Raw genomic sequence first — 54664 nt, forward strand, 5'->3', positions numbered from 1 at the left:
GGCGACAGGGTCCGTTGTAAGCTTACGCTCGATGTTCAGTTTTCAAGGAGCAATCCTGTCTTCGCGCTCGGCCTCGTTCTTGCTGGCCTCGCAGCGGCGACTTGAATAATATATCATAGTGCGCTAGGCCGTTGCAAGAGGTATTTTTTTTCATGCCTTATATACCGTCTTGCTTGCGAGCCTTATCGCGTTGCCCGCTTCAAGAGGGGCGATTGATAATTTATCACAGCGATAGCCTATAGTCAAGCACTTTTCCGGAATTCATCGAAAAAGTTCGTCAGTGCTGCTGGCGCAGTCCCGTTGCGTATCGGGACAGCTCCCTAGGCGGCGCGATCCGGGCATACATGCGAAATACGACCTTGTACCGCTTGGTGATCGCTTCTTTCACAGGACCGTCCAGCCGGCGATCCCCCATGTCCAGCAGCATCTCGTCCAACTCTTTGCGGAGCATGTAATCCAGCTCTTTGCATTCTTTGTCCGTGAACATCATCCCTAGCATACGCGTCCGTCGGCCTCCCGTATGATCGCATCGCAGCAAGTTCGGAGCGGCGATCCGCTCCGACGCGTTTACGCGTTTTACTGTTATGCACCATTTCGGCCAGGATTATGACACGATGGCGAGGACGACTTTTACGGTTGGACGAGTTGGTAGGTCAGCGTGCTCTCCAATAGCGCCGCGACCAGCAGGAGAACGGCGATAAACAGGACGACGGGGACCGACATCTTGAGCATGCGTGCGACGTTCGCCCAGGGATCGGCCCGGCCGAAAAGCGCCCTTCCGATGCCTCGCACTACCTGGACGCCGAGGCGGATTCCGTATCCGCACGCCAGGAAGATCGCCGGCAGCTCGAAGATGCCGTGCGGCAGAATACCTTTGACGAATAACAGCCAGACATTCGCGCCTCCATCCGCCGCGAGTCCGAACAAATAACCCAGAATGACGCCGTTCAAAACCAGCATGATGATCGGCATAATCGCCGCCGCGAGACCGAGATATAGGCTCAAGACGCTCTTATACACATTGTTGAGCAGAATCGTCTTGAAAAAGGCGATTCGCGGATGGCTCGAAGCGCTGGCCTGATCGGCGAGGTTCTGCAAAGCTGCAATCTGCGAATCTAGCCAACCCATCGAACCGTGCGAGGCTCCGCCCGCCACGACGCCCGCAAAAAATAGAATAACCGCAAAGACGACATAAGGCCGCGTCTCCGCCCAAGTCGTCTTCAACGCCTGTCTCGAGAACAATCCGGATCTCCTCCTAAGTGAGCGAATAACTTGTACAGGGTCAAGCATACATTGATAGCAAGTTAAAAACGGCTTCGCGGTCTTCTCGGAAGAAAGGCGGCACGTTTTTTATCGGAGGTTCTTAAGACGAGCCGTCCGACAAGACAAGCCGCGCTTCGGAGACAAGCCGTCAGGCTGAACAATCCCCCTGAAAGGAGCCGCTTCATCGATGAACTATTTCTTCGTATGGAATGGCAGACGGATCAAGCGCGTTTTTTTTCTCACGTTGGCCGTCCTGCTCTCCGCAGGTGTCGTATGGGCCGAAAAAGACAATATCAGCGTGTTCGCTCCCCATCCTCCCGCGGCCGTCTACAACGTCCCTACGGAACGCAAAGTAATCGCCCTGACGTTCGACATCAGCTGGGGGGACAAACGGGCGGAACCGATCGTCGACATCTTGAGAAACAAAGGAGTTACGAACGCGACGTTCTTCCTGTCTTCGCCCTGGAGCAAGACGCACCCCGACCTGGTCCAGAAAATCGTAGACGCCGGCTTCGAGATCGGCAGCCACGGACACAAGCACGAAAACTACAGCCAGCTGAACGACGACGAGATTCGCACCCAGATTAACGCGGCGCACGGCATCCTCTCCGAAATGACCGGCAAAAGCCCGAACTTGATCCGGCTGCCGAACGGCGACTTCGACAAGCGGGTGCTCGCCATCGCGGAGGATCTCAACTACAAGGTCATCCAATGGGATACCGACTCGCTCGACTGGAAAAATCCGGGGGTCTCTAACATCGTGGACCGCGTCGTGACGAAGGCGCATCCCGGCGACATCGTGCTCCTGCACGCCAGCGACTCCTGCAAGCAAACGCACGAAGCGCTCCCGACGATCATCGATCAGCTGCGGGCGCAGGGCTATGAGTTCGTCACGGTCTCCCAGCTTCTGAGCCAAACCGAGACGAAGGGCGCGCCCGTCCAAGACAAGTCCGCCTGGAACCGAATGGCCGGCCCGCTCTCCATCGGCTAAGCCCGATCAACCCGCGTTGATCGTGGTCGCTTCCGAGGCGCGCGATGATCCCAGGATGCGATGCAGCCGCATAATTTGATAAGCATTGCAGATAAAGACGGGCACGATCGTAAAGACCAGCGCCGTCCACTTGCCCTCGGATTGGAAGCCGGGAACGGCCTCGACCGTCGTCACCGCAATCATATAGAACAAAGTCGGGATCCACGCCCCGGCCGTCGTCTGCGACACCTTGAGCCACGCCACTCCCAGGGACACGATCAGGAGCAGCAGCGGCACAATCCAGAAGGTCATGGCCGGGAACTTGCTGTCATAGGTCCAATAGGCGATCTCGACGAGCACGAATGCCGCGACGAAGCCCTGCAGCGCAACCCACAAATACGGTCTTTTGAAGATGCTGCGCGCGATGTAGTTAAGCATGAGATATGCGAAAAAACCCATATGGGCAAAAGCGCCGAACGAAAGCCCCGCCAGCGCCATCATAAACAGGTTGAACAGCCAGCCGTTCGCGTCCACGTCCCGAAACGTCGGATCGCAGAGCTGCATGATGGCGCCGGTCACCAAAGAAGCCGCGGCTCCAATCAAAATCGTCGTTCCGAACAGCGTCATCCATTTGCGCAAATTCAAGTGAATACCCTCCCCTGTCAGTTCAGATTCATTTTACCACGTTCAACACAAAAAGCCATGAACGCCCCCCTTATATTCGACGCGCCGAAGTCGCATACTACGACCAGAATCCCCACGGAAGGGAGAAGGTCCGGTATGCGATTGCGTATGTCGCTGGCATGCGCCCTTATGGCCGCCACGGCTTTCCTCAGCTCCTGCGGAGCCGAGTCGAGCGGCGGCGGCGGCGAACAATTGAGCTATAAAGACGTGAAATCGATGGTGGTCGACATTCTCGGGTCCCAAGAGGCCCAAGAAGCGCTCGAAAAAGCCCAGACGCAAAAGTACGGGACGAGCAGCCTTCATATGCAGTCGCTGACTCCCTCGGATCAGGAGCAGGTTCGAACGGCCGTCAAGGACGTCCTCACCTCCTCCAATTACGCCAAGGTGCTCGAGCAAATCATGACGGATACGAAGTTCGCTGGCGAGTTCGCCAAAGCGGTTAGCAAGGACAATAAGCAGATTCACAAAGATCTGCTCAAGGACCCCACCTACCAGCAAGAACTCGTCAGCGTCTTCAAATCATCGGAAATGAAGCAAGTCATTCTTGAATCGACGAAAATGCCGGAATATCGCAAGCAGATGATGAGCGCGGTCCAGGAGGCCGTTCAAAGCCCGTTGTTCAAGCTCGAGCTGATGAAAATCCTCCAGGACGTCGTAAAGGAAGAATTGAATCCCAATAAAACCAAGCCGTCCGAGCAAGGCAAAGGCGGCGGAGGCGAGGGCGGCGGAGGCGGAGGCGGCGGCCAGGGCGGAGACAGCAGCCAGCAGGAAGGCGGCGGCAACGAAAACGCCGGCGGTGGCGGCGGCAACGGTTAAGTTCTCTCGATGAATGCAAAAAAGAAACAACCGCAGGAACCCGCTCTGAGCGGGTCCTGCGGTTGTTTGGGCTTTACGGCGCTTCAGCGGCCGCAGCGCGTAATGACTTGGTCGGCCAGCGCCGCGTACTCGCGGCCGATCGGCGTGTCCGCCTTGTAGACGGACTGCGAGAAATCCGGCTCCGACGGATGATTGTCCGGCGTGCCGAGCGGGAACTGGGCGAGCAGCTCCGTATGGAGCGTCTCGGCCAGCTTGCCGCCTCCTCCACGCCCGAAGACATAGTCCCGCTTGCCGCAGGAGCCGCACTCGTAGTACGCCATGTTTTCGACGACGCCGATGATCTCGTGGTTCGTCTTGATGGCCATCGAGCCGGCGCGGGCGGCGACGAACGCCGCGGTCGCGTGCGGAGTCGTCACGATGATCTCCTTGCTCTGAGGGATGATTTGATGGACGTCGAGCGCAACGTCGCCCGTTCCCGGCGGCAGGTCGAGCAGCAGGTAGTCGAGCTCGCCCCAGTCGATCTCCGCGAAGAAGTTGCGCAGCATCTTCCCAAGCATCGGCCCCCGCCAGACGATCGGACTGTTGTCCTCGACGAAAAAACCCATCGAGATGACCTTCACCCCGAAGCGCTCGATTGGCTTGATCTTGTCGCCCACCTGCTCCGGGCGCTCTTCGATGCCCATCATATCCGGCACGCTGAACCCGTAGATGTCGCAGTCCATCAAGCCGACGCGCTTGCCGGCTCTCGCGAGCGCAGCCGCAAGGTTGACGGTGACGGTGGATTTGCCCACCCCGCCCTTGCCGCTGGCGATGGCGATGAATTCGGTTTTGCTGTCCGGATGCAGCAGCGGCGTATGTTCGAGTCCCGCGCCGTGCCCCCGCACCGGCTGCTGCTGCGGCGCCTTCGAGGCTTCCGCGCCGCCCCCGGGCGGCTGCTGCTTCGCGAGCGCCTCGGCTTCGTGCTCCGTCCGCGCGCGAAAACGCAGATGCGGCTTGCCGCCGATCTGCAGGCGCTCGAGCTTCTCCCCGATTGCCTGCTCGAGCTCCGCCGATTGCGAAAGGCTGTCGGGATGCAGGACGACCGTCAGGGACACGCCCGTCTCGCGGACCACGACATCCCGAATCCAACCCAGATCTGCCAACGGGCGCTTCAAAGTCGGCTCTTGGACCGACCGAAGCGCCTCGATCACGTCTTCTCTTGCTATCATGAAGTGTTCATCCCCCCATTTCCGCGGTTCTTATCTGTCTATTATACCACAGCCCGCTATGTCCCGTTTACTTTGCGGCGGACGAGACCGACGGAGAAGGCGAGCCGGACGGCTTCCCGGGCTTCGTCTTCCCTTCTCCCGCGCTGTATTTGAGAATCCCTCGATACAGCGCTGCGGCGACCTTTTTCTGATAGTCCTCCCCCGCGAGCAGCTTCGCCTCCTCCGGATGCGACAGAAACCCGACCTCCACGAGGGCGGAAGGCATCGGCAGCGTCTTCAGCAGATACACGTTGTCCTTCGTCAACGCGACGCGGCTCGTGTTCGCGAGCGACTCCCGGATCTCGTTCTGAATGAGCGTGGCCAAGCGGCCGCTGTCTGGGTTGCCGTCGTAGTAGAACGTCTGCGCCCCCGACCACTTGGGCGACGGGACGCTATTCATATGGACCGTCACGGCGAAGTCGGCCTTTTTGCGCTGAATCGTCGACGCGCGATTCAGCAAATCCTCCGTCTTGCGCTTGGCATAGCCCTTCCGATCGGGCGCCGCCAGATCGTGATCCCCCTCGCGGGTCAGGACGACGAGCGCCCCGGCCTGCTGCAGATAATCGCGCAGATACAGGACGATCGCCATATTGATGTCCTTCTCGATGACGCCGTCGCGGCTGACGGCCCCGCCGTCCACCCCGCCGTGCCCCGCGTCCAGCGCGATTACTTTGCCCGCTAGCGGCGTGGACAGGTACGTCCCTCCCGTCTCGGTCGTCGGAATCTCCGCATAGAGCAAATAGCTGACGAGCGCCAGCAGTCCCGCGATCGCCGCGAGCCGAAAGACGCCCTTGCGGGTCATCCAGACGACGACGCGCCGGCGCGGCGGCGTGTATCGCGTCCGCCCGCCTTGATCTTGTTCGATTTTGCCCATAAATAAGCCCACCCCGCCCCCGACGATGTTCGCTACATCATCCTATGGGACAGGGTGGACAAATATACCTCGGATCCGGACTTGCCTTTAAACCAACTGCTCCCTGGCGGACTCGGCCATGCCTTCGATCAGGATCTTGGCCACTTCCGGACGGGAGAACTCCGGCGGCGGGCAGGTACCCTCGCGCAGCAGCGCGCGAACCTTCGTTCCCGACAGCGTCAGATGGTCTTCCTTGCCGTGCGGGCACGTCTTGCTCGAAGCCATATTGCCGCACTTGGTGCAGAAGAAGCTATGCTCAAAGTAGAGCGGCGTAATGCCGAGTTCTTCGGGTTTGAAGCTCTTGAGCAAATCCTGCGCTTCGTACGTGCCGTAGTAATCGCCGACGCCCGCATGGTCGCGGCCGACGATGAAGTGCGTGCAGCCGTAATTTTTGCGGACCATGGCGTGGAAGATCGCCTCGCGCGGCCCCGCGTAGCGCATCGCCGCCGGGAAGACGCCGAGGAAGACGCGGTCCGCCGGATAGTAGTTCTCCAGCAGCGCCAGATACGACTTCATCCGCACGTTCGCCGGCACGTCGTCGGACTTGGTCTCGCCGACGAGCGGGTTCAGGAACAGCGCGTCTACAATCTCCATCGCGCATTTCTGAATGTACTCGTGTGCGCGGTGCACCGGATTTCGGGTCTGGAAGCCGACGATCGTGCGCCAGCCCTTCTCCGCGAAGATGCGGCGCGTCTCCGCCGGGTCAAAGTAGTATTCGTTGAACTTCTCCGGCTGCGGCCGGTTCAGCACCTTGACCGCGCCGCCGACGTACGTGTCCGGACGCTCGAACAGCTTGACGACGCCGGGGTGTTCGAGGTCGTCGGTTTTGAATACCTGTACGGCCTCATGTTTCTTGTCAACCTTGTATAGACTATCGATATCGATGATGCCGTAGACGACGCCGTCCGTTTCGCCGACGAGGGCGGCGCGCTGTCCGACGGACAGCCTGGAGGCCTGTTCGTCCGTCACAGCCAGCGTAATCGGGATGCTCCATACCGTCCCGTTCGCGAGCCGCATCGTGTCGACGACCGATTTGTAGTCCGCTTCGTTCAGGAATCCGGTCAGCGGGCTGAAAGCGCCGACGCCGATCAGATCGAGGTCCGAGATCGTCCAGTTGTTCACGGCGATCGCCGTCAGGCTCTTCGCCTCCGCCAGCAGCGAATCACGCTCTGCGCCTGATGCGATCCGGTTAATCAACGTTCCGCCGTGCGGTTGAATTGCGCTCATGGATGTGCCTTTCTCCTCTCCGATTATCCGCCTGCCGGCTTATTTATGCAGACCGCATTCGGTCTTCTCTTGACCGGCCCAACGTCCAGCGCGCGGGTCTTCGCCCGGCATGACCTTGCGCGTGCAGTACTCGCACCCGATGGACGGATAGTTCTGATCGTGCAGCGGATTGTAGATGACGTTGTTCTCGCGAATATAATTCCACACGTCTTCCGAAGTCCAGGACGCGATCGGATTGAATTTGACCAGACCGAACTTGACGTCGTACTCGACCTTCTTCGCATTGGCGCGGGTAGGCGCCTGGTCCCGCCGAATGCCCGTGATCCAAGCGTCGTATTGGCCGAGAATGCGCGTGAGGGGCTCGACTTTGCGGATGTTGCAGCATGCGTTGGCGTCGCGCTTCCACAGCTCGTCGCCGTATTCGGCGGCTTGCGCTTCCGGCGTCAACAGTGGGCTGACGCGGACGAATTTAAGGCCGTACCGCTCAACCATGCGGTCGCGCGTCTCGTACGTCTCTTTGAAGTGGAAGTCCGTGTCCAGATAGAAAATATCCGTCTTCGGGCTGATCTTCTGCAGCATGTCGACCAGCACCACGTCCTCCGCGCCGAAGCTGCAGGCGAACGTGATCTTCGGGAACGTCTCCACCGCCCAGCGGATTACCGTCTCGGGAGAAGCCTGCTCGAATTCCTCCGCTTTTTCGCGGATGAGCGCTTCTTTTTCCAACAAATTCATCCGTCTACACCCCTCGTGACAAGTTCAATGTACCATGATCGTTTTGTTCACGAATCAGAAAGGATAAGCATGGCCTATCCTTCGCTGATCCGCCTACGATAAAAACGTGTCGCCGTCCGGGTAGACGGCAAAGCCGTTTTTACTTGGTTCATTAATTGTACGCTTTCTGATCGGATTATTCAACATAGTAACACAAACTTTTATCCAAAATAAAATAAAGTCCCCCAAACAGATGCAAAAAGCCTTCCCGGACCGTCTGAGCGACAGCGGGAAGGCTTGTATGAAACGAATTAGCGTTTGGAGAATTGAGGCGCGCGGCGAGCCGCTTTGAGGCCGTACTTCTTACGTTCCTTCATGCGCGGGTCGCGCGTCAGGAAACCGGCTTTCTTCAGAGGCGAACGCAGCTCCGGATCTGCCTTCAGCAGCGCCCGGGAAATGCCGTGGCGGATTGCGCCGGCTTGGCCGGACATACCGCCGCCGTGTGCCAATACGACGATGTCGTATTTGCCGGCCGTCTCGGTCAGGTTCAGCGGTTGCTTGACGATCAGCTTGAGCGTCTCCAGACCGAAGTATTCGTTGATGTCGCGTTTGTTGATGACGATGCGGCCTTCACCCGGCACGAGACGAACGCGCGCTACCGAATGTTTCCGTCGGCCTGTTCCAATATATTGCACTTGAGCCATTGGTAGGTCCTCCCTCTCGATTAACCGCGAAGTTCGTAAACTTCAGGTTGTTGTGCTTGATGCGGGTGCTCCGAGCCGGCATAGACTTTGAGCTTCGTTTGGAGCTGGTGGCCCAGCTTGTTCTTCGGAAGCATGCCGTATACGGCCAGTTCGATCAGACGGGCAGGCTTCTTTTGGATCATTTCGCCAGCCGTCGTCGTTTTCAGACCGCCCGGATAGTGGGAGTGCGTGTAGTATTTCTTTTGCTGCAGCTTCTTGCCGGTGAGGTGGATCTTCTCAGCATTGATAACGACGACGAAATCGCCGGTGTCGACATGCGGAGTGAATTCCGGCTTGTGCTTGCCGCGGATCAGGGCAGCCGCTTCGGTAGCCAGACGGCCGAGCGTTTTGCCTTCGGCGTCGATGACGTACCACTTGCGCTCGACTTCGTTCGGCTTCGCCATGTAAGTTGTACGCATGTTACTTCCTCCTTCAAAAATGCTTATCCGTTGTATGTCGCGCTGACATATGGGTTGTCGTTCATTCGTTGTTAAGGTCGGGTGTTGCGGTTCGGCGTCGCAGCGTCCGGTATGCCGTCTTCGGGTAGACAAACCTGCCGTGCGTGCCATTTTGCGGCTCTCTCCAGTCGGGGCCGTGGGTAGCCATGAAGAAAGCACAATGATTATTGTACATGATAACGCCCAGCTCCGCAAGCGAAAAATCGCCGCAAACCGCATTAAAGATAAGGCGAGCGCCAATCGAGTCCCCACTCCGGTCCGTACTCGACCTCCCAGAGCGTCAGCGCGTGCGGAACGGCCGTCGGTCCGGCCTTGGCGCGGTCTTTGGCCGCCAAAATATCGGCCATCGCGGACGGCGGGCGTTTGCCTTCGCCGACCTGGAAGATCGTTCCCGCGATGATGCGCACCATATTGTAGAGAAACCCGTTGCCGGTCACGGTGAGGTAGCCCACGCCGCGGCCTGATGCTTCTCCGCCGGGACCGATCCGCTCCAGCGTAAGCGAGGCTTCGTATAGCGTCCGGACGTGATGCGGCTTGGTGGACAGCGGCGAAGTGAAGGAGGAAAAGTCGTGCCGGCCGAGGAGATGCGTCAGCCCTTCCCGCATCGCGCCGAACTGCAGCGGCGCCGGGTGGTGGAACATACGCGTCCGAGCAAAAACGTCCGGGAAGCGGAACGTGTTGAAAGCGTACCGGTACGTCTTGCGGACGGCGCTCCGGCGCGCGTGGAACGCCTCGGGGACCTCGGCCGCCGCCAGCACGACGATGTCGTCCGGCAGCCGCGAGTTCAGCGCCAGCGCCCAGCGCTCCGCCGGAATGCTCGAGGACGAGCAGAAGTTGACGACCTGGCCTTGGGCGTGAACGCCCGCATCCGTCCGGCCGGAGCCGGTGAGCCGCACTTCCTCTCCGCTCAGCTTGAAGATGGCCTCCTCCAGCTTGTTCTGTACCGTATTGCCGCCGGGCTGGCTCTGATAGCCGTAGTAGGCGGCTCCGTCGTAGCTCACTAGCAGGGCAATGTTTCGCACCGCTATCCCCCTCCCGATCGTCCGTCGCGGCGTCTCCGCACAAAAAAAGGATGATCCGAATGAGGATTCGGTCCATCCTTTTTTGCTCCGTGCTTACGCGCGGTCTACGAGCTCGAGGTACACCATCGGAGCAGAATCTCCGCGGCGCGGCCCCAGCTTCAGGATGCGGGTGTAGCCGCCCGGACGCTCCGCGTAACGCGGCGCGAGATCGGAGAACAATTTCTGGATGGCATCTTGTTCACCGTTCAGGCTCTCCCGACGCACGAAAGCCGCTACCTGACGACGAGCATGCAGATCACCGCGCTTGGCGAGCGTGATCAGCTTCTCGGCGATGGAGCGAACTTCCTTGGCTTTCGCTTCCGTCGTTTGGATACGTTCGTAAAGGAACAGGTCGGTGACCAGGTCGCGGAAGAGCGCCTTCCGGGAGCTGGAGTCACGACTCAGTTTTTGGTAAGCCATCTGTTTTTCCCTCCCTTATCGCTTGATGCTTTGTGTAGGCTGCGTTACTCTTCGAAACGAAGGCCGAGCCCAAGCTCTTCAAGCTTCTCTTGCACTTCCTCCAAAGACTTGCGGCCCAGGTTGCGGACCTTCATCATGTCTTCTTCGGTTTTGGTGATCAGCTCTTGAACGGTGTTGATACCGGCGCGCTTCAGGCAGTTGTAGGAACGGACCGAGAGATCGAGCTCTTCGATGGTCATCTCGAGCACTTTCTCCTTCTTGTCCTCTTCCTTCTCCTTCATCGTCTCGGTATCCTTGGCTTCGTCTGTGAGTCCGACGAACAGCGACAAGTGATCCGTAAGGATCTTGGCGCCCAAACTGACCGCTTCTTCCGGTCGAATACTGCCGTCCGTCCATACTTCGAGCGTGAGCTTATCGTAGTTGGTAACTTGGCCGACACGGGTGTTTTCGACTTTATAGTTGACGCGGGTAATCGGCGTGTAGATCGAATCGATGGGAATGACTCCGATCGGCTGATCTTCCTTCTTGTTGCGATCCGCCGGGACGTAACCCCGTCCCTGTCTGGCAAAGATGCGCATGTGAAGGCGCGCACCGGAAGCCAGGGTCGCGATGTGCAAATCCGGATTCAGGATTTCCACGTCGCTGTCCGCTCTGATGTCACCGGCCGTCACGACGCCTTCGCCCTCAGCATCGATCTCGAGCACTTTCTCCTCGTCCGAATGAATCTTGAGCGAAAGGCGCTTCAAGTTGAGGATGATCTCCGTGACATCCTCCATGACGCCCGGAATGGTGGAGAACTCATGAAGCACGCCATCAATCTGGACCGAAATGACGGCCGCGCCCGGCAAGGACGACAGCAAGATGCGGCGTAAAGAGTTGCCGAGCGTCATGCCATAGCCGCGTTCCAGCGGCTCGACGACAAAGCGGCCGTACCTCTTGTCTTCCTGTATCTCCACCGACTCAATTTTCGGCTTCTCGATCACAATCACAACCATAACCCTCCTTCAAAACGTCGCTACGTCGCTGACGTTGCCGTTTGTCTACCCTCAAGTTCGTCTGGTCATCGATTCTCCGCTCTTCCAGTATAACCGAAAAGGGTAAACCATGTAGTATGCCTAACCATTACAACCATTATTCACAAGTTGTTTTTGTTTGATACCACATTGGGGCGCGTATTATACGCGGCGACGTTTCGGAGGACGGCAGCCGTTGTGCGGAATCGGCGTAACGTCTTTGATCATGCTGACTTCGAGGCCAGCGGCTTGCAAGGAACGGATCGCGGCTTCGCGACCTGCGCCAGGGCCTTTAACCATGACTTCGACGGCGCGCATGCCATGCTCCATCGCTGCGCGGGCTGCCGTTTCGGCTGCCATTTGCGCGGCGTACGGCGTGCTTTTACGCGAGCCTTTGAAGCCCATGTTGCCGGAGCTGGCCCAGGAGACGGCGTTGCCGTGCGGATCCGTAATCGTCACGATCGTGTTGTTGAACGTCGAGCGAACGTGTGCCACGCCCGACTCGATATTCTTCCGGTCACGACGCTTGGTACGAACGACCTTTTTGCCTTTTTGTGCCATGCTAGTTATCCCCCCTTATTACTTCTTCTTGTTAGCTACCGTGCGACGCGGGCCTTTGCGCGTGCGCGCATTGGTCTTCGTGCGTTGGCCGCGAACCGGCAGGCCGCGACGATGGCGAACACCGCGATAGCAGCCGATCTCGATCAGGCGCTTGATGTTCAACGCGATTTCGCGACGAAGATCGCCCTCGACCTTTTGCGTCTTGTCGATCGCATCGCGCAGGCGAGCAAGCTCGTCTTCGGTCAGATCGCGGACGCGGGTGTCGGGGTTGATAGCAGCCGTAGCGAGCAGCTTCTGGGACGTCGCTTTGCCGATCCCGAAGATGTACGTCAGGGCGATTTCCACGCGCTTGTCGCGGGGAAGGTCAACACCACTAATACGTGCCATGTGTCAGGAGCACCTCCTCTTAGCCTTGTTTTTGTTTGTGCTTCGGATTTTCGCAGATAACCATTACGTTACCTTTGCGGCGAATGACTTTGCATTTTTCGCAAATCGGTTTGACCGATGGTCTCACCTTCATGGTATTACGCCTCCTTAAGTGCGGCTGTCCGCCTCGCGCCCGGGGGACGCGCGGAGGTGCCGACCGTTACGTGTGGTTCGGTTGACCGGAAGAACTATTTGCGGTAAGTGATACGGCCTCGCGTCAGATCATATGGCGACAGCTGAATCACGACTTTGTCACCCGTCAGGATCCGGATGAAGTGCATCCGCAGCTTGCCGGAGACGTGCGCCAGAATTTCGTGTCCGTTCTCGAGCTTCACCCGGAACATCGCGTTCGGTAGCGGCTCGATGACTACGCCTTCCACTTCGATAACGTCCTCTTTGGCCACCGTCATTCTCCTTTCTCTTCAGCATGCGCTTCGAGCCGTCGCTGGACGCTTTGAACCGCAAACCGGAGTTTGCCGTTCGTGACGCGTCCGGTATCGCGAAGACTGTTCGCGACTTCATCGTTCACGATCCCGAGCGGTTCGAGATGCAGCACGTTTTTGCGTTTGGGCCGATCGAACCGGCGTTTGTCGCCGTCGGCCACGAGCGCGAATCGCTCGTCTGCGAGGGCGATCACCACGGCGATCTGCCCTTCGTCCTTGCCACGCCGGCTTCTCACGAGTTCTCCAGGAGACAGCTTTGACGAGTCCGCCATCGCCATCTCCTATTCGCCCGTCCGGGTCAGAATCTCGTACCCGTCTTCGGTTACGGCGATGGTATGCTCAAAGTGCGCGCACAGCGAGCCGTCCACGGTGACGACCGTCCAGTTGTCGGAGAGCGTCCGAACGTAGCGGCTGCCGAGGTTGACCATCGGCTCGATCGCGAGCACCATGCCCGGCTTGAGCCGCGGCCCGCGGTCGGGCACGCCGTAGTTCGGAATTTGCGGTTCTTCATGCAGTTCTTGCCCGACGCCGTGTCCGACATACTCGCGCACGACATGCATGCCCGCGTCTTCGATCACTTTCTGGATGGCGTGCGATACGGTGAACAGGCGGACATCCGGCTTGACGAGCGCCAGCCCCGCGTAGAGCGAAGCTTCCGTGACGTCCAGGAGACGTTGGGCCTCCTCCGAGATGCTGCCGACTCCGTAGGTCCACGCCGAATCGCCGTGGTAGCCTTTGTACTGCGCGCCGATGTCGATGCTGATGATATCGCCCTCAACGAGCTTCCGCGGTCCGGGGAACCCGTGTACGAGCTCCTCGTTGACGGAAGCGCAGATGCTGGCCGGAAAACCGTTGTAGCCTTTGAACGAGGGAACGGCATCTTGGCTTCGGATATACTCGTCGGCGATCCGATCCAATTCGGCGGTCGTAACGCCGGGCCGCACGGCCTGCTTCATCAGGCGGTGCGTCTCTGCCACGATCCGACCAGCTTCCCGCATCAATTTCAGTTCCGATTCGGACTTACATACGATCATGGCCGGTTACCCTCTCAGGAGGGAGGCGATGTCGGCCGTAACCGCGTCGATGTCCTTCTCCCCGTCCACTTCTCGGAGCAGTCCTTTGTCGCCGTAATACGCAAGCAGCGGTGCCGTCTTGCTGATGTACTCGTCAAGACGGGTTCCGACCTTCTCTTCCGTGTCGTCGGACCGCTGGTACAGCTCGCCGCCGCATTTGTCGCAGACGCCTTCCTGCTTCGGCGGGTTGAAGATGACATGATAGGTGGAGCCGCAAGACTTGCAGATCCGCCGGCCCGTCAGGCGAGCCAACAGGAAGCTGCGGTCCACCTTCAGGTTGATGACGTGATCGATCTTGCGCCCCATGTCGGCCAGCATCTCGTCCAGCGCCTCGGCTTGAGCCAGCGTCCGGGGGAACCCGTCGAGCAGAAAGCCCTTTTCGCAGTCAGACAGAGACAGCCGGTCGCGTACGATGCCGTTCGTCACTTCGTCAGGAACGAGGAGGCCTTGATCCACGTACTCCTTGGCTTTGACGCCAAGCGCGGTGCCTTCCTTCATCGCCAGACGGAATGCGTCGCCGGTCGAGATATGCGGAACGCCGAACTCGGCGACGATCCGCTCCGCCTGCGTGCCTTTGCCGGCGCCAGGAGGACCCATAAACAGGATGTTCATTGCCGTTCCTCCTGCATGTACCTCAGTTTACTTGCTCTTACTTATTGATGAACCCTTTGTAGTGGCGCTTGATCAGGTTGCTCTCGATTTGCTTCATCGTCTCCAGCGCGACGCCGATGACGATCAGCAGCGACGTACCGCCGAGCTGTACCGACTTCGGCAGCCCGAAGGCCGAGCCGAAGATGACCGGAATAATCGAGATGACAGCCAGGAAGAGCGCCCCGGCCAGGGTGATGCGGGTGATGACCTTCATCAGGTAACCTGCCGTCGGCTTGCCTGGGCGGATGCCCGGGATGTAGCCGCCGTTCTTCTTCATGTTGTCCGCAAGCTGCTGCGGGTTGAACTGAACGAACGTGTAGAAGAACGTGAACCCGACGATCAGCAGGATGTAGAACACCATGCCGAGCGGCTTGTCGTAGTACAGGTGGGTGATGATCCAGTTCGCCCAAGTGTAACCTGCCCAGAACTGGGCGATCGTGATCGGGAACATGAGGAGCGAGGAAGCGAAGATGACCGGGATGACGCCGGCGCCATTAACCTTGAGCGGAATGTGCGTCGACTGGCCTCCGTACATCTTTTGTCCGACTACGCGCTTTGCGTATTGGACCGGAATCTTCCGCACGCCTTGCTGAATGAAGATGACGCCTACGATGATCGCGAGGATCGCCACCAGGATGATGACCATCTTCAGGACCGCCCAGAAGACTTGATCTCCATTCACGAACTGATCTTGGTAAATCTCCTGAATGTAAGTCGGGATCCGAGAAACGATCGCCGCAAACATCAGGATGGAAATGCCGTTGCCGATCCCCTTCTCGTTGATCTGCTCACCGAGCCACATAAGGAAAGCCGTACCGGCCGTCAACACGATCGCAATCATGATGTAGGTGGCAGGGGTAGGGTCGATCACCATTTGCGCGCCGTACAGGCGGTTGAAGCCGATCGCGGTCGCAAATGCTTGGATCACGCCGAGGATGATCGTGCCGTACCGGGTGATTTGCGCCAGCTTGCGCTTGCCGTTCTCGCCTTCCTTCGCCCACTCCGCAAACTTCGGAATGACGTCCATGGAGAGCAGCTGCACGATGATCGATGCCGTGATGTACGGCATGATCCCGAGCGCGAAGATCGAGAAGTGGAACAAAGCGCCGCCGGAGAACGTGTTGAGCAGGCCGAACAATTCATTGCCTTGAGTGTTCGCCGCTTCCAATGCGCTCTTGTCGATGTTGGGCACCGGGATGAACGAACCGACGCGGTAAACGAGCAGAATGAAAAGGGTGAACAGGATCCTCTTGCGAAGGTCCTCAACTTTCCAAATGTTGGTTACGGTCGCAAACATTAGATCACCTCGGAGTTACCGCCGGCGGCCTGGATTTTTTCTGCTGCGGATTTGGAGAACTTGTGAGCTTTGACGGTCAGGGCTACCGTCAGCTCGCCGCCTGCCAAAATCTTGATGCCGTCTTTCGGATTCTTGACGATCCCTTGAGCGAGCAGCAGCTCAGGCGTTACTTCCGTGCCGGCCGCAAAGCCGTTCAGTTGGTCCAGGTTCACGATCGCGAATTCAGTCGCAAAGCGGTCGTTGTTGAAGCCACGCTTCGGAAGTCGGCGGTACAACGGGTTTTGGCCACCTTCGAATCCCGGACGGACGCCGCCGCCGGAACGGGCGTTTTGCCCTTTGTGACCGCGGGTGGACGTTTTGCCCATGCCGCTACCGATGCCGCGACCGACGCGTTTGCGGCTGAACTTGGATCCTTCTGCAGGAGACAGTTCATGCAATTTCATCGTTCGTCGCACCTCCTTGATTGATATGCGTTATCTTGGCGTAATGACTTTATACTTCCTCGACGGTGATCAGGTGGCTCACCGTGTTCACCATGCCGCGGATGGCCGCGTTGTCTTCTTTGACAACGACGGAGTTAACTTTGCGCAGACCCAGCGATTGGATCGTTTGGCGCTGATTCTCCGGACGGCCGATCAGACTGCGCTTGAGGGTGATTTGCAACTTCGCCATCTTCTACCCCTCCTTAACCTAACAGCTCTTCCACGGTTTTGCCGCGGAGCTTCGCCACGTCTTCGGCGCGTTTCAGTCGGGAAAGACCTTCCAACGTCGCGTTAACCATGTTAATCGAGTTGGAGGACCCCAGCGATTTCGTCAAAATATCGCCGACGCCAGCCAGTTCCAGCACGGCGCGGACAGGACCGCCCGCGATAACGCCCGTACCTTCGGATGCCGGTTTCAGCAACACTTTGCCGGCGCCGAACTGACCCGTAACGGCGTGCGGAATCGTCTTGCCAACGAGCGGAACGTAAATCAGATTTTTCTTTGCGTCTTCAATGCCTTTGCGGATGGCGTCCGGCACTTCGCCGGCTTTGCCGATCCCGGCGCCAACCCAACCCTTGCCGTCGCCGACAACGACGAGTGCGCTGAAGCTGAACCGGCGACCGCCCTTGACGACTTTGGAAACGCGGTTGATCTGGACCATTTTTTCAGTCAGTTCCAACGTATTCGGATCTACACGCAAGTCGTTTACCCTCCTTGTTTCCGTGATTGTTTAAAACTGAAGACCGGCTTCGCGAGCTGCGTCCGCCAGTGCTTGGATGCGTCCGTGGTACAGGTAGCCGCCGCGATCGAATACGACGTTCTCGTAGCCTTTCGCCTTGGCGCGCTCTGCGACCAGTTGACCGACTTTGCGAGCCGCTTCGACGTTGCCGCCGTTGCCTACTTCGCCCAGTTCTTTGTCCAGCGTCGATGCCGATGCCAGGGTTACGCCCTTGACGTCGTCGATCAGCTGAGCGTAGATATGCTTCGCAGAACGGAACACGGTGAGGCGGGGACGTTCGTTCGTGCCGCTGATTTTCTTGCGCACGCGCAGGTGGCGTTTCAAGCGGGCTTTGTTCTTGTCGCCTTTGGTGATCATTCCGAGATTCACTCCCTTCTAGCTGCAACCGTCATGCGCAACGGGCGTTGCGGCGGTTGTCAGCACTATGACGCGGCCTTACGCCGCGGACCGATTATTTCTTCTTGCCGGCTTTGCCTTCCTTGCGGATGATGCGCTCGCCTTCGTACTTGATGCCTTTGCCTTTGTAAGGCTCCGGCGGACGAACGGCGCGTACCTTCGCCGCGATGGCGCCGACGGCTTCTTTGTCGATGCCTTTGATGATGATGCGGTTTTGAGCCGGCACTTCGAACTCGATGCCGCCTTCCGGTACGAATTCAACCGGGTGGGAGTAACCGACGTTCAGGACGAGCTTCTCGCCCGCCTTGTTCGCGCGGTAACCGACGCCCACGAGCTCGAGGTTCTTCGAGTAGCCCTCGGTTACGCCGCCGACCATGTTGGCGACGACGCTGCGCGTCGTGCCGTGCAGGGCGCGGTGAAGCTTGTTGTCGGAAGGACGCTCGACCGTGATCACGTCGGCTTCGATAACGAGCTTCATATCTTTGTGCAGTTCGCGGGTCAAGGAGCCTTTCGGACCTTTGACGGTAATGACGTTGTTGTCCAGGTTCACGTTCACGCCGTTAGGCACCTGGATAGGTTTACGTCCGATACGGGACATGGGTACACCTCCTATCTTGTAACGGTTATATTACCAAACGTAGCAAAGAACTTCGCCGCCGGACTTCCCTTGACGGGCTTCCTTGTCGGTCAGAATGCCTTTGGACGTAGAGATGATCGCGATGCCGAGGCCGCCCAGCACGCGAGGAACTTCGTTGGACTTCGTGTAAACGCGCAGGCCGGGTTTGCTGATGCGTTTCAGCCCCGTAATGACGCGCTCGTTGTTCGGTCCGTATTTCAGGAAAATACGGATCAGCCCTTGCTTGTTGTCTTCGACGAATTCAGCGTCGCGGATAAAGCCTTCGCGCTTCAGGATTTCAGCAATTTGCTTCTTCACCGTAGACGCAGGCAGTTCCACCGATTCGTGGCGGACGAGATTCGCGTTGCGAATGCGCGTCAGCATATCTGCAATGGGATCAGACATAACCATGGGGTAAACCTCCTTCCCGAACTAGGCTGATTACCAGCTCGCTTTTTTAACGCCAGGAATCTGGCCTTTGTATGCCAACTCACGGAAACAAATCCGGCAAATCTTGAACTTTTGCAGTACGGAATGCGGACGTCCGCAACGCTCGCACCGCGTGTAAGCACGGACTTGGAACTTCGGCGGGCGTTGTTGCTTGATTTTCATCGACGTTTTTGCCACTTGCTTTCACACCTCCCAAAGGGTACCTTGGCTCGCGCCAGGTCGGGCGTCGTTACTTCACGAACGGCATGCCCAGTTGGGTAAGCAGTTCGCGCGCTTCTTCGTCCGTATTCGCCGTCGTTACGATTACGATATCCATCCCGCGGATCTTGTCGACCTTGTCGTACTCGATTTCGGGGAAGATCAGTTGCTCTTTCAGACCGAGCGTGTAGTTGCCGCGGCCGTCGAACGATTTGCTCGAGATTCCGCGGAAGTCGCGTACGCGCGGAAGCGAGACGTTGAACAGCTTGTCGAGGAAGTAGTACATGCGGTCGCCGCGAAGCGTGACTTTCGCGCCGATCGGCGCGTTCTCGCGAAGGCGGAAGCCTGCGATGGACTTCTTAGCGCGGGTGATGACCGGCTTTTGACCGGCGATCTTTTGCAGATCTTCGACTGCGGAATCCAGGACTTTGGAGTTCTGAACCGCGTCGCCTACCCCCATGTTGATGACGACTTTCTCGATCTTCGGCACTTGCATTACCGATTGGTAGCTGAACTTCTGCATCAGCGCAGGAGTGATTTCATTCAGGAAACGTTCTTTCATACGTGCTGCCATGTGTCACAGTGACCTCCTTTCCTACGAAAATCGCAATTAGTCGATCTCTTGGCCGGAACGCTTCGCGATCCGGACTTTGTTGCCGTTGTCGAGCACTTTGTAGCCGATGCGAGTCGGTTTGCCGGTCTTCGGATCCACGTGCATGACGTTGGACGCGTGAATCGGCGCTTCTTGCTCGATGATCCCGCCTTGCGGGTTGTTCGTGGACGGGCGGGTATGCTTCTTGACGAGGTTTACACCTTCGACAAGCACGCGGTTCTCGCGCGGGTAAGCGGCGATGACGCGCCCCTTCTTGCCTTTGTCCTTGCCCGTGATGACGATGACGTTGTCGTCCTTCTTCACGTGCAGTTTATTGTTGTGCGATTCCAGCACTTTTTTCAAACGGGGCATGGGTACACCTCCTTGAGCTTTCTCCGTGGACTAGAGCCGGATTAGAGCACTTCCGGAGCCAGAGAAATGATTTTCATGAAATCACGTTCGCGCAACTCGCGGGCAACTGGCCCGAAGATACGGGTACCGCGCGGGCTCTTGTCTTCCTTAACGATGACGGCTGCATTCTCGTCGAATGCGATGTAGGAGCCGTCCTTGCGGCGTACCGAACGCTTCGTGCGGACGATGACGCATTTGACGACGTCGCCCTTCTTGACAACGCCGCCTGGCGTTGCTTGTTTGACGGAAGCGACAATCAGATCGCCGATATGACCGACGCGGCGTCCCGTACCACCCAGTACGCGAATGCACATCAGTTCCTTCGCACCGGAGTTGTCGGCAACGGACAGTCTCGTAAACGGTTGAATCATCGCGGGGTCCTCCTTTCAGTCCTAGATGAGGTTCCTTACAGGATAACGGCTTTCTCGGTGACTTCGACCAAGCGCCAGTTCTTGTCCTTGGACAGCTTGCGCGTCTCCATGATCTTCACGGTGTCGCCGATCTTCGCATCGTTGTTCTCGTCGTGCGCTTTGAACTTCTTCGTGTATTTGATCCGCTTGTGGTACAGGCTGTGCTTCTTGTAAGTCTCGACGGCCACCACAATCGTTTTGTCCATTTTGTCGCTCACGACTTTACCGACTTGCACTTTGCGGTTGTTGCGTTCGCTCATGGTAAATCTCCTTCCCGGAAGCGGTGATTGGGATTGTCAGCGGCGATTAGCCGATGCCCAGTTCACGCTCGCGCAAAATTGTTTTGGCCCGGGCAATTTCTTTCCGCAGCTCGCTGATGCGGTGCGGGTTGTCCAGTTGGCCGGTAGCCAGTTGGAAACGAAGGTTGAACAGCTCTTCCTTGAAGCCGGAAACTTTCTGTTCGATTTCCACCGAAGTCAAGTTACGGAATTCACTGGCCTTCATTTGCTTCACCACCCAGTTCTTCACGTTTCACAAACTTCGTCTTGATCGGCAGCTTGTGAGCCGCGAGACGCATCGCTTCACGTGCGATTTCCTCGGAGACGCCTGCGAGTTCGAACAATACCTTGCCCGGCTTCACGACGGCTACCCACTTCTCGACGTTACCTTTACCGCTACCCATCCGCACTTCGAGAGGCTTCTGAGTGATCGGCTTGGACGGGAAAATCTTGATCCAGACTTTACCGCCCCGCTTGATATAACGGGTCATGGCGATACGCGCAGATTCGATCTGGCGGTTCGTTACCCAAGAAGGCTCCAGTGCTTGCAAGCCGTATTCGCCGAAGCTTACTTCCGTGCCGCCTTTGGCGCGGCCTTTCATCTTCCCGCGATGCTGCTTGCGGTGTTTGACGCGTTTAGGGACCAACATGATTAGTTGCCTCCTTCCTCAGCGGCTCTTCTCTTCTTCGCAGGAAGGACCTCGCCGCGGTAAATCCATACTTTAACGCCGATGCGACCGTAGGTCGTGTGCGCTTCAGCCGTACCGTAGTCGATGTCTGCGCGCAGCGTATGCAGCGGAACCGTGCCTTCGCTGTAGCCTTCCGTACGTGCGATTTCCGCGCCGCCCAAACGACCGCTAACGACCGTCTTCACGCCTTTGGCGCCGGAACGGAGCGTACGTTGGATGGATTGCTTCATCGCGCGGCGGAACGAGATGCGGCGCTCGAGCTGTTGCGCGATGCTCTCGGCGACCAGGATGGCATCCAGTTCCGGATTTTTGATCTCGGAGATGTTGATGTGCACTTTCTTGCCGTTCGTCAGCTTCGTCAGCTGACCGCGGATGACTTCCACTTCCGCGCCGCCTTTGCCGATAACCATGCCGGGCTTAGCGGTATGGATCGTGACGTTGACGCGGTTCGCTGCGCGCTCGATTTCGAAACGGGATACCGCAGCGTCTTTCAGTTTATTTTTGAGGAATTCGCGGATTTTGACATCTTCCATGAGGAGGGTGCCGAAATCTTTGTCAGCGTACCATTTGGATTCCCAATCGCGGATGACGCCGATGCGAAGACCGACCGGATTTACTTTCTGACCCACACGTTTTCCCTCCTTATTTCTCGGATACGACCAGCGTGATGTGGCTGGAACGTTTGAAGATGCTGAACGCGCGGCCCTGCGAACGAGGTTGGAAACGTTTCAGGGTCGGACCTTCGTTGACGTATGCTTCGCTGATGACCAGCTTGTTCACGTCGAGTTGGTAGTTGTGTTCAGCGTTCGCCACCGCAGAGTTCAGCAGCTTCTCCAGAACCGGGGAAGCCGAACGCGGCGTGTGGCGCAGAATGGCGATCGCTTCGCCCACCTTCTTGCCGCGGATCAGGTCCACGACCAGTCGGACTTTGCGGGCCGGAATGCGAATGTATCTCGCAACGGCTTTCGCTTCTTGTGCCATCGATGTACCTCCTCCCGTACTGCATTCGCCGGTTGCCCGGCGTTACGGATTATCGTTTGCCCGTCTTCTTGTCGTCGGCGGTATGACCTTTGTACGTACGCGTAGGCGCGAATTCACCGAGCTTGTGACCGACCATGTCTTCCGATACATAAACCGGCACATGCTTGCGGCCGTCGTAGACGGCGAACGTGTGACCTACGAATTGCGGGAAAATCGTCGAGCGGCGGGACCACGTTTTGACGACGACCTTCTTGCCGGACTCGTTCATCGCGTCGACCTTCTTCATCAGATAGTCGTCGATAAAAGGCCCTTTCTTTAAGCTGCGACCCATGGGTAAATCCTCCCTTCAGCCCGTAATAGGGGCTCGCCTTTACTTGCGGCGGCGAACGATATATTGGCTTGAAGCTTTTTTCTTCTTGCGGGTTTTGTAGCCGAGGGTCGGTTTGCCCCATGGCGACATCGGAGACTTGCGACCGATCGGAGCGCGGCCTTCGCCACCGCCGTGCGGGTGATCGACCGGGTTCATGACGACGCCGCGGACGACCGGGCGCTTGCCCAGGTTGCGGGAGCGGCCCGCTTTACCGATATTGATCAGCTCGTGGTCTTGGTTGCCTACGGAACCGATGGTTGCGCGGCATTGCTTCAGGATGCGGCGGATCTCGCCGGATGCCAGGCGGATCGTGACGTACGTTTCTTCTTTACCGAGCAGCTGCGCTTCGGTACCGGCTGCGCGAACCAGCTGGCCGCCTTTGCCGGGCTTCAGCTCGATGTTGTGGATAACCGTGCCGACCGGAATGTTCTCCAGCGGCAGGCTGTTGCCCACTTTGATATCGGCTTCCGGACCGGATACGATCTCGTCGCCGACTTTCAGACCTTTCGGCGCGACGATGTAGCGCTTCTCGCCATCCAGGTAGTTGATCAGAGCGATGTAAGACGTACGGTTCGGATCGTATTCGATCGTAGCGACGCGGCCGGGAACGCCGTCCTTGTTGCGCTTGAAGTCGATGATCCGGTACTTGCGCTTGTGACCGCCGCCTTGGTGACGAACGGTGATCTTGCCTTGATGGTTGCGGCCGCCGCGCTTCGGCAGCGGTGCAAGCAAGGATTTCTCCGGTGTCGAAGTCGTTACTTCTTCGAACGTGGACATCGTCATTTCGCGACGGCTAGGCGATGTCGGTTTAAACTTTTTGACTGGCACTTGGTTTCCCTCCTTACTTTACGAAGATGTTAGACCGATGCTTCGAAGAACTCGAGCGGCTTGCTGTCGGCACTCAGTTGAACGATCGCCTTTTTCCATTCGGACGTGTAGCCCGAGTGACGACCGTAACGGCGCGGCTTAGCCGGCATGCGCAGCGTGTTCACGCTGACGACTTTCACTTTGAAGATCTGCTCGATCGCTTGCTTGATCTCCGTCTTGTTCGCGCGAAGATCCACTTCGAACACGTATTTCAGCTGTTCGACGAATTCGCTCGTACGTTCGGTGATGACCGGGCGCTTGATAATATCGCGAGGGTTTTTCATTACGCGAATACCTCCTCGACCTTAGCGACCGCGTCCTTCGTGATGATGAGCTTGTCATGAACAAGAACATCGAGCACGTTGATTCCGGAGGCGGATACGAACTTCACGCCAGGAATGTTGCGTGCGGACAGGGCCACGTTATTTTCGAAGTCGGCGGTAACGACGAGCGCTTTGCGACCGACTTTGAGGTTGTTCAGAATGCCTTGGAATTCCTTCGTCTTCGGTTGGGCCAGGCTCAATTGATCCAGAATGATAATGTCGCTAGCGATCACCTTGCTGGACAAAGCCGATTTGATGGCCAAACGGCGAACTTTGCGCGGAAGCTTGAAGCCGTAGCTGCGCGGGGTCGGTCCGAAGACGATGCCGCCGCCTTTCCATTGCGGGGAACGGATCGAGCCCTGACGAGCGCGGCCGGTGCCTTTTTGTTTCCACGGTTTGCGGCCGCCCCCGCGTACTTCGGAGCGTCCTTTTGTTTTGTGAGTGCCTTGGCGAACGGCCGCGTTTTGAAGAACAACGGCGCTGTGCATGACGGACGTATTCGGATTGACGCCGAAAATCGCCTCTGCCAGCTCGAGTTCTCCCACTTGGCCGCCGTTCACGTTGTATACAGTCACTTTAGGCATGAGTGGTCCTCCTTTCCTGTGCAATCTTGATTATTTCTTCACCGCAGAGCGGATTTTGAGGAAGCTGTTGCGCGCGCCCGGTACGGAGCCTTTGATCAGGATCACGTTGCGCTCTACGTCGATCTTAACGACTTCGAGGTTTTGGACCGTGATCGTCTCGCTGCCCATACGGCCGTGCATCTTCTTGCCCTTCGGCACGCGGTTGGCGTCGCGGATCGTCGCGAGCGAACCATTACCGCGATGGTACTTGGAACCGTGCGTCATCTTGCCGCGTTGGAAGCCCCAACGTTTGATCGCGCCGGCCGTTCCTTTCCCTTTGGAAATCCCCGTTACGTCAACAAACGATCCTTCCGCGAAAACGTCAACTTTGACTTCAGCGCCGACTTCGAGGTCGGATGCACCGCTGATTTCGCGAATGAAGCGCTTGGGCGCCGTATTGGCCTTTTTCGCATGGCCGACTTCCGGCTTGTTCGCGAGTTTCTCGCGCTTATCGGCAAAGCCGAGCTGGATTGCTTCGTAACCGTCGTTGTCCGCGTCTTTCTTCTGCAGCACGACGTTCGGAGTTGCCTCGATTACGGTTACCGGCACGACGCTGCCGTCGGCGGCGAACACTTGAGTCATTCCGAGCTTACGTCCCAAGATTCCTGGCATGTTGACACCTCTCTTCTATTCCTTATTCACATGTGGATATTGCGTATTAAAGCTTGATTTCGATGTCCACGCCGGACGGCAGGTCCAAACGCATCAGCGCATCGACCGTTTGCGGCGTCGGATTGACGATGTCAATCAAGCGCTTGTGCGTGCGCATTTCGAATTGTTCGCGCGAGTCTTTGTACTTGTGAACCGCGCGCAGGATCGTGATGACCTGCTTTTCGGTCGGCAGCGGGATCGGACCCGATACGCCAGCACCCGTACGTTTAGCCGTCTCTACGATTTTCTCCGCGGATTGATCCAGGATACGGTGATCGTAGGCTTTCAGGCGGATACGGATTTTTTGCTTTGCCATAGTGATTCCCTCCTTCATTCGTCCAATTTTGGAATCGGACATACTCCGCGAGAATACCCCGACTTACAACCCTGCTGCCTCTCTATGGCAAAGGGGCCGGGTGTGTCGGCAACCTCTCGCATCATCGCACAGTCACAGACCAACATTCACTATTATAGCGATTCGTCTAGGCCAATGCAACAAATTTTTGCACTTGTTTTCAAACGGATTTTCAGTCGTCCAACCGACCGTTTGCGGAGCGAGTATCTTCTATTATATAAGGCATGCTATACAGTAACCGGCCCGCTCCCGATTCGCAAAAGGAGCCGCACTCCGCCATCCGGCCGCGGACCGGCTAGCGGAGAACGGCTTGCCGCTTTCCTTTGTTTCGTTCGTCTCTATTGCGCTCTTTTATGCGGCCAGCTCGCGAAGATGCTGCGCGATTGCTTTTTCGCGTTAGCCTGATCCACTCGTTGACTTCCTTGGTAAACAGGTCGCGCCAAAAGCAAAAAAATCCCGTACCGGCGAACCGGTACGGGATTTCGTTTGGCCAAAGGCCGAATTACTTTTGGATGGTAGCAACAGCGCCGGCGCCAACCGTACGGCCGCCTTCGCGGATGGAGAAGCGAGTACCTTCTTCAACAGCGATCGGAGCGATCAGTTCGACGGTAACGGTGATGTTGTCGCCAGGCATAACCATTTCCGTGCCTTCCGGCAGGTTGATGATGCCCGTAACGTCCGTCGTCCGGAAGTAGAACTGCGGACGGTAGCCCGTGAAGAAAGGCTTATGACGGCCGCCTTCTTCTTTGGTCAGGACGTAGATTTGAGCGGTGAAGTTCGTGTGCGGCTTAACCGAACCCGGCTTCGCCAAAACTTGTCCACGCTCGATGTCTTTACGGTCAACGCCGCGAAGCAGCGCGCCGATGTTGTCGCCCGCTTGAGCGGAGTCAAGCAGCTTACGGAACATTTCAACGCCCGTAACGACGGATTTGCGAGTTTCTTCGTGCAGACCGATGATCTCGATTTCGTCGGAGATCTTGATCGTACCACGCTCTACGCGGCCGGTAGCAACCGTACCGCGGCCCGTGATCGTGAACACGTCTTCGACCGGCATCAGGAACGGCTTGGAAACGTCGCGCTCCGGCGTCGGGATGTAGGTGTCGACTTGCTCGAACAGCTCGACGATCTTGTCAGCCCAAGGGCCGTCCGGGTTTTGCAGGGCTTCACGAGCAGCGCCGCGGATGATCGGAGTGTCGTCGCCCGGGAACTCGTACTCGTTCAGCAGGTCGCGAACTTCCATTTCTACCAGCTCGAGCAGCTCTTCGTCTTCAACCATGTCGCACTTGTTCAGGAAGACGACGATGTAAGGAACGCCTACTTGGCGGGAGAGCAGGATGTGTTCGCGCGTTTGCGGCATAGGGCCGTCAGCAGCGGATACAACCAGGATCGCGCCGTCCATTTGAGCAGCGCCGGTGATCATGTTTTTAACATAGTCGGCGTGTCCAGGGCAGTCAACGTGTGCATAGTGACGGTTCGGCGTTTCGTATTCAACGTGAGCCGTGGAGATCGTGATCCCGCGTTCGCGCTCTTCCGGAGCCTTGTCGATTTGGTCGAATGCGACAGCAGCGCCGCCGTATTTCTTGGACAGAACAGTCGTGATGGCAGCCGTCAGCGTCGTTTTGCCGTGGTCGACGTGGCCGATCGTACCGATGTTTACGTGCGGTTTGTTACGTTCGAATTTAGCCTTTGCCATGGATCTTTTCTCCTCCTTGTAAGTAGAACGAGATTTAATTTATAGGTTGGCGGGCGGGAGCTGCCGCCGCAGCGGCATGCCCCGGGCCCGTCCGAATCCAAACCTGCGAATTAAGCGCCTTTGCTCTTCGAGACGATCTCTTCGGAGATCGACTTCGGCACTTCTTCGTAGTGCGAGAGCTCCATCGAGAAGACCCCGCGGCCTTGCGTGCCGGAGCGAAGAACGGTCGAGTAGCCGAACATTTCAGCCAGCGGCACTTTCGCACGTACGATCAGCGCCCCATGACGGGTGTCGCTGCCTTCGATGCGTCCGCGACGGGAGCTGAGCATGCCCATAACATCGCCCATGTACTCTTCCGGTACGGTAACTTCGACTTTCATGATCGGCTCGAGCAGGACCGGAGCGCACTTGTCCTTCGCTGCTTTGAGCGCCATGGAGCCGGCGATCTTAAACGCCATTTCGTTCGAGTCGACGTCGTGGTACGAACCGTCGAAGATGGTGGCTTTGATGTCGACGACCGGGAATCCGGCCAGAACGCCATTTTTCATCGACTCTTCGATACCGGCTTGAACCGGCGCGATGTATTCGCGCGGTACGACGCCGCCGACGATCTTGTTCTCGAAGACGAAGCCGGAGCCCGCTTCGAGCGGTTCGAACTCGATCCAGCAGTGGCCGTATTGGCCGCGGCCGCCGGACTGGCGAACGAACTTGCCTTCGACCTTCGCCGATTGCTTGAACGTCTCGCGGTAAGCGACTTGCGGCTTGCCGACGTTCGTTTCGACTTTGAATTCGCGAAGCATGCGGTCGACGAGGATTTCCAGGTGAAGCTCGCCCATACCGGCGATGATCGTCTGGCCCGTCTCTTCGTCCGTATGCGCGCGGAAGGTCGGATCCTCTTCGGAGAGCTTCTGAAGCGCGATACCCATCTTGTCTTGGTCGGCTTTGGTTTTCGGCTCGACCGCAAGTTGGATAACCGGCTCCGGGAAGTTCATCGATTCGAGGATAACCGGGTTCTTCTCGTCGCACAGCGTGTCGCCCGTCGTCGTGTCTTTGAGACCGACGGCAGCGGCGATATCGCCCGAATAGACAACGTTGATCTCTTGACGGCTGTTCGCGTGCATCTGCAGGATACGGCCGATGCGCTCGCGCTTGTTCTTCGTCGCGTTGACGACGTACGAGCCGGAGTTCAGTACGCCGGAGTATACGCGGAAGAACGTCAGCTTACCGACGAACGGGTCCGTCATGATCTTGAACGCAAGCGCCGCGAACGGTTGATCGTCAGCGGATTTGCGCGTCGTTTCCGTGCCGTCTTCGAGCGTTCCCTTGATGTCCGGAACGTCGACAGGGGACGGCAGGTAGTCGACAACCGCGTCCAGCATCGGCTGTACGCCTTTGTTGCGGTACGAGGAACCGCAGACGACCGGGAAGATTTTCACTTCGCAGACGCCTTTGCGGAGAGCTTTCTTGATCTCGGGGATCGTCAGCTCTTCACCCTCAAGATACTTCGCCATCAGGTCGTCGTCAAGCTCGGCGACCTTCTCGACCAGTTCCTGGCGCAGCGCTTCGGCTTGGTCGGCCAGGTCGGCCGGAATTTCTGCTTTTTCCGGTTCTTTGCCCAGATCGTCTTTGTAGACATAAGCAACCCGCTCAATCAGGTCGATCATGCCCAGGAAGCCGTTCTCGGCGCCGATCGGCAGTTGGATTGCGACGGCATTGGCTTGCAGACGCAAACGCATGTCATTGACAACGTTCAGGTAGTCTGCGCCGATGATGTCCATCTTGTTGACGTAAGCGATCCGCGGTACGCCGTAGCGATCCGCTTGGCGCCATACCGTCTCGGATTGCGGCTCTACGCCTTCTTTGGCGCTGAATACGCCGACAGCCCCGTCCAATACGCGCAGGGAGCGCTCGACCTCAACCGTAAAGTCAACGTGACCCGGAGTGTCGATAATATTGATGCGGTGACCCTTCCATTGAGCGGTCGTCGCGGCGGACGTGATCGTGATGCCGCGCTCTTGTTCTTGTTCCATCCAGTCCATCGTAGCGGCGCCTTCGTGCACTTCGCCGATCTTGTGGAGGCGGCCGGTGTAGAACAAGATCCGTTCCGTGGTCGTCGTCTTACCCGCGTCAATATGCGCCATGATGCCGATATTGCGCGTATTTTGCAAGGAGAACTCCCTAGCCATGCATTTGTCTCCTTTCGTTCCCGTGTCTCCGCGGGATTACCAGCGGTAGTGGGCGAACGCTTTGTTGGCTTCCGCCATTTTGTGCGTGTCTTCGCGTTTCTTGACGGCGGCACCCGTGTTGTTGGCGGCGTCCATGATCTCTGCTGCGAGGCGTTCTTCCATCGTCTTCTCGCCGCGGTTGCGGGAGTAGTTGACGAGCCAGCGCAGGCCGAGAGACGTACGACGCTCCGGCTTCACTTCGATCGGAACTTGGTAGTTTGCACCACCTACACGACGCGCTTTGACTTCGAGCACCGGCATGATGTTCTTGATCGCCGCTTCGAATACTTCCATCGGGTCCTTGCCGGAACGCTCTTGAATCAGGTTGAACGCATTGTACAACAGTTGTTGCGCAACGCCTTTCTTCCCGTCGATCATGATGCGGTTCACGAGGCGAGTTACCAGTTTGCTATTGTATACCGGATCCGGGAGAACGTCCCGTTTCGCGACTGGTCCTTTACGAGGCATCGAAATTCCTCCTTTCTCATTCTTGTTGAGCTAAGCCGCGCCTATACCTAGGCGGACGAATAAATCTCTTATTTCTTCACCTTCGCGCGCTTCGTGCCGTACTTGGAACGAGCTTGCTTGCGGTTGTTAACGCCTGCGGTATCGAGCGCGCCGCGGACGATATGGTAACGGACACCCGGAAGGTCCTTCACCCGGCCGCCGCGGATCAGCACGACGCTGTGCTCTTGCAGGTTGTGACCGATACCCGGGATGTAAGCCGTAACCTCGACTTTGTTCGTCAGACGCACGCGGGCGTACTTACGAAGCGCAGAGTTCGGTTTTTTCGGCGTCATCGTGCCTACACGGGTGCAGACACCGCGCTTTTGCGGGGCGCTCAGATCGGTCTCGACGCGTTTCAAAGCGTTGAAGCCCTTCTGCAGAGCAGGGGATTTCGATTTGACCACTTTGGGTTCGCGACCTTTACGTACGAGTTGGTTGATTGTTGGCATGTTGCCACCCCCTTCCCATGAATTCGAACTGCATGAAATAACGGCATCCGGTTCCCGTGGCGCGAAGCCCACAGATCCAGGCGGTTCATTTTGAGAAACGCGAAAGGGTCTTGCCGATTCGCCTCCCCAAAGAGAAGCGAACGGCTCGGACCCGGATCTCTATTCCTCTACAACCACGGCCATCGCCGTACCTACATCAATGCCGCACGCCTTGCCCAATTCCCGCATCGTCTCGACGGGCGTCACCGCCACGCCGCGCTGCTGGCACAACTGGGTGATGCGGCCGATCAGGCGCGAATCTGCATCTTGCGCGACATAGACGACAGAGGCTTTGCCTTGCTCTACCATCTTGGTCGTCTGCTTGGTGCCTACTCTAACGTTGCCTTCCTGCAAACGTCCTTTAAGTTCCACGGACATCCACCTCCGGCAAGCATAAAATGCAGCACGTCGGGCACACACTAGGATATATTAGCACCTGGGTGATGCACTGTCAAGGATCGTCCGGGATAGAATTTCTTGCGGTTCATGAGAGCGACGAACAGCGCCACGAGCGCCGCCGCGTAGACCGCGGCGAAGAGCAGGGTCAGGGCGATCCGCCACCCCGGCAGCGCCTCGTAGCGGACCAGAACGTCCATGACGCGAAACGCCGGCGGCACAAGCCAGACAGCGGGTCGGACGGCGTCCGGCAGCGCCTGGGCCAGCCCCTGGCCGGCGATCGAGACCGTCAGGACGATCGCAAGTCCAGCCAGCGCGTACGGCCGGGACGGGACGCTTTTCTCCGTGAAAAAGACGGCGCATCCGATGCCGAGCGCGGCCAGCGCCGCATGGGCCAGGAAGGCCGTCCCCAGCTCCGGAAACGTCGGCGTCCGGTCGAACTTGTGCAGCAGCGCCGGGTAGAGCGTAGCCAGCAGGCCGAGCAGCCATCCGATGCCGCCGATCGTCACTAGCTTGGCGGCATAGTAGACCCGGGTCCCGCGCGCATGCAGCACCGTCACGCGCTGCTGAACGATCGGCTCGGCGTCGACGAAGCCGAAGGCCAGCCAAGCGGAGACGACGAACAGCAGCGTGGAGGTGAAAGCATAGCTCTCCATGACCGGATTGGGCACGATGCTGTAGACGAAGCCGATCGCGCCGACAAAGACGAGCAGCGGCGCCAAATAGCGATAGGATCGGCCGTAGGAAACGAGCAGATAGCGAATCAGCGGCAGCATCATTCCTCCGTCTCTCCTTCCCCGGAGCGGACCGCCAGAATCGACGCGCCCGCGGACAGCAGCGCCTGCAGGAGCGCATCGCTCCGGTCTTCGTCCACCCAATAGCGCATTTGCCCGCGCTCTTCCCGGCTATTCATCACGCCCTCCGGCTCGCCGTACGAAGGCAGGGCTCCACCTGCCGGCAGGGCGCACTGAACAAGCCGCCAGCGTACGCGCACTTGCGGCGCGAACCGCTCCTCCCGCACGATTCGGCCGTTCGCGATCGCCAGCCGGCGATCCGCCAGCTTTTCGCTCCAGACCGGCTCGTGGCTGGCCAGCACGATCGTCGCTCCCGACTGCCGCATCTCCTCCAGCACACGTTCGCATTCGGCCTTCGCCTCTCCGTCCAGCCCGCCCAAAGGCTCGTCCAGGAGCAGGAGCTCCGGCTCGCGCAGCATGGCCTGCAGCAGGTTGATCTTCTGCAGCATGCCTTTGGAGTAGTCGTGCATGCGGAGCCGTTCGCTGCCGGCCGGCAGCTTCATCCGGGCGAGCAGCGTCTCAATCCTCTCCCGCGCGGCGCGCGGCTCCATTCCTCCGATGGCGGCCATATGGCCGAGATATTCCCGGCCCGTCAGCTTCAGCTTGGGCAGATGGTCCGGCGCGTAGCCGACCTCGAGGCGACTTCCTCGCGCAGGACGCGTCTCGCGGCTGCCGGACGTCAGCGCCGTCAGCCCGCCGATCGCGCGCAGCAGCGTGCTTTTGCCCGAGCCGTTCGGGCCTGTCAGCACCGTCGTTTCTCCCTTTGACAGATCAAGGTCGACCTTGTCCAACACGTTTCTTCCGCTATATCGCTTCGTTGCGTTCGTTAACGTCACCAAATGCTTTTCCGTCATCGTTTCATCACCTTAACCGCCAGGTTTGTACCGCCTCCCTATCTGATACCGATGATGGCGTCAAAAGTTTCCTTTTTCTCGCCGAAACAAGAATCGGATGCTGCGGTTTTAACGCGTCTCCGCTAATCGCCGTGTCTGCCTCGTTATCCGCACCGGGTGGATACTCCGTGCTCCGTGTCTTCGTGTCCCCTCGATTTTCCGTGTTATCCCCGTCTTGTGGATGCCGAGCGTCTTCGCTTCCCCTTCTGTCCACCGCTTTATCCCCGCCGTGTGCGTAGGTTGTGCATGAAGGAGACCCGCAGCGCCCCCGAGGGCGGGTTGCCCACAAGCTTCGACCTATTTGCCCGCCAAACGCCTGTGGATACGCGTGGTTCAGCGCTCCATTTACGCACATGTGCATAGGATTCCGCCGATTCGCCTCTACTTGGCCCGATGCGGGAAACCCCCGGTCCGCCCCGCGCAAAAAAGGCGGTCCCGGAGGACCGCCCTTCAATCCATGCGCTATGCGATTACTCGACCGTTACGGCTTCGAGATCGGCCGCTTCGTCCTCGGACTCGTCGAGCGGGTTCACGACGCGGATGTTGCGGTAGCGCGACATCCCCGTGCCCGCCGGGATGAGCTTCCCGATAATGACGTTCTCCTTGAGGCCGAGCAGGCGGTCGACTTTGCCCTTGATCGCGGCGTCGGTCAACACGCGGGTCGTCTCTTGGAAGGACGCCGCCGACAGGAAGGAGTCGGTCTCGAGCGAAGCCTTCGTAATCCCGAGCAGCACCGGACGGGCGACGGCAGGCTCTTTGCCTGCGAAGATCGCTTCGCGGTTGGCCGCTTCGTATTCGTGCACGTCGACGAAAGAGCCCGGCAGCAGCGTCGTGTCGCCCGGATCGACGATCCGGATTTTGCGAAGCATCTGCTTGATCATGACTTCGACGTGTTTGTCGTTGATTTCTACGCCTTGGTTCCGGTAAACGCGCTGAACTTCCTGGAGGATATAGTTCTGCACGCCGCGGACGCCTTTGATGCGCAGCATTTCCTTCGGGTCGATCGAGCCGTCGGTCAGTTCGTCGCCGGCTTCGATATGCAGCCCTTCGTAGACGCGGATGCGGGAGCCGTAGCTGACGGCGTATACCTTGGTTTCGGCATCGCCCTGCACTTCGATCTCGCGGCGGTCCTTCGTCTCGCGGATTTCCTTGACGACGCCGTCGATTTCGGAGATGACCGCCTGGCCTTTCGGGTTCCGGGCTTCGAAGAGCTCCTGGATCCGCGGGAGACCTTGGGTGATGTCGTCTCCGGCGACGCCGCCGGTGTGGAACGTACGCATCGTCAGCTGGGTACCCGGCTCGCCGATCGATTGGGCGGCGATGATGCCGACCGCTTCGCCGATTTCGACTTTTTTGCCGGTTGCCAGGTTGCGGCCGTAGCACATTTTGCACACGCCGTGACGGGCGCGGCAGCTGAGGACCGAACGGATCTGGATCCGCTCTACCCCGGCTTTGATCAGCTCTTCGGCCTTCAGCGTGTCGATCAGGTCGTTGCGACCGACGATGAACTCGTTCGTTTCCGGATGACGAACCGTCTCGTAAGCGTACCGGCCTTCGATTCGGTCGAACAGATCCTCGATGACTTCCTTGCCGTCCTCGATCCGGCTTACGATGATCCCCTTATCGGTACCGCAATCTTCCTCGCGGACGATAACGTCTTGGGCGACGTCGACGAGACGGCGGGTCAGGTAACCCGAGTCGGCGGTACGAAGCGCCGTATCGGCCAGACCTTTCCGCGCGCCGTGGGTGGAGATGAAGTACTCGAGTACCGTCAGGCCTTCGCGGAAGTTCGATTTGATCGGCAATTCGAAGATTCGTCCCGACGGCGTCGCCATCAGGCCCCGCATCCCGCCGAGCTGCGTGATCTGCGATTTGTTGCCCCGCGCTTTGGAGTCGACCATGAGCATGATGGAGTTGTAGCGGTCCATCGACTTCATGAGGACTTCGGTGATCTCGTCCTTCGTCTTCGACCAGATGTCGATGACGCGGTCGTACCGTTCTTCGTCCGTGATCAAGCCGCGGCGATATTGCGTCGAGATGACCTTGACGCTCTCGTCGGACTTCTTCAGGATGTCGAACTTCTCTTGCGGCACGGTGACGTCCGCGACGGCGACGGTGATGCCCGCGCGCGTCGAGTACGTGAAGCCGAGCTGCTTGATATCGTCAAGGATGACCGACGTCTTCATCGTGTGGTAGATGCGGAAGCACTCGCCGATGATATGGCCGAGATACTCCTTGCCTACCGCGCCAGGCGTCGGGATCTCTTGCATGATCTTGTCGAGGTCTGCGCCCTTGTCGTAGATGAAGTACTTCTCCGGCGTTCCCTTCAAGAGGTTGTCTTTGGTCGCCTCGTTGATATACGGGAACGTATCCGGGAAGATCTCGTTGAAGATGATCTTGCCGATCGTCGTCACGAGCAGCGCGCCTTGCTGCTTCTCCGTGAACGTCTTCTTGTTCAGCGCCTTCACCGGAATGACGACGCGCGCATGAAGATCGGCCGCGCCGCGCTGGTACGCGGACACCGCTTCGTTCACTTCGGACAGACGCATGCCGGCACCCGGCGCGTCCTTGTTGTCCATGGTCAGGTAGTAGCACCCGAGGACCATGTCCTGGGACGGCGTGACGACCGGCTTGCCGTCTTTCGGGTTCAGGATGTTGCCCGATGCCAGCATGAGCAGGCGGGCTTCCGCCTGGGCTTCGGCCGACAGCGGCACGTGGACGGCCATCTGGTCGCCGTCGAAGTCGGCATTGTACGCCGTACAGACGAGCGGGTGAAGCTTGATGGCGCGGCCTTCGACCAGGATCGGCTCGAACGCCTGGATGCCGAGACGGTGAAGCGTCGGCGCGCGGTTCAGCAGCACCGGATGCTCCTTGATGACTTCCTCGAGCACGTCCCAAACTTCCGGGCTGACGCGTTCGACTTTGCGCTTCGCGCTCTTGATGTTGTGAGCTTGGCCCTTGAGGACCAGTTCCTTCATCACGAACGGCTTGAACAGCTCGAGGGCCATTTCCTTCGGCAGACCGCATTGATACATCTTCAGGCTTGGCCCGACGACGATAACGGAACGGCCGGAGTAGTCGACGCGTTTGCCGAGCAGGTTCTGGCGGAAACGGCCTTGCTTCCCTTTGAGCATGTGGCTCAGGGACTTGAGCGGACGGTTGCCGGGACCCGTGACCGGGCGGCCGCGGCGGCCGTTGTCGATCAGGGCGTCGACGGCTTCCTGGAGCATCCGCTTTTCGTTCTGTACGATGATGTCCGGCGCGCCCAGATCGAGCAGACGCTTCAGTCGGTTGTTCCGGTTGATGACGCGGCGGTACAGGTCGTTCAGGTCGGAGGTCGCGAAGCGGCCGCCGTCGAGCTGAACCATCGGACGCAGTTCCGGCGGGATGACCGGCAGCACGTCGAGAATCATCCAGTCCGGCAGGTTGCCGGAGTTGCGGAACGACTCGATGACTTCCAGCCGCTTGATCGCGCGGTTGCGGCGCTGGCCTTGGGCCGTGCGCAGCTCTTCCTTGAGCATTTCGAGCTCGCGGTCGAGGTCGATGTCCTGCAGCAGCTTCTTCACGGCTTCCGCGCCCATGCCGGCTTGGAAAGCATAGCCGTATTTCTCGCGGTAGCTGCGGTATTCCTTCTCGGACAGCAGCTGCTTCTTCTCGAGCGGCGTGTCGCCCGGATCCGTCACCACGTAGGATGCGAAGTAGATGATCTCTTCGAGCGAACGCGGAGACATGTCGAGGGCGAGGCCCATCCGGCTCGGAATGCCTTTGAAGTACCAAATATGCGAAACGGGAGCGGCCAGTTCGATATGGCCCATGCGCTCGCGGCGCACTTTCGCGCGGGTCACTTCGACGCCGCAGCGATCGCACACGACGCCTTTGTAGCGAACGCGTTTATATTTGCCGCAATGGCATTCCCAGTCCTTGGTCGGCCCGAAAATTTTCTCGCAGAACAAGCCTTCTTTCTCCGGCTTCAGCGTGCGATAGTTGATCGTCTCAGGCTTTTTGACTTCGCCTCTCGACCAGGAACGGATCTTATCCGGGGAAGCCAATCCGATCTTCATAAACTCGAAATTGTTGACGTCTAACAAGGAGCAAGCCCTCCTTCATCGTTGCTGCGGATTTCGTTACGGGACGACGACGGCCTCCATGAACCGCACCTCCGCCGACGCACGGCAAGCTGCTAGGCTAGCAGCTTGCCTGCGGGCGGATTATCGCACTTTACTCGACGCCGACTTCGGAGCCTTCCAGGTTCAAGTTCAACTTGTCGCCCGCGGTATCGTCCTCGTCGTCGATTTCTTTCATTTCGATCTCTTGCTCGTCGCCCGACAGAATCTTCACGTCCATGCCAAGGCTCTGCAATTCCTTGATCAGAACCTTGAACGATTCCGGCACGCCCGGTTCAGGCACGTTCTCGCCTTTGACGATCGATTCGTACGTCTTCACGCGGCCGACGACATCGTCGGACTTGACGGTGAGGATTTCTTGCAAGGTATAAGCGGCGCCGTAGGCTTCCAGCGCCCACACTTCCATCTCCCCGAAGCGCTGGCCGCCGAACTGGGCTTTACCGCCCAACGGCTGCTGCGTAACGAGCGAGTACGGACCGGTGGAGCGCGCATGGATCTTGTCGTCGACCATGTGCGCGAGCTTGATCATGTACATGACGCCGACGGTGACTTCACGCTCGAACGGTTCACCCGTGCGGCCGTCGAACAGTCTCGTCTTGCCGTTGCGCTGCATGCCGGCTTCTTCCATCGTGTCGAAGACGTCGTACTCGTTCGCGCCGTCGAAGACCGGCGTCGCCGCGCGGATGCCCAGGTAGCGGCAAGCCATGCCGAGGTGGACTTCCAGCACCTGTCCGATGTTCATCCGGGACGGTACGCCCAGCGGGTTCAGAACGACCTGGACCGGCGTGCCGTCCGGCAGGAACGGCATGTCTTCTTCCGGCAGGATGCGGGCGATAACCCCTTTGTTGCCGTGGCGGCCCGCCATCTTGTCGCCTTCGGAGATCTTCCGCTTCTGCGCGATGTAGACGCGCACCAGCTGGTTGACGCCCGGCGGCAGCTCGTCGCCGTTTTCGCGGGTGAACACCTTCACGTCGACGACGATGCCGTCGGTGCCGTGAGGGACGCGCAGCGAGGTGTCGCGCACTTCGCGCGCCTTCTCGCCGAAGATCGCGTGCAGCAGCCGCTCTTCCGCGGTCAGCTCGGTGACGCCCTTCGGCGTAACTTTGCCGACGAGGATGTCGCCCGCGCCGATTTCCGCGCCGACGCGGATAATGCCGCGCTCGTCGAGGTTGCGGAGCGCGTCTTCGCCGACGTTCGGGATGTCGCGGGTGATTTCTTCCGGTCCGAGCTTCGTGTCGCGCGCTTCGGACTCGTATTCTTCGATATGAATCGAGGTATAGACGTCTTCCCGCACCAATTTCTCGGAGAGGAGGATCGCATCCTCGTAGTTGTAGCCTTCCCAGGTCATGAACGCAACGACAACGTTGCGGCCGAGCGCCAATTCGCCGTTATCCGTGGACGGACCGTCGGCGAGAATGTCGCCCTTCTTCACGATCTCGCCTTTGCGGCAGATCGGACGCTGGTTGATGCAGGTCCCTTGGTTGGACCGCATGAACTTCTGCAGCTTGTACTTGACCACGTCGCCCTTGACTTCCTTGCCGTCGATCGTCTCGATGCGGCGGAGCCAGATCTCGTTCGCGGAGACGCGCTCGATGACGCCGTCGTACTTGGAGACGATGCAGACGCCGGAATCCTTGGCCGACTTGTGCTCCATGCCCGTGCCGACGAGCGGCGCGTCCGGCACGAGAAGCGGAACGGCCTGCCGCTGCATGTTCGATCCCATGAGCGCGCGGTTGGAGTCGTCGTTCTCGAGGAACGGGATCATCGCGGTAGCCACGGATACGACCTGCTTCGGCGAGACGTCCATGTAGTCGACGCGGTCGCTGGACACGGTCAGGATGTTGTCGGAATGCGACTTGTTGTAACGGACGATAACCGTCTCTTCGGCGAACTTGCCTTCCTCGGTCAGCTCCGCGTTCGCTTGCGCGATGATATAGTTGTCTTCCTCATCGGCCGTCATATAGACGATCTCTTCGGTGACGAGGCCCGTGCTATGATCGACCTTGCGGTACGGCGCCTCGATGAAGCCGTACTCGTTGATCCGCGCGAACGTCGACAGCGAGTTGATCAGGCCGATGTTCGGACCTTCAGGCGTCTCGATCGGGCACATCCGGCCGTAGTGGGACGGATGGACGTCGCGGACTTCGAAGCCCGCGCGCTCCCGCGTCAGACCGCCCGGACCGAGCGCGGACAGACGGCGCTTGTGCGTAAGTTCGGCAAGCGGGTTCGTCTGGTCCATAAACTGCGACAGCTGGGACGAACCGAAGAACTCCTTGATCGCCGCGATGACCGGACGGATGTTGATGAGCGCCTGCGGCGTGATCGCGTTCTGGTCCTGAATGGACATACGCTCGCGCACGACGCGCTCCATCCGGGACAAGCCGATGCGGAACTGGTTCTGCAGCAGCTCGCCGACCGAACGCAGGCGCCGGTTGCCCAGATGGTCGATATCGTCCGTGCTGCCGATGCCGTGCAGCAGGTTGATGAAGTAGTTGATGGAGGAGATGATATCCGCCGGCGTGATATGCTTCACCGACTTGTCGATGATGCCGTTGGCGATCACCTTCACCACTTTGCCGTCCTCTACGGGAGAGTAAACGCTGATGCTTTGCAGCGGAATGTCTTCGGCTTCGTTCACGCCGCCGGTTACGCGGAAGTTCTTGAAGCCTACGTTCGTCTCCAGGCTAGGCAGAAGCTGATCCAGGAGGCGGCGGTCAATGACTTGGCCCGTCTCCGCGATGATCTCGCCCGTCGACGGATCGACGAGAGGCTCCGCCAGACGCTGATTGAAGAGGCGGTTCTTGATATGAAGCTTCTTGTTGATCTTGTAGCGGCCGACGTTGGCCAGGTCGTAGCGCTTCGGATCGAAGAAACGCGCGATCAACAGGCTGCGGGCATTCTCCAGGGTCGGCGGCTCGCCTGGACGGAGACGCTCGTAGATTTCGATGAGCGCCTTTTCGGTGGAGTCGGTGTTGTCCTTCTCCAGCGAATTGCGGATGAACTCGTCGTGGCCGAGCAGATCCAGAATTTCCGCGTCGGTGCCGAAGCCCAACGCGCGCAGCAGGACCGTTACCGGAATCTTGCGGGTCCGGTCGATCCGCACGTAGATGATATCTTTGGCGTCGGTCTCGAGCTCGAGCCAGGCGCCGCGATTCGGAATAACCGTAGCTGTGTAAGTCTTCTTGCCGTTCTTGTCGACCTTGGTGCTGTAGTAGACGCTTGGCGAGCGGACCAATTGGCTGACGATGACGCGTTCGGCGCCGTTGATGATAAAGGTGCCGGTCTCCGTCATGAGCGGGAAGTCGCCCATGAACACTTCTTGCTCCTTAACTTCCCCGGTCTCTTTGTTGAGCAGCCGGACTTTGACGCGAAGCGGAGCCGCAAACGTGACGTCCCGTTCCTTGGATTCGTCGACGGAATACTTGGGCTCTCCCAGGCTATAATCTACAAACTCCAGCACTAGGTTGCCCGTGAAGTCCTGAATAGGCGAAATGTCCTGAAAAATCTCCCGCAAGCCGTCGTCCAGGAACTTCTGGTACGATTGCTGCTGGATTTCGATCAGGTTCGGAATGTCCAACACCTCGTGGATGCGGGCGTAACTGCGTCGCGTGCGGCGACCGTACTGAACAAGATGTCCTGCCAACTTTACCTCACCCCTTCAGTCTACTTCAAAGCTAATGGAAAGCGAGAACGAGATCCTCTCTCCAGCACTAGCAGAGGCAGCCGTTCCGCGGGTAAACGCACGTGAAAAAGCGGCTTGGGCCGCGGGTTTAAGATGGCGCCGGAACGCAAATAAAGAAAAGCCCTTATGCGCCGTTTGGCGGCACAATGGCAACATATCCGGCCCATTTACCCAAAACAAACCCATTATACGCCAGAAGACGTATTTTTATTCCCGCTGAAGATTTAGGGCTTGGCATTTTAGCTCACTAAAGACAATAAGCCCATCTTAATACTGACATTTTTCAATGATACCACATCCACCAAATCAAGTCAAACCAATTTTGCGCGGTAAATGCGATACCCTTTGTCTTTGCCGATCTCCTCCACCGCATCTTCGCCGAACGTTTCTTCGAGCTTCGCCCGCGCGCTCGGCGCCCCTTGCTTGTTCTGGATCACGATCCAGAGCGAGCCGCCCGGGAGCAGATGGTCCTTGGCGTCCGTCAGGATCCGGTGCACGACGGCTTTGCCGGCGCGGATCGGCGGATTCGACAGGATGACGTCGAATCGGCGGCCGGCGACCGCTTCGTACAGATCGCTCGTCTCCACGGTTACGTTGGCGATGCCGTTCCGTTCGGCGTTTTCGCGGCTGAGCGCGACTGCCCTTTCGTTGACGTCGAGCATGGTGACATGTCCTCGCGGCGCAAGGCGGGCTGCCGTCAGTCCGATCGGACCATATCCGCATCCGACATCCAGTACCGCGGCGTCCGGCGGAATATCCATCATGCCGATGAGCACGCGGCTGCCGTAGTCCACCCCGTCCCGCGAGAACACGCCCGAATCGGAGGCGAACCGGAGCCGGAATCCGCGGAGCTCGGCCTCGATCGTCCGCTTGTCGCTGCGAACCGTCGGCCGCGCCGTATAATAGTGGTCGGTCATCTCCGTTCCTCCATCCTACCGTTGTCATCCTATTCTTCCCCCTATGCCGGGAGGAAACACCGTTCGATTCCGAACGAGGAACGAACCCCTCGAAGAATCGCTTCCTCAAGGGGTTCGTCTAGGATCGAATCGTAAATTCGATTACTTAACTTCGACTTTCGCGCCAGCTTCTTCGAGCTTCGCTTTGACAGCTTCGGCTTCTTCCTTAGCCACTTTTTCCTTGATGGCTTTCGGAGCGTTGTCGACAACGTCTTTCGCTTCTTTCAGGCCGAGACCCGTGATTTCGCGAACGACTTTGATGACGTTGATCTTGGACGCGCCAGCGTCAATCAGGACAACGTCGAATTCGGATTGCTCGGCAACTTCTGCAGCGCCGCCGCCAGCGACGACAGCAACAGGAGCAGCTGCGGTTACGCCGAATTCTTCTTCGATTGCTTTAACCAGATCGTTCAGTTCGAGGACGCTCATGCCTTTGATGGCTTCCAAGATTTGCTCTTTGCTCATGGTAGTACCTCCATTGATTTGGATTGAATAGGTGTTGGCCTTGCGACGTGCGTGATCGCGATCAGGCGCAAGCCTTACGCGCTTGCTTCGTTCTTCTCGGCGACCGCTTTGACAGCGAGCGCGAAGTTGCGGATCGGAGCTTGAAGGACGCTAAGCAGCATGGACAGCAGGCCTTCGCGGGAAGGCAGGTCCGCCAGCGCTTTGACTTGAGCCGCATCGATGAAACGGCCTTCGACAACGCCGCCTTTCAGCTGCAGGGCGTCGTTCTTCTTCGCGAAGTCGTTCAGGATCTTCGCGGCGGCAACGACGTCCGTTTGGCTGAATGCTACGGCCGTCGGTCCCGTCAGAACGGAGTCGAGTTCGCTCAGTTCCACGTTAGCGGCAGCGCGGCTGACGAGCGAGTTCTTCAGAACTTGGAACTCGATGCCGGCTTCGCGAAGCTGCTTCCGAAGCTCGGTCACTTGCGCGACGTTCAAGCCGCGGTAGTCGGCCACGACGGTGCTCGCGCTCTCGCGCAGCTTCGCCGCGATCACGTTCACTTCTTCTTGCTTCGCTGCGATGATTTTCGCATTTGCCATTTCGTACACCTCCTGGTTCGTGATCCAACCGTATCCGGAGCTTCCCCGGCCGCGGAGGCATAAGAAATGCCTCCGCAGACTCGCGGAGGCATGACGTGATCATCTATCGATCGTAACGCGCTGAAACAGCGACGCACCATTCGAATATATGCACACACCTCGGTAGGAAATTAAGCCTTGCGGCACCTACGGTCTACGGTATCGATATTCAACTTTGAAAGATTACCACGTTCGGTCCAAGCCTGTCAATGCCGCAGAATTTGCCTGCGATTATTGACGGTAAGACGCAGCGTTCAGGCGAGCGCCCGGTCCCATCGTCGAAGAAATCGAGATGTTCTTCAGGTAAACGCCCTTGGCAGCCGCCGGCTTCGCGCGGTTCAATGCATCGACCAGCGCTTTCAGGTTCTCGTTCAGCTTGTCAGCGTCGAACGAGACTTTGCCGATCGGCGCATGAATTTGTCCGGCTTTGTCCAGACGGTATTCGATCTTACCGGCTTTGATCTCTTGCACAGCTTTGGTAACGTCGTTCGTTACCGTGCCGGCTTTCGGGTTAGGCATGAGGCCCTTACCGCCGAGAATCCGACCGAGCTTACCTACTTCGCTCATCATGTCCGGCGTTGCGACGCAGACGTCGAACTCGAACCAGCCCTGCTGGATCTTGTTGATGAGATCGGTATCGCCTACGTAGTCCGCGCCAGCGGCTTCCGCTTCCTTGAGCTTGTCACCCTTGGCGAATACGAGTACGCGCTTCGTCTTACCCGTGCCGTGAGGCAGGACGACGACGCCGCGAACGTTTTGGTCTTGCTTTCTCGGGTCGACGCCGAGACGGACGGCGACTTCGACGGATTCGTCGAACTTCGCGGTGGCTGCTTTCTTCACCAGCTCGATCGCTTCGAGCGACTCGTAAGTCGCGTCACGGTCGATCAGCTTAGCGGCTTCTGCGTATTTCTTGCCGTGCTTTGCCATGTTGTTCTCCTCCTTGTGTGGTGTTAACGGAAGTCTCCTCCCACATGCGCGTCCGCCGATCTAACGGCGAACGGCGCGAACCGCCTGTCCGGGGACGGGGCGGAATTAGTCTTCGATCACAACGCCCATGCTGCGGGCGGTGCCTTCGACCATACGCATAGCCGCTTCAACGGAAGCCGCGTTGAGATCTTGCATTTTTTGCTCGGCGATCTCGCGAACTTTAGCCCGTTTGACGGTAGCGACTTTCTTCTTGTTCGGTTCTCCGGAGCCCTTTTGGATGCCGGCAGCGACGCGCAGAAGGACGGCCGCAGGCGGGGTCTTCGTCTCGAACGTAAAGGAACGGTCCTCGAATACGGTGATGACGACAGGGATGATCAAGCCTGCTTGGTCAGCCGTACGCGCGTTAAACTCTTTACAGAAAGCCATGATGTTGACGCCTGCTTGACCCAGGGCAGGACCGATCGGCGGAGCCGGGTTCGCTTTGCCGGCCGGGACTTGCAGTTTAACCAGCTTAATGACTTTTTTTGCCATGATGCACACCTCCTTGACCAAAATGCGGTATGACGGAACTTTCGTTCCTCCCGCTCTTTCCTTTCAGAAACCCCAGCGGCCGCGAGCGGCGCGCCGTTGACTCATGCAGGCCCGGCTATGTACCGAAGACCAGATGAACCGCAAGATATTATATCTTTTCCACTTGAGTGTAGTCCAACTCGAGCGGGGTTTCCCTGCCAAACATGTTGACGTGGACCTTCAGCTTGCTCTTGTCGTGCAGGATCTCTTCGACCGACCCGACAAAATTGGCGAAAGGCCCGACCTTGACGCGGACGTTTTCCTTGAGCTCGAAATCGATGACCGGCTTCGGCTCTTCCATGCCCATGTGGCGCAGAATCTGCTCCACTTCGTCGGGCAGCAAGGCCGTCGGCTTCGATCCGGAGCCCGTGGAACCGACAAACCCGGTGACGCCGGGCGTGTTGCGCACCACGTACCAAGAATCGTCCGTCTGAATCATCTCGACGAGCACGTAGCCGGGATACACCTTGCGCATCACCGTCTTCTTCTTGCCGTCTTTGTTGACGATCTCTTCTTCCATTGGGACGAGGACACGGAAGATCTTGTCCTGCATGCCCATCGACTCCACCCGTTTCTCCAGGTTGGTTTTCACCTTGTTCTCATACCCGGAGTACGTGTGCACGACATACCATCTTTTCTCCATGGGAAAAGCCACCTTTGGTTCCCGCGTTAAATGACGAGGTCGACAAGACGCGAAATGATGACGTCCAGTACCCAGAAGTAGATCGTGATCAGAACGACGGTTACGATAACGACGATCGTATAGCTGATCAGCTCTTTCCGCTTCGGCCAACGGACTTTCTTCAATTCGGCCCAACTATCGGCAAAGAACGTAAAAAAGGACCCAAAGCTCTGTTTCATTTTGGCCAGGAAAGTCACGTTCCAAAACCTCCTAGAGCTTAGCGCGTTTCGCGATGAGGCGTATGCTCATTGCAGAATTTGCAGAACTTTTTCAGTTCGATGCGATCGGAGTGCGTACGCTTGTTCTTCGTCGTCGCGTAATTCCGTTGCTTGCAGCTCGTGCAAGCGAGCGTGATGATTACCCGCATCTGTAACACCTCCCGGGCTGTGCTAGATCTTGCAAAAAGAAATTGAACCCGGGCTCATCCGATCCCGCCGTCTCACGACAACGAAACCTGGCGTATCACTCGAGATTCAGGGCCTGCGCATAAAACTCCACCTTAAGGTTACTAAAATAATTTATCACAGGGCCCATACGATGTCAACGAAAAGCTGATGTCGGCGAATAGAGGAGAAACGTGGGATTCCCGGCGCAGAGCTCTTTCCTAGTTTCCCCAGGATGCCGGTCCTTTTAAACCGGATCGAGAAAGAAAGATTCGAGAGCCCCAACCGAGCCCCGCCCGTCGCGTCCGATCCCCGGCGGAAGGGGACGCGTCCGCGGAAGGAAGCGGATCCCCGCATCAAAAAAAGCAGCCCGCCCTGCGGCCGCTGCCCTTCCGATGACTATGTATTCGCTAGAATCAGTTCACAATATCGCGGACTTCGAGATAGCGCTCGAGCTTACGCTTAACCCGCTGCAGCGCGTTGTCGATCGACTTCACGTGGCGGTCGAGATCGACGGCGATCTCCTGGTAGGAGCGCCCGTCGAGATACAGCATCAGCACTTTGCGCTCGAGATCGCTCAAAATCTCCGACATCTTGTCCTCGAGGCCGAAAAACTCTTCCTGGTTAATGATCATCTCTTCCGGATCGCAGACGCGGGAGCCGCAAATGACGTCCAGCAGCGTGCGGTCGGAGTCTTCGTCGTAGATCGGCTTATCCAGGGAGACGTAAGAGTTGAGCGGAATATGCTTCTGGCGGGTCGCCGTCTTGATCGCGGTGATGATCTGCCGCGTGATGCACAGCTCTGCGAACGCCTTGAACGAAGCGAGCTTGTCGCCCTTGAAGTCGCGGATGGACTTGTACAGGCCGATCATGCCTTCCTGCACGATGTCCTCGCGCTCGGCGCCGATCAAGAAGTAGGACCTGGCCTTCGCGCGAACGAAGTTCCGGTATTTGTTGATCAGGTACTCGAGGGCTTCGGCATCGCCCAAGCGGACCGATTCGACGATGTCTTCGTCGGTCTTGAAGTCGTATTCGTGCGTTGCAAGTTCATTCAGGTCGACGCTCACGAATCATTCCCCCGGCTTCAAGACGTATTGGGACCCCGGCTGGAATCTACCAAACTACTACCAATATACTTGAAGAATCCCATAGCGTCAACCGATTTAGCCCGGGAGGACGGGGATTTCGAGGCCTGCGCGGTGGAAAAAATGTCACTTGTCCCCATTCTTGCCCTTCTCGTCCCTAATCCCCCTCCTCCACTGCTCCAGTACGCGCTGCACGTCGTCGCTCAGCACCCCTCCGAGGGGATTGCGCTTGGGCGGCGGCTCGCGCCGGATGGTGCGCGCGATCTCGCGGCTGCTCTCCTCGACGGCGAGGCGCAGCTCGCGGGCCGAAATGCGCAGCGCGCCGCGGCCGAACGCCACGCGCTGCTCGACCTGGTCCGAGGTAGCCACGTAAAGGTGGTGCCGCACGGACTTCAGCTCGCCGACGAGCCGTTCGATGCATTCGTCGGCGGATTCCTTCTCGCGCGTGTAGACGATGGTGAGCCGGCGCTGCTTGTACTTGGCGCCGAGACCCGGCACCCGGAACGCGTCGAAGACGACGATGATGCGAAGTCCCGCATAGCTCTGGTAGTCGGCCAAAATATCGAGCAGCCGGTCCCGCGCGTCCTCGAGCTTGTTCAGCTTCAGGCGGGCGAGCTCCGGCCAGTCTCCGATCATATTGTAGCCGTCTACGATGAGCGTGTCCTCACGGCGAAGCATGACCGTCTCCCGAACCCGCGGGGCCCGAGCGTCCCGCCTTCGCCTGCCGCTGGCGGACGGCTTCGTACAGGATGACGCCCGCGGCGACGGATGCGTTGAGGGAGTTCAGCTTGCCGAACATCGGCAGGGAAATCAGGAAGTCGCACTTCTCGCGGACGAGGCGGGACAGCCCCTTGCCCTCGCTGCCGATCACGATGGCGATCGGCCCGGTCAGGTTCGACGCGTAGACGTCTTCGGTCGCGGACGCATCCGCGCCGGCGATCCAGACGCCCGCTTCCTTCAACCGGTCGATCGTCTGCGCGAGATTGGACACCCGCGCCACCGGCACGTGCTCCACCGCGCCCGCGCTCGTCTTGGCGACGACGGCGGTGAGGCTCGCGCTGCGGCGCTTCGGCACGATGACGCCATGCGCGCCCGTGCAGTCGGCGGAGCGCAGGATGGACCCGAGATTGTGCGGGTCCTCCACCTCGTCGAGCAGGACGAGGAGCGGCGCTTCGCCGCGCTCCGCGGCGCGCGCGAGCAGCTCCTCGGGCTCGGCGTAGGACACCGCCGCAGCCTGCGCGACGACGCCCTGGTGCTGAAGCTCCGGCACCAGGCCGTCCAGCTTGCGCTTGTCCGCGAACTGCACGACGACGCCCCGCGCCTTCGCCTCTTCGAGAATCGGCTGCACGAGCTGCTTTTGCGCCTGGTTCGAGATCCAGATCTTGTTCAAGGCGCGCCCGGCCTTCAGCGCTTCGAGCACCGGATGCTTCCCGGCGAGGTATTGCTCGCCGCCCGCTTCTTCCTCGCCGTCCGCCTCGTCCGCGAGATGCGCCTCATACGCCGGGGGACGCCGGAGCGCGTCCTCGCGCTGGCGGCGTTCCTTCGCGGAATCGGCCGCCCCGGCGCGAACGTCTCCGCCCGTCAAGCCTCCGGACGCGCGGCCGTACGGGCCCGCTTGTCCGGCTCGTCCGCCTTGGCCTCCGAATCCGGACCGTCCGCCGCCCGCAGGGCGGCCGCCCTGCGCTCCCCGGTCCTCTTGGCCCGGTTTGCGCGTTTTATGGTTGCGATTGTTCATGATGCTTCTCATCCTTTCGTCCGACATCCGTCAGATCGGCTGCTGCTTGGTCTCGTCTTCAAAGGCAAGGGCGATCAGCTGCTCCAGGCGCTCCCGCTCGCCGCGATAATACAGGAAGCCCACGAGGCATTCCAGCCCGGTGGCCTGCCGGTAGTCGCCGGGATCGGCGTTCCTCGGCGGCTGGCCGGACTTGGCGTTCCGGCCCCGCTTGGCGATGTCGGCCTCCTCCTCGGTGAGCAGAGGCTGCCACCGGGCGAGGAGCCGCGCCTGGGCCGCCGCCGAGACGTACTTCGTCGCGGCCCGGTGCAGCTCGTGCGGCTTGCGCGTATGCCTGGCGATCAGCCGTTGCCGGACGTAGACCTCGAACACCGCGTCGCCCACGTAGGCCAGCACCACCGGCGACAACAGGTGGACCGGCGTGCCGGGCGGCAGCTCCGGCGCGACGACGGGCAGCGGCGCTTGCTCGTCCGGCCCCGTCATTTGCGCCGCCAGCGGATGCCTTGCGGCGTGTCTTCGAGCAGGATGCCCTGCTCCGCCAGCAGGTCGCGGATCTCGTCCGCGCGCGCGAAATCGCGGCGCTTGCGCGCGTCCGTCCGCTCGGCGATGAGGCGGTCGACCTCCTCGTCCAGCAGTCCCGCCCCCGCTTCCGGCGGCAGCAAGCCGAGCACGTCGTCGAACGAAGCGAACAGGCACAGGTAGGCGTTCAGGTCTTCGGCGGACGCGACCTCGCGCTGCAGGTAGCCGTTCGCGTCGGACACCGCCTGGAACCAGACGGTGATCGCGTCCGCCGTGTTGAAGTCGTCGTCCATCTTCGCCCGGAACTCCTCCTGCAGCGCCGAGAGGCGCGCGGCGAGCGCCGGGTCGCCTCCGACGCGGTCCGAGACGGCCGACAGCCGGTGCTTCAGATTGTCCCGGCAGTTGGCGAGCCGCTGGACGCTGTTCTCGCCCTGGCGGATCGTCTCGTCGCTGAAGTTGATCGGGCTGCGGTAATGCGCCGTCAGCATGACATAGCGGATCGCCTGCGCGGTGGCGCGCTGCAACAGCTCCCGCGGGTTGACGACGTTGCCGAGCGACTTGGACATCTTCTCGTTGTCGAGGTTGACGAAGCCGTTGTGCATCCAGTACCGCGCGAGCGGCTTGCCCGTCAGCGCTTCGGACTGGGCGATCTCGCACTCGTGATGCGGGAACTGCAGATCGTGTCCCCCGCCGTGGATGTCGAGCGTCTCGCCCGCGTACTTGAGCGCCATGGCTGAGCACTCGATGTGCCAGCCGGGACGGCCTTCGCCCCAAGGGCTTGGCCAGCTGATCTCGCCCGGCTTCGCCGCTTTCCAGAGGACGAAGTCCTGCGGCGACTCTTTGCGCTCGTCAACCTCGATGCGGATGCCGTACTGCAGCTCCGAAAGGTTCTTGTGCGAGAGCTTGCCGTATTCCGGAAACATTGCCGTCCGGTAGTACACGTCCCCGCCATTCTCGTAGGCGACGCCTTTGGCGACGAGCTCCTCGATAAAGCGGATAATCTCCGGCATCGTCTCCGTGACGCGCGGGTTAAGGCCCGCCGGACGCGCTCCGAGAGCCTCGCGGTCCTCGTTAAACGCGCGAATGTACGTCTCCGCGACTTCCGACACCGTGATGCCGAGCTCGTTGGCCTTGCGGATCATTTTGTCGTCGACGTCCGTGAAGTTGACGATGTAGTTGACGTCGTACCCGATCGACTCCAGGTAACGGCGAACCACGTCGAAGAAAATGACGGGCCGCGCGTTCCCGATATGAATATACCCGTAAACGGTCGGTCCGCAGACATACATATTTACCCGGCCGGGATGGAGCGGGACGAACGGCTCAGCTTGCCTCGTCAGGCTGTTATAGATACGCAAGGTCATGACGATTATGCACTCCTCTTCTATTCTCGGGAGCCCGCGCAGACGGGCTCCGGATCCGGCTTTGGGGCTTCGGCTTCCCGGACGGCGGCTTTCAGGCGCTCCACCTCGGCCATCAGCTCGTTGATCTCTTTTTGCATAAAGCGGAACGTCTCGATCACGGGGTCCGGCAGGTTCGTATGGTCGAGCCGGTCGCTGACGCGCTCTCCGTTGCGCTTGACGATCCGTCCGGGAATGCCGACGACGGTGCTGTCGGCCGGCACCTCGCGCAGGACGACCGAGTTGGCGCCGATGTTCGCGTGATCGCCTACCTTAAACGAGCCGAGCACCTTGGCGCCAGAAGCGATGACGACGCGGTTGCCGATCGTCGGGTGCCGCTTGCCCTTCTCCTTGCCGGTGCCGCCCAGCGTGACGCCCTGGTAAATGACGACCTCGTCGCCGATCTCGCACGTCTCGCCGATGACGACGCCCATGCCGTGGTCGATGAACAGCTTGCGGCCGATCCGCGCGCCGGGATGGATCTCGATGCCGGTGAAGAACCGGCTGACCTGCGAGATCATGCGCGCGACAGTGAACCACCGGCGCTTGTACAAGCCATGGGCGATGCGGTGCGCCCAGATGGCGTGCAGACCCGAATACGTGAATACGACCTCGAAGCCACTGCGCGCCGCGGGGTCATTCTCGAACACCGCTTCGATATCGGAACGTACCGTCTCCCAGAAGCCCATGTTCCACTCCTCCTTCTCCGTTACCATCGCCCGCAGCGTCCCGAACGATGCGGCCCGACCGGCGCCGCTTCGCCGCCAAAATCGGCGGGATGTCGTTCCGGGCCGTCTCCCGCCCGTCCCCGGCACTTCCGCGCCTGCCGCAGCAAATGAAAAAGCCCCCGCAGCTCTCGCTGCAGAGGCGTCATCGTACGCGGTTCCACTCTGCTTGGATCGCGCGCGGCATGTCCGTGCCATGCGTCCGGCCGCGATCCAACTCTTCGGCTCGTTAACGGGTGCCACCCGGCACCGCCTAACGCCCCCGCGCCTCTCCGCCCGCTCTCCCCGGCGGCTGCCCGTTCAGGCGGCCTAGAGGCCTTGCGCGGATGATGCGCCGGCGGTTCGCTCGGCGATGCGGCTCCCAGGCGCATTTCCCTCCCGTCGGATACGAGACTGCTCTCAGCCTAGGCAGTCCTCTCTGGACGATCCTTGCGGGACGTACTCTCCTGTTCGTCGCTGTTACAGCAAGTATAGCCGAACGCCCCCGAAGTGACAAGGGCTAAGCGCTGCGGCTCGTCCGGGCGTCAGCCCAGCGATGCGGCCGTCTCGGTGAGGCTGCGGCCCGTCCGGGCGTCAGCCCAGCGATGCGACCGTATCGGCGAGGCTGCGGCTCGTCCGGGCGTCAGCCCAGCGATGCGGCCGTCTCGGTGAGGCGCTTCAGCACGCGGTCGCGCCTGAGTTAGTTGCATTTGTACATCTAATTTCCCTGCAAAAGGAGGTTAACGGCCAAATAATTGCGTTCGTGCATCTATTTTTGGCGTATGTTCCGATTTCGCGCCTTTTCGTGCTTTTTAGTTGTACTTTTGCAATTAATGGAGGGTCAAGAGGTTATTTCGCTGAAATTAGTTGATCATTTGCAATAAACCGAGCCGGCGCGCTTCAAAACGAACCTCTTGCGGCCCGTCCGGGCGTCAGCACAGCGGACCCGTCCGGGCGTCAGCACAGCGGTCCCGTCCGGGCGTCAGCCCAGCGACGCGGCCGTCTCGGCGAGGCGCTTCAGCACGCGGTCGCGTCCGAGCAGCCAGATGCAGCCGTTCAAATCCGGGCCGTGCACCTGACCGGTCAGCGCCACGCGGATCGGCATGAACAGGGCTTTGCCCTTCGCGCCGGTTTCCGACTGGACGGCCTTGATCAGCGTCTTCATGTTGTCGACCGTGAAGCCTTCTTCGCCCGCCGCCTCGATTTGCCGCGCGAACGCGGTCAGCACGGCGGGAACGCCGGCTTCGGCCAGCACGGCGCTCGCCTCGTCGTTCAGCTCCGGCGCCTCGCGGAAGAACAAATCCGACAGCGGCACGATTTCCGCCCCGAAGCGCAGATGCTCGCGGAACAGCGTCACGAGCGTGGTCGCCCAGGCGAGCTCCGTCTCGTTCGGCTCCTCCGGCAGGCGGCCGGCCTTCTTCAGATGCGGCAGCGTCAGCTCCAGCACCCGCTCCGGCGAAGCCGACTTCAGGTAGTGCTGGTTCAGCCAGTTCAGTTTGACCGTATCGAACACCGCCGGGCTCTTCGACAGCCGGTCCGCGTCGAAGATGCCGATCAGCTGATCGCGGGTGAAGATTTCCTCTTCCCCTTCCGGAGACCAGCCGAGCAGCGCGATGAAGTTCAGCAGCGCTTCCGGCAAATAGCCGAGCTGGTCGTACTGCTCGATGAACTGCACGATCGATTCGTCCCGCTTGGACAGCTTTTTGCGGCTTTCGTTCACGATCAGCGTCATGTGGCCGAAGACCGGCGGCTCCCAGCCGAACGCTTCGTACACCATGAGCTGGCGCGGCGTGTTCGTGATATGATCCTCGCCCCGCAGCACGTGGGAGATCGCCATCAGATGGTCGTCCACCGCGACGGCGTAGTTGTACGTCGGGATGCCGTCTTTTTTCACGATGACGAAGTCCCCGAACTCCTCGGAGCGGAACGAGATCTCCCCTTTGACGAGATCATGGAACGTGTAGGTGCGGTCCTGCGGCACGGCGAAGCGCACGCTGGGCACGCGGCCTTCGGCCCGGAACGCCGCTTCCTGCTCCGCCGTCAGACGGCGGCAGCGCCCCGAGTAGCGCGGCGTCTCGCCTCTGGCCGTCTGCTCTTCGCGCTCGCGCTCCAGCTCCTCTTCGGTGCAGAAGCAGCGGTAAGCAAGGCCGCGGTCCAGAAGCTCCCGCGTATGCTTGTCGTAGATCGCGATGCGTTCCGTCTGGCGATACGGGCCGTATTCGCCGATCCGGTCGATGCTCTCGTCCCAATCGACGCCGAGCCATTTGAGATAGGTCAGCTGGTTTTCCTCGCCGCCCGCGACGTTGCGCTTTACGTCGGTGTCTTCGATGCGGATGACGAAGTCTCCTCCGTGATGGCGGGCGAACAAATAATTGAAAATGGCGGTACGCGCGTTGCCGATATGAAGATGTCCGGTCGGGCTCGGGGCATAGCGGACCCGAACTTTACCGGCGGATGGTTGACTCATAGGTTTTCGTTCCTCCTATCTACCTTGTCGCGTCAAATCATAGCACATCGCGAACGAGGCATACAATCGCCTGCGCGGCGATCCCTTCGCCCCGTCCCGTGAAGCCGAGGCGCTCCGACGTCGTCGCCTTGACGTTCACCTGGGACGGCTCCGCCCCGAGCACGCGGGCGATCACCTCGACCATTGCCGGGATGTGGGGCGCCATCTTCGGCGCCTGGGCGATGATCGTGGCGTCGGCGTTGCCGAGCTTGTAGCCGCGATCGGTCGCCAGCGTCCACACCCGCTCCAGCAGCTTGACGCTGTCGGCGTCCTTGAAGGCGGGATCCGTGTCGGGAAAATGCTTGCCGATATCGCCGAGCGCCAGCGCCCCAAGCACGGCGTCGCTGATCGCGTGCAGCAGCACGTCGGCGTCCGAATGGCCGAGCAGTCCTTTCTCGTACGGAATGCGGACGCCGCCGATGATGCAGTCGCGCCCCTCCGTCAATTGGTGCACGTCGAATCCTTGTCCCACTCTAATCAATGGTGCTCCGCTCCTCCTGCCGGCGCCGTTGCAGCAGCAGCTCCGCGATCGGCAAGTCCTCCGGCGTCGTGATTTTGATATTCACATAATCCCCTTCGACGATGGCGACCTTGCGCCCCAGCCGCTCCAGCAGCATCGCGTCGTCCGTTGCGGCGGCACCTTCTTGCCGGGCCTGCCGGTGCGCCTCCATCAGCTCGACGCGCGCGAACGCCTGGGGCGTCTGAACGGCCCACAGCGTCCGCCGCTCCGGCGTCGAGACGATCATGCCGTCCCCGTCCGCGACCTTGATCGTGTCCTTGACCGGGACCGCCAGCGCGGAGGCTCCGTGGCGCTCCGCCGCCCGGCAGCACGCCTCGATCTGCGCCGGCGAAACGAGCGGGCGCGCCGCGTCGTGAACGAGCGCCCCGTCTGCGGACAGCGCCGCAAGGCCGGCGTATACGCTGTCCTGGCGCTCGGCGCCGCCGGGCACGACGGCGGCCACCTTGGCCGCACCCGCTTCCCGGACCGCCTCCGCCGCCTTAGCTTCCTCGCCCCGGGCGGCGACGACCACGATCGTCTCCACCGCCCCGCAGCGCTCGAACGCTTCCAGCGTGCGGGCCAGCACGGATCGGCCCGCCAGCGGCAGGTACACCTTGTTGTCCGCCGCGCCCATCCGGGATCCCCGGCCGGCCGCGACGACCACCGCTCCCCATTTCATGGGCATGCCTCGCTTTCGGATACATAGAAGAAGAGCGGGACCAATAGAAGCGAGTCCCGCTCTTATTTCTTCTCATCATACCCTCTTACAGCGCTTTTTCCAATAGCTTCGGCTTCGCGAAGATCATCCGGCCGGCCGAAGTTTGCAGGACGCTCGTCACGAGCACTTCCATCGTCGTGCCGATATAGTCGCGTCCGCCTTCGACGACGATCATCGTGCCGTCGTCCAGATAGGCGACGCCTTGACCGTGTTCCTTGCCGTCCTTGATGACCTGGACGACGATCTCTTCGCCGGGCAGGACGACCGGCTTCACCGCGTTGGCCAGATCGTTGATGTTCAGCACGGACACGCCTTGCAGCTCGCACACCTTGTTCAGGTTGAAGTCGTTCGTGACGACTTTGCCCTGCATCGCTTTGGCCAGCTTCACGAGCCGGCTGTCGACTTCGCCGCCCTCGTCGCTCGTATCCTCGTAGATCAACACTTTCACGTCGAGCTCCTTCTGAATTTTGTTCAGAATGTCGAGCCCCCGGCGTCCGCGGTTACGCTTCAGCAGATCGGACGAATCGGCGATGTGCTGAAGCTCCTCCAGCACGAATTCGGGGATGACAAGTGTCCCTTCAATGAATCCCGTTTTGCAAATATCGGCGATGCGGCCGTCGATGATGACGCTCGTATCCAATATTTTGTGCTCCTCGTACCGCTTGCCTTCCTCGCGCCGGGGCTCGGCCG

Annotated in this window: 70 protein-coding genes and 1 other annotated feature (1 of these 71 cut by a window edge); of the genes, 2 read left to right on the forward strand and 68 right to left on the reverse strand. The window is 59.4% G+C overall.

Going from position 1 to position 54664, the window contains the following annotated elements:
* Window positions 1-277: 277 nt before the first annotated feature.
* Entirely contained in the window at window positions 278-499 is a 222-nt protein-coding gene (locus LKX83_RS26370) for a hypothetical protein (protein WP_227885837.1), read from the reverse strand.
* Window positions 500-630: 131 nt separating this feature from the next.
* Window positions 631-1242: a stage II sporulation protein M gene (locus LKX83_RS26375; RefSeq protein WP_227885838.1), complete on the reverse strand. Its 612-nt coding sequence runs from the start codon at window positions 1240-1242 to the stop codon at window positions 631-633.
* A gap of 208 nt (window positions 1243-1450) precedes the next feature.
* Here LKX83_RS26375 and pdaB point away from each other — a divergent pair, with 208 nt between their 5' ends.
* On the forward strand, window positions 1451-2254 hold the full coding sequence (gene pdaB, locus LKX83_RS26380) for a polysaccharide deacetylase family sporulation protein PdaB (protein WP_227885839.1): 804 nt from the start codon (window positions 1451-1453) through the stop codon (window positions 2252-2254).
* 6 nt (window positions 2255-2260) lie between these two features.
* Here the strand turns inward: pdaB and LKX83_RS26385 are convergent, their stop codons facing one another.
* Complete coding sequence (locus LKX83_RS26385; RefSeq protein WP_227885840.1) at window positions 2261-2878, reverse strand: KinB-signaling pathway activation protein; 618 nt, start codon at window positions 2876-2878, stop codon at window positions 2261-2263.
* A 135-nt stretch (window positions 2879-3013) separates the two neighbouring features.
* Here LKX83_RS26385 and gerD point away from each other — a divergent pair, with 135 nt between their 5' ends.
* Window positions 3014-3733: a spore germination lipoprotein GerD gene (gerD, locus tag LKX83_RS26390; RefSeq protein ID WP_227885841.1), complete on the forward strand. Its 720-nt coding sequence runs from the start codon at window positions 3014-3016 to the stop codon at window positions 3731-3733.
* An 83-nt stretch (window positions 3734-3816) separates the two neighbouring features.
* Here gerD and LKX83_RS26395 read toward each other — a convergent pair whose 3' ends face one another.
* The 65 genes from LKX83_RS26395 to LKX83_RS26715 form a co-directional block, all read right to left on the reverse strand.
* Window positions 3817-4941 (reverse strand): Mrp/NBP35 family ATP-binding protein, encoded by a 1125-nt coding sequence (locus tag LKX83_RS26395; protein WP_227885842.1) that lies wholly within the window; start codon window positions 4939-4941, stop codon window positions 3817-3819.
* Between the two features lie 67 nt (window positions 4942-5008).
* Window positions 5009-5854: an N-acetylmuramoyl-L-alanine amidase CwlD gene (cwlD, locus tag LKX83_RS26400; protein ID WP_227885843.1), complete on the reverse strand. Its 846-nt coding sequence runs from the start codon at window positions 5852-5854 to the stop codon at window positions 5009-5011.
* 87 nt (window positions 5855-5941) lie between these two features.
* Window positions 5942-7120 carry a sulfate adenylyltransferase gene (gene sat / locus LKX83_RS26405; RefSeq protein ID WP_227885844.1) on the reverse strand — a complete coding sequence of 393 codons (1179 nt, stop codon included), beginning with the start codon at window positions 7118-7120 and terminating at the stop codon, window positions 5942-5944.
* Between the two features lie 39 nt (window positions 7121-7159).
* Complete coding sequence (locus tag LKX83_RS26410) at window positions 7160-7852, reverse strand: phosphoadenylyl-sulfate reductase (RefSeq protein WP_227885845.1); 693 nt, start codon at window positions 7850-7852, stop codon at window positions 7160-7162.
* 290 nt (window positions 7853-8142) lie between these two features.
* A complete protein-coding gene (gene rpsI, locus LKX83_RS26415; protein ID WP_227885846.1) occupies window positions 8143-8535 on the reverse strand; it encodes a 30S ribosomal protein S9 in 393 nt (130 codons plus the stop codon).
* A 20-nt stretch (window positions 8536-8555) separates the two neighbouring features.
* A complete protein-coding gene (rplM, locus tag LKX83_RS26420; RefSeq protein ID WP_227885847.1) occupies window positions 8556-8993 on the reverse strand; it encodes a 50S ribosomal protein L13 in 438 nt (145 codons plus the stop codon).
* Between the two features lie 257 nt (window positions 8994-9250).
* Window positions 9251-10054, reverse strand: a complete 804-nt coding sequence (gene truA / locus LKX83_RS26425; RefSeq protein ID WP_227885848.1) for a tRNA pseudouridine(38-40) synthase TruA — start codon at window positions 10052-10054, stop codon at window positions 9251-9253.
* A gap of 93 nt (window positions 10055-10147) precedes the next feature.
* Entirely contained in the window at window positions 10148-10513 is a 366-nt protein-coding gene (rplQ, locus tag LKX83_RS26430; RefSeq protein WP_185672940.1) for a 50S ribosomal protein L17, read from the reverse strand.
* 44 nt (window positions 10514-10557) lie between these two features.
* Entirely contained in the window at window positions 10558-11502 is a 945-nt protein-coding gene (locus LKX83_RS26435) for a DNA-directed RNA polymerase subunit alpha (RefSeq protein WP_185672939.1), read from the reverse strand.
* Between the two features lie 186 nt (window positions 11503-11688).
* The gene (gene rpsK / locus LKX83_RS26440) at window positions 11689-12087 is read right to left on the reverse strand and encodes a 30S ribosomal protein S11 (RefSeq protein WP_227885849.1); all 399 of its coding nucleotides are present in this window, start codon (window positions 12085-12087) and stop codon (window positions 11689-11691) included.
* A gap of 18 nt (window positions 12088-12105) precedes the next feature.
* The gene (gene rpsM / locus LKX83_RS26445; RefSeq protein WP_227885850.1) at window positions 12106-12474 is read right to left on the reverse strand and encodes a 30S ribosomal protein S13; all 369 of its coding nucleotides are present in this window, start codon (window positions 12472-12474) and stop codon (window positions 12106-12108) included.
* Window positions 12475-12493: 19 nt separating this feature from the next.
* A complete protein-coding gene (gene rpmJ, locus LKX83_RS26450; protein ID WP_003333770.1) occupies window positions 12494-12607 on the reverse strand; it encodes a 50S ribosomal protein L36 in 114 nt (37 codons plus the stop codon).
* A gap of 94 nt (window positions 12608-12701) precedes the next feature.
* Window positions 12702-12917, reverse strand: coding sequence for a translation initiation factor IF-1 (gene infA, locus LKX83_RS26455; RefSeq protein ID WP_185672955.1), 216 nt, complete (start codon window positions 12915-12917; stop codon window positions 12702-12704).
* Window positions 12918-12919: 2 nt separating this feature from the next.
* A complete protein-coding gene (locus tag LKX83_RS26460; RefSeq protein ID WP_227885851.1) occupies window positions 12920-13228 on the reverse strand; it encodes a KOW domain-containing RNA-binding protein in 309 nt (102 codons plus the stop codon).
* 9 nt (window positions 13229-13237) lie between these two features.
* Entirely contained in the window at window positions 13238-13990 is a 753-nt protein-coding gene (gene map / locus LKX83_RS26465) for a type I methionyl aminopeptidase (protein WP_227885852.1), read from the reverse strand.
* A gap of 6 nt (window positions 13991-13996) precedes the next feature.
* Window positions 13997-14641, reverse strand: a complete 645-nt coding sequence (locus LKX83_RS26470) for an adenylate kinase (RefSeq protein ID WP_227885853.1) — start codon at window positions 14639-14641, stop codon at window positions 13997-13999.
* 37 nt (window positions 14642-14678) lie between these two features.
* Window positions 14679-15977, reverse strand: a complete 1299-nt coding sequence (secY, locus tag LKX83_RS26475) for a preprotein translocase subunit SecY (protein WP_227885854.1) — start codon at window positions 15975-15977, stop codon at window positions 14679-14681.
* Window positions 15977-16420: a 50S ribosomal protein L15 gene (rplO, locus tag LKX83_RS26480; protein WP_227885855.1), complete on the reverse strand. Its 444-nt coding sequence runs from the start codon at window positions 16418-16420 to the stop codon at window positions 15977-15979. The genes secY and rplO overlap by 1 nt, the downstream gene beginning before the upstream one ends.
* Window positions 16421-16469: 49 nt before the next feature.
* The gene (rpmD, locus tag LKX83_RS26485) at window positions 16470-16649 is read right to left on the reverse strand and encodes a 50S ribosomal protein L30 (RefSeq protein WP_227885856.1); all 180 of its coding nucleotides are present in this window, start codon (window positions 16647-16649) and stop codon (window positions 16470-16472) included.
* Window positions 16650-16662: 13 nt separating this feature from the next.
* Complete coding sequence (rpsE, locus tag LKX83_RS26490; RefSeq protein ID WP_227885857.1) at window positions 16663-17160, reverse strand: 30S ribosomal protein S5; 498 nt, start codon at window positions 17158-17160, stop codon at window positions 16663-16665.
* Between the two features lie 30 nt (window positions 17161-17190).
* Window positions 17191-17556: a 50S ribosomal protein L18 gene (gene rplR / locus LKX83_RS26495; RefSeq protein WP_227885858.1), complete on the reverse strand. Its 366-nt coding sequence runs from the start codon at window positions 17554-17556 to the stop codon at window positions 17191-17193.
* A 94-nt stretch (window positions 17557-17650) separates the two neighbouring features.
* Window positions 17651-18193, reverse strand: a complete 543-nt coding sequence (rplF, locus tag LKX83_RS26500) for a 50S ribosomal protein L6 (protein ID WP_227885859.1) — start codon at window positions 18191-18193, stop codon at window positions 17651-17653.
* A gap of 30 nt (window positions 18194-18223) precedes the next feature.
* A complete protein-coding gene (rpsH, locus tag LKX83_RS26505; RefSeq protein WP_227885860.1) occupies window positions 18224-18622 on the reverse strand; it encodes a 30S ribosomal protein S8 in 399 nt (132 codons plus the stop codon).
* 30 nt (window positions 18623-18652) lie between these two features.
* Window positions 18653-18838, reverse strand: coding sequence for a type Z 30S ribosomal protein S14 (locus LKX83_RS26510; protein WP_090117903.1), 186 nt, complete (start codon window positions 18836-18838; stop codon window positions 18653-18655).
* Between the two features lie 52 nt (window positions 18839-18890).
* Window positions 18891-19433: a 50S ribosomal protein L5 gene (rplE, locus tag LKX83_RS26515; protein WP_227885861.1), complete on the reverse strand. Its 543-nt coding sequence runs from the start codon at window positions 19431-19433 to the stop codon at window positions 18891-18893.
* Between the two features lie 36 nt (window positions 19434-19469).
* On the reverse strand, window positions 19470-19823 hold the full coding sequence (rplX, locus tag LKX83_RS26520; RefSeq protein ID WP_227885862.1) for a 50S ribosomal protein L24: 354 nt from the start codon (window positions 19821-19823) through the stop codon (window positions 19470-19472).
* Window positions 19824-19864: 41 nt separating this feature from the next.
* Window positions 19865-20233 (reverse strand): 50S ribosomal protein L14, encoded by a 369-nt coding sequence (gene rplN, locus LKX83_RS26525; protein WP_227885863.1) that lies wholly within the window; start codon window positions 20231-20233, stop codon window positions 19865-19867.
* A gap of 35 nt (window positions 20234-20268) precedes the next feature.
* Window positions 20269-20532, reverse strand: a complete 264-nt coding sequence (gene rpsQ, locus LKX83_RS26530; RefSeq protein WP_185672924.1) for a 30S ribosomal protein S17 — start codon at window positions 20530-20532, stop codon at window positions 20269-20271.
* A 46-nt stretch (window positions 20533-20578) separates the two neighbouring features.
* Complete coding sequence (gene rpmC / locus LKX83_RS26535) at window positions 20579-20776, reverse strand: 50S ribosomal protein L29 (protein WP_185672923.1); 198 nt, start codon at window positions 20774-20776, stop codon at window positions 20579-20581.
* Window positions 20763-21200: a 50S ribosomal protein L16 gene (rplP, locus tag LKX83_RS26540; protein ID WP_185672922.1), complete on the reverse strand. Its 438-nt coding sequence runs from the start codon at window positions 21198-21200 to the stop codon at window positions 20763-20765. The genes rpmC and rplP overlap by 14 nt, the downstream gene beginning before the upstream one ends.
* A 2-nt stretch (window positions 21201-21202) precedes the next feature.
* Window positions 21203-21868, reverse strand: a complete 666-nt coding sequence (gene rpsC / locus LKX83_RS26545) for a 30S ribosomal protein S3 (RefSeq protein WP_227885864.1) — start codon at window positions 21866-21868, stop codon at window positions 21203-21205.
* A gap of 13 nt (window positions 21869-21881) precedes the next feature.
* Window positions 21882-22220: a 50S ribosomal protein L22 gene (gene rplV, locus LKX83_RS26550; protein ID WP_227885865.1), complete on the reverse strand. Its 339-nt coding sequence runs from the start codon at window positions 22218-22220 to the stop codon at window positions 21882-21884.
* Between the two features lie 49 nt (window positions 22221-22269).
* Complete coding sequence (gene rpsS, locus LKX83_RS26555) at window positions 22270-22551, reverse strand: 30S ribosomal protein S19 (protein WP_227885866.1); 282 nt, start codon at window positions 22549-22551, stop codon at window positions 22270-22272.
* Between the two features lie 39 nt (window positions 22552-22590).
* Window positions 22591-23418: a 50S ribosomal protein L2 gene (rplB, locus tag LKX83_RS26560; protein WP_227885867.1), complete on the reverse strand. Its 828-nt coding sequence runs from the start codon at window positions 23416-23418 to the stop codon at window positions 22591-22593.
* Between the two features lie 29 nt (window positions 23419-23447).
* Window positions 23448-23741 carry a 50S ribosomal protein L23 gene (rplW, locus tag LKX83_RS26565; RefSeq protein ID WP_227885868.1) on the reverse strand — a complete coding sequence of 98 codons (294 nt, stop codon included), beginning with the start codon at window positions 23739-23741 and terminating at the stop codon, window positions 23448-23450.
* The gene (gene rplD / locus LKX83_RS26570; protein WP_227885869.1) at window positions 23741-24364 is read right to left on the reverse strand and encodes a 50S ribosomal protein L4; all 624 of its coding nucleotides are present in this window, start codon (window positions 24362-24364) and stop codon (window positions 23741-23743) included. Before rplD ends, rplW begins: the two co-directional genes overlap by 1 nt.
* 30 nt (window positions 24365-24394) lie before the next feature.
* Entirely contained in the window at window positions 24395-25015 is a 621-nt protein-coding gene (gene rplC, locus LKX83_RS26575) for a 50S ribosomal protein L3 (protein ID WP_227885870.1), read from the reverse strand.
* A gap of 46 nt (window positions 25016-25061) precedes the next feature.
* Window positions 25062-25370: a 30S ribosomal protein S10 gene (gene rpsJ / locus LKX83_RS26580; RefSeq protein ID WP_027092000.1), complete on the reverse strand. Its 309-nt coding sequence runs from the start codon at window positions 25368-25370 to the stop codon at window positions 25062-25064.
* Window positions 25371-25911: 541 nt separating this feature from the next.
* Window positions 25912-27102 (reverse strand): elongation factor Tu, encoded by a 1191-nt coding sequence (tuf, locus tag LKX83_RS26585; RefSeq protein WP_227885871.1) that lies wholly within the window; start codon window positions 27100-27102, stop codon window positions 25912-25914.
* Window positions 27103-27212: 110 nt separating this feature from the next.
* Window positions 27213-29288, reverse strand: coding sequence for an elongation factor G (gene fusA / locus LKX83_RS26590; protein ID WP_227885872.1), 2076 nt, complete (start codon window positions 29286-29288; stop codon window positions 27213-27215).
* 36 nt (window positions 29289-29324) lie between these two features.
* Window positions 29325-29795, reverse strand: a complete 471-nt coding sequence (rpsG, locus tag LKX83_RS26595) for a 30S ribosomal protein S7 (protein ID WP_227885873.1) — start codon at window positions 29793-29795, stop codon at window positions 29325-29327.
* A gap of 68 nt (window positions 29796-29863) precedes the next feature.
* Entirely contained in the window at window positions 29864-30283 is a 420-nt protein-coding gene (gene rpsL, locus LKX83_RS26600; protein ID WP_185672906.1) for a 30S ribosomal protein S12, read from the reverse strand.
* Window positions 30284-30442: 159 nt separating this feature from the next.
* Window positions 30443-30694 (reverse strand): ribosomal L7Ae/L30e/S12e/Gadd45 family protein, encoded by a 252-nt coding sequence (locus tag LKX83_RS26605; RefSeq protein WP_370639138.1) that lies wholly within the window; start codon window positions 30692-30694, stop codon window positions 30443-30445.
* 47 nt (window positions 30695-30741) lie between these two features.
* Complete coding sequence (locus LKX83_RS26610; protein WP_227885875.1) at window positions 30742-31497, reverse strand: hypothetical protein; 756 nt, start codon at window positions 31495-31497, stop codon at window positions 30742-30744.
* Window positions 31494-32366, reverse strand: a complete 873-nt coding sequence (locus LKX83_RS26615) for an ATP-binding cassette domain-containing protein (RefSeq protein WP_227885876.1) — start codon at window positions 32364-32366, stop codon at window positions 31494-31496. Before LKX83_RS26615 ends, LKX83_RS26610 begins: the two co-directional genes overlap by 4 nt.
* 509 nt (window positions 32367-32875) lie before the next feature.
* On the reverse strand, window positions 32876-36466 hold the full coding sequence (rpoC, locus tag LKX83_RS26620) for a DNA-directed RNA polymerase subunit beta' (RefSeq protein ID WP_227885892.1): 3591 nt from the start codon (window positions 36464-36466) through the stop codon (window positions 32876-32878).
* Between the two features lie 157 nt (window positions 36467-36623).
* On the reverse strand, window positions 36624-40172 hold the full coding sequence (rpoB, locus tag LKX83_RS26625; RefSeq protein ID WP_227885877.1) for a DNA-directed RNA polymerase subunit beta: 3549 nt from the start codon (window positions 40170-40172) through the stop codon (window positions 36624-36626).
* 350 nt (window positions 40173-40522) lie between these two features.
* Complete coding sequence (locus LKX83_RS26630) at window positions 40523-41128, reverse strand: class I SAM-dependent methyltransferase (protein WP_227885878.1); 606 nt, start codon at window positions 41126-41128, stop codon at window positions 40523-40525.
* 141 nt (window positions 41129-41269) lie between these two features.
* Entirely contained in the window at window positions 41270-41632 is a 363-nt protein-coding gene (gene rplL / locus LKX83_RS26635) for a 50S ribosomal protein L7/L12 (protein WP_227885879.1), read from the reverse strand.
* A 74-nt stretch (window positions 41633-41706) separates the two neighbouring features.
* A complete protein-coding gene (gene rplJ, locus LKX83_RS26640; RefSeq protein WP_227885880.1) occupies window positions 41707-42210 on the reverse strand; it encodes a 50S ribosomal protein L10 in 504 nt (167 codons plus the stop codon).
* A 53-nt stretch (window positions 42211-42263) separates the two neighbouring features.
* Window positions 42264-42427: a sequence feature (ribosomal protein L10 leader region), on the reverse strand.
* 53 nt (window positions 42428-42480) lie between these two features.
* Entirely contained in the window at window positions 42481-43176 is a 696-nt protein-coding gene (gene rplA / locus LKX83_RS26645; protein WP_227885881.1) for a 50S ribosomal protein L1, read from the reverse strand.
* Between the two features lie 105 nt (window positions 43177-43281).
* Window positions 43282-43707 (reverse strand): 50S ribosomal protein L11, encoded by a 426-nt coding sequence (gene rplK, locus LKX83_RS26650; RefSeq protein WP_227885882.1) that lies wholly within the window; start codon window positions 43705-43707, stop codon window positions 43282-43284.
* 148 nt (window positions 43708-43855) lie between these two features.
* On the reverse strand, window positions 43856-44389 hold the full coding sequence (nusG, locus tag LKX83_RS26655) for a transcription termination/antitermination protein NusG (RefSeq protein ID WP_185672895.1): 534 nt from the start codon (window positions 44387-44389) through the stop codon (window positions 43856-43858).
* A gap of 26 nt (window positions 44390-44415) precedes the next feature.
* Entirely contained in the window at window positions 44416-44625 is a 210-nt protein-coding gene (gene secE / locus LKX83_RS26660) for a preprotein translocase subunit SecE (protein ID WP_227885883.1), read from the reverse strand.
* 20 nt (window positions 44626-44645) lie between these two features.
* The gene (gene rpmG, locus LKX83_RS26665; RefSeq protein WP_185672893.1) at window positions 44646-44795 is read right to left on the reverse strand and encodes a 50S ribosomal protein L33; all 150 of its coding nucleotides are present in this window, start codon (window positions 44793-44795) and stop codon (window positions 44646-44648) included.
* Between the two features lie 432 nt (window positions 44796-45227).
* Entirely contained in the window at window positions 45228-45878 is a 651-nt protein-coding gene (gene sigH, locus LKX83_RS26670; RefSeq protein ID WP_185672892.1) for an RNA polymerase sporulation sigma factor SigH, read from the reverse strand.
* A gap of 144 nt (window positions 45879-46022) precedes the next feature.
* A complete protein-coding gene (locus LKX83_RS26675; RefSeq protein WP_227885884.1) occupies window positions 46023-46574 on the reverse strand; it encodes an NYN domain-containing protein in 552 nt (183 codons plus the stop codon).
* Window positions 46561-47481, reverse strand: coding sequence for a 23S rRNA (guanosine(2251)-2'-O)-methyltransferase RlmB (gene rlmB, locus LKX83_RS26680; RefSeq protein ID WP_370639139.1), 921 nt, complete (start codon window positions 47479-47481; stop codon window positions 46561-46563). The genes LKX83_RS26675 and rlmB overlap by 14 nt, the downstream gene beginning before the upstream one ends.
* 180 nt (window positions 47482-47661) lie before the next feature.
* A complete protein-coding gene (locus tag LKX83_RS26685; protein ID WP_227885885.1) occupies window positions 47662-48111 on the reverse strand; it encodes a Mini-ribonuclease 3 in 450 nt (149 codons plus the stop codon).
* Entirely contained in the window at window positions 48108-49511 is a 1404-nt protein-coding gene (gene cysS, locus LKX83_RS26690; protein ID WP_227885886.1) for a cysteine--tRNA ligase, read from the reverse strand. The genes LKX83_RS26685 and cysS overlap by 4 nt, the downstream gene beginning before the upstream one ends.
* A 20-nt stretch (window positions 49512-49531) precedes the next feature.
* A complete protein-coding gene (gene cysE / locus LKX83_RS26695) occupies window positions 49532-50236 on the reverse strand; it encodes a serine O-acetyltransferase (RefSeq protein ID WP_227885894.1) in 705 nt (234 codons plus the stop codon).
* A 997-nt stretch (window positions 50237-51233) separates the two neighbouring features.
* Window positions 51234-52718, reverse strand: a complete 1485-nt coding sequence (gltX, locus tag LKX83_RS26700; protein WP_227885887.1) for a glutamate--tRNA ligase — start codon at window positions 52716-52718, stop codon at window positions 51234-51236.
* A gap of 37 nt (window positions 52719-52755) precedes the next feature.
* Window positions 52756-53238: a 2-C-methyl-D-erythritol 2,4-cyclodiphosphate synthase gene (ispF, locus tag LKX83_RS26705; RefSeq protein ID WP_227885888.1), complete on the reverse strand. Its 483-nt coding sequence runs from the start codon at window positions 53236-53238 to the stop codon at window positions 52756-52758.
* Complete coding sequence (gene ispD / locus LKX83_RS26710; RefSeq protein WP_227885889.1) at window positions 53231-53941, reverse strand: 2-C-methyl-D-erythritol 4-phosphate cytidylyltransferase; 711 nt, start codon at window positions 53939-53941, stop codon at window positions 53231-53233. The genes ispF and ispD overlap by 8 nt, the downstream gene beginning before the upstream one ends.
* A 79-nt stretch (window positions 53942-54020) precedes the next feature.
* Window positions 54021-54664: the 3' portion of a PIN/TRAM domain-containing protein gene (locus LKX83_RS26715; protein ID WP_227885890.1), read on the reverse strand. The gene runs 463 nt beyond the window's last position; only the last 644 of its 1107 coding nucleotides appear in the window; the start codon falls outside the window, past its right edge — the gene reads right to left on this strand; the stop codon is at window positions 54021-54023.

This window comes from Cohnella baijiui, assembly GCF_020731285.1.
In the GTDB taxonomy this organism is placed as follows: Bacteria; Bacillota; Bacilli; order Paenibacillales; family Paenibacillaceae; genus Cohnella.

What these genes read in the sequence shown, in the direction of transcription:
- rplE (WP_227885861.1), bottom strand. Translation starts at nt 19,433, where the DNA reads ATGGCAGCACGTATGAAAGAACGTTTCCTGAATGAAATCACTCCTGCG.
- cysS (WP_227885886.1), bottom strand. Translation starts at nt 49,511, where the DNA reads ATGACCTTGCGTATCTATAACAGCCTGACGAGGCAAGCTGAGCCGTTC.
- rplF (WP_227885859.1), bottom strand. Translation starts at nt 18,193, where the DNA reads ATGTCCCGTATCGGACGTAAACCTATCCAGGTGCCTAACGGCGTGAAC.
- rplP (WP_185672922.1), bottom strand. Translation starts at nt 21,200, where the DNA reads ATGTTGGTCCCTAAACGCGTCAAACACCGCAAGCAGCATCGCGGGAAG.
- rpmJ (WP_003333770.1), bottom strand. Translation starts at nt 12,607, where the DNA reads ATGAAGGTGAGACCATCGGTCAAACCGATTTGCGAAAAATGCAAAGTC.
- rpoC (WP_227885892.1), bottom strand. Translation starts at nt 36,466, where the DNA reads ATGAAGATCGGATTGGCTTCCCCGGATAAGATCCGTTCCTGGTCGAGA.
- rplD (WP_227885869.1), bottom strand. Translation starts at nt 24,364, where the DNA reads ATGCCTAAAGTGACTGTATACAACGTGAACGGCGGCCAAGTGGGAGAA.
- rplW (WP_227885868.1), bottom strand. Translation starts at nt 23,741, where the DNA reads ATGAAAAACCCTCGCGATATTATCAAGCGCCCGGTCATCACCGAACGT.
- LKX83_RS26410 (WP_227885845.1), bottom strand. Translation starts at nt 7,852, where the DNA reads ATGAATTTGTTGGAAAAAGAAGCGCTCATCCGCGAAAAAGCGGAGGAA.
- fusA (WP_227885872.1), bottom strand. Translation starts at nt 29,288, where the DNA reads ATGGCTAGGGAGTTCTCCTTGCAAAATACGCGCAATATCGGCATCATG.
- rplX (WP_227885862.1), bottom strand. Translation starts at nt 19,823, where the DNA reads ATGCCCCGTTTGAAAAAAGTGCTGGAATCGCACAACAATAAACTGCAC.
- rplM (WP_227885847.1), bottom strand. Translation starts at nt 8,993, where the DNA reads ATGCGTACAACTTACATGGCGAAGCCGAACGAAGTCGAGCGCAAGTGG.
- rplA (WP_227885881.1), bottom strand. Translation starts at nt 43,176, where the DNA reads ATGGCAAAGCACGGCAAGAAATACGCAGAAGCCGCTAAGCTGATCGAC.
- rplC (WP_227885870.1), bottom strand. Translation starts at nt 25,015, where the DNA reads ATGCCAGGAATCTTGGGACGTAAGCTCGGAATGACTCAAGTGTTCGCC.
- rplL (WP_227885879.1), bottom strand. Translation starts at nt 41,632, where the DNA reads ATGAGCAAAGAGCAAATCTTGGAAGCCATCAAAGGCATGAGCGTCCTC.
- rpsG (WP_227885873.1), bottom strand. Translation starts at nt 29,795, where the DNA reads ATGCCTCGTAAAGGACCAGTCGCGAAACGGGACGTTCTCCCGGATCCG.
- LKX83_RS26470 (WP_227885853.1), bottom strand. Translation starts at nt 14,641, where the DNA reads ATGAACATCCTGTTTATGGGTCCTCCTGGCGCCGGCAAAGGCACGCAG.
- LKX83_RS26685 (WP_227885885.1), bottom strand. Translation starts at nt 48,111, where the DNA reads ATGACGGGGCCGGACGAGCAAGCGCCGCTGCCCGTCGTCGCGCCGGAG.
- LKX83_RS26675 (WP_227885884.1), bottom strand. Translation starts at nt 46,574, where the DNA reads ATGCTTCGCCGTGAGGACACGCTCATCGTAGACGGCTACAATATGATC.
- pdaB (WP_227885839.1), top strand. Translation starts at nt 1,451, where the DNA reads ATGAACTATTTCTTCGTATGGAATGGCAGACGGATCAAGCGCGTTTTT.
- LKX83_RS26615 (WP_227885876.1), bottom strand. Translation starts at nt 32,366, where the DNA reads ATGACGGAAAAGCATTTGGTGACGTTAACGAACGCAACGAAGCGATAT.
- rpsL (WP_185672906.1), bottom strand. Translation starts at nt 30,283, where the DNA reads ATGCCAACAATCAACCAACTCGTACGTAAAGGTCGCGAACCCAAAGTG.
- rplK (WP_227885882.1), bottom strand. Translation starts at nt 43,707, where the DNA reads ATGGCAAAAAAAGTCATTAAGCTGGTTAAACTGCAAGTCCCGGCCGGC.
- cwlD (WP_227885843.1), bottom strand. Translation starts at nt 5,854, where the DNA reads ATGGGCAAAATCGAACAAGATCAAGGCGGGCGGACGCGATACACGCCG.
- LKX83_RS26370 (WP_227885837.1), bottom strand. Translation starts at nt 499, where the DNA reads ATGCTAGGGATGATGTTCACGGACAAAGAATGCAAAGAGCTGGATTAC.
- tuf (WP_227885871.1), bottom strand. Translation starts at nt 27,102, where the DNA reads ATGGCAAAGGCTAAATTCGAACGTAACAAACCGCACGTAAACATCGGT.
- nusG (WP_185672895.1), bottom strand. Translation starts at nt 44,389, where the DNA reads ATGGAGAAAAGATGGTATGTCGTGCACACGTACTCCGGGTATGAGAAC.
- cysE (WP_227885894.1), bottom strand. Translation starts at nt 50,236, where the DNA reads ATGGGCTTCTGGGAGACGGTACGTTCCGATATCGAAGCGGTGTTCGAG.
- rpsK (WP_227885849.1), bottom strand. Translation starts at nt 12,087, where the DNA reads ATGGCACAAAAAGGCAAAAAGGTCGTTCGTACCAAGCGTCGTGACCGG.
- rpsM (WP_227885850.1), bottom strand. Translation starts at nt 12,474, where the DNA reads ATGGCACGTATTAGTGGTGTTGACCTTCCCCGCGACAAGCGCGTGGAA.
- rpmG (WP_185672893.1), bottom strand. Translation starts at nt 44,795, where the DNA reads ATGCGGGTAATCATCACGCTCGCTTGCACGAGCTGCAAGCAACGGAAT.
- rpsJ (WP_027092000.1), bottom strand. Translation starts at nt 25,370, where the DNA reads ATGGCAAAGCAAAAAATCCGTATCCGCCTGAAAGCCTACGATCACCGT.
- rplV (WP_227885865.1), bottom strand. Translation starts at nt 22,220, where the DNA reads ATGGCACAAGAAGCGAAAGCCGTTGCGAGATACATTCGCATTCCGGCC.
- secY (WP_227885854.1), bottom strand. Translation starts at nt 15,977, where the DNA reads ATGTTTGCGACCGTAACCAACATTTGGAAAGTTGAGGACCTTCGCAAG.
- LKX83_RS26395 (WP_227885842.1), bottom strand. Translation starts at nt 4,941, where the DNA reads ATGATAGCAAGAGAAGACGTGATCGAGGCGCTTCGGTCGGTCCAAGAG.
- ispD (WP_227885889.1), bottom strand. Translation starts at nt 53,941, where the DNA reads ATGCCCATGAAATGGGGAGCGGTGGTCGTCGCGGCCGGCCGGGGATCC.
- rpmD (WP_227885856.1), bottom strand. Translation starts at nt 16,649, where the DNA reads ATGGCGAAGTTGCAAATCACCCTCAAGCGCAGTCTGATCGGCCGTCCG.
- LKX83_RS26460 (WP_227885851.1), bottom strand. Translation starts at nt 13,228, where the DNA reads ATGGCGGACTCGTCAAAGCTGTCTCCTGGAGAACTCGTGAGAAGCCGG.
- rplO (WP_227885855.1), bottom strand. Translation starts at nt 16,420, where the DNA reads ATGAAATTGCATGAACTGTCTCCTGCAGAAGGATCCAAGTTCAGCCGC.
- rpsH (WP_227885860.1), bottom strand. Translation starts at nt 18,622, where the DNA reads ATGGTTATGTCTGATCCCATTGCAGATATGCTGACGCGCATTCGCAAC.
- rplQ (WP_185672940.1), bottom strand. Translation starts at nt 10,513, where the DNA reads ATGGCTTACCAAAAACTGAGTCGTGACTCCAGCTCCCGGAAGGCGCTC.
- rpmC (WP_185672923.1), bottom strand. Translation starts at nt 20,776, where the DNA reads ATGAAGGCCAGTGAATTCCGTAACTTGACTTCGGTGGAAATCGAACAG.
- LKX83_RS26630 (WP_227885878.1), bottom strand. Translation starts at nt 41,128, where the DNA reads ATGACCGACCACTATTATACGGCGCGGCCGACGGTTCGCAGCGACAAG.
- rplN (WP_227885863.1), bottom strand. Translation starts at nt 20,233, where the DNA reads ATGATTCAACCGTTTACGAGACTGTCCGTTGCCGACAACTCCGGTGCG.
- sat (WP_227885844.1), bottom strand. Translation starts at nt 7,120, where the DNA reads ATGAGCGCAATTCAACCGCACGGCGGAACGTTGATTAACCGGATCGCA.
- map (WP_227885852.1), bottom strand. Translation starts at nt 13,990, where the DNA reads ATGATCGTATGTAAGTCCGAATCGGAACTGAAATTGATGCGGGAAGCT.
- LKX83_RS26610 (WP_227885875.1), bottom strand. Translation starts at nt 31,497, where the DNA reads ATGATGCTGCCGCTGATTCGCTATCTGCTCGTTTCCTACGGCCGATCC.
- rpsQ (WP_185672924.1), bottom strand. Translation starts at nt 20,532, where the DNA reads ATGAGCGAACGCAACAACCGCAAAGTGCAAGTCGGTAAAGTCGTGAGC.
- rpsS (WP_227885866.1), bottom strand. Translation starts at nt 22,551, where the DNA reads ATGGGTCGCAGCTTAAAGAAAGGGCCTTTTATCGACGACTATCTGATG.
- rplJ (WP_227885880.1), bottom strand. Translation starts at nt 42,210, where the DNA reads ATGGCAAATGCGAAAATCATCGCAGCGAAGCAAGAAGAAGTGAACGTG.
- gerD (WP_227885841.1), top strand. Translation starts at nt 3,014, where the DNA reads ATGCGATTGCGTATGTCGCTGGCATGCGCCCTTATGGCCGCCACGGCT.
- rpsI (WP_227885846.1), bottom strand. Translation starts at nt 8,535, where the DNA reads ATGGCTCAAGTGCAATATATTGGAACAGGCCGACGGAAACATTCGGTA.
- gltX (WP_227885887.1), bottom strand. Translation starts at nt 52,718, where the DNA reads ATGAGTCAACCATCCGCCGGTAAAGTTCGGGTCCGCTATGCCCCGAGC.
- rplR (WP_227885858.1), bottom strand. Translation starts at nt 17,556, where the DNA reads ATGATCACCAAAGGCGACAAGAACAAAGCCCGCTTGAAACGCCACCTG.